The organism is Asanoa ishikariensis, from assembly GCF_900107455.1.
Taxonomy (GTDB): Bacteria; Actinomycetota; Actinomycetes; order Mycobacteriales; family Micromonosporaceae; genus Asanoa; species Asanoa ishikariensis.
Genome location: NZ_FNQB01000001.1, coordinates 113,096 through 170,766 on the forward strand (window position 1 = coordinate 113,096; position 57,671 = coordinate 170,766).

Annotated in this window: 44 protein-coding genes and 3 pseudogenes (2 of these 47 running past the window's edge); 21 read left to right on the forward strand and 26 right to left on the reverse strand. The window is 70.3% G+C overall.

Annotated features, from left to right (window positions below):
- Both BLV39_RS43890 and BLV39_RS00555 read left to right on the forward strand, forming a co-directional pair.
- A pseudogene (locus BLV39_RS43890) lies at positions 1-26 on the forward strand (RNA polymerase-binding protein RbpA); its annotated part reaches 88 nt to the left of the window's first position; the annotation flags it as partial.
- A gap of 3,420 nt (positions 27-3,446) precedes the next feature.
- Complete coding sequence (locus BLV39_RS00555) at positions 3,447-3,956, forward strand: GNAT family N-acetyltransferase (RefSeq protein ID WP_090785974.1); 510 nt, start codon at positions 3,447-3,449, stop codon at positions 3,954-3,956.
- On the opposite strand, the gene BLV39_RS00560 is transcribed toward BLV39_RS00555, so the two are convergent.
- Positions 3,949-4,911, reverse strand: a complete 963-nt coding sequence (locus BLV39_RS00560) for a D-alanine--D-alanine ligase family protein (RefSeq protein ID WP_090785975.1) — start codon at positions 4,909-4,911, stop codon at positions 3,949-3,951. The two genes, BLV39_RS00555 and BLV39_RS00560, sit on opposite strands and share 8 nt — an antisense overlap.
- Positions 4,912-4,919: 8 nt before the next feature.
- The gene (locus BLV39_RS00565) at positions 4,920-6,236 is read right to left on the reverse strand and encodes an aminotransferase-like domain-containing protein (protein WP_090785977.1); all 1,317 of its coding nucleotides are present in this window, start codon (positions 6,234-6,236) and stop codon (positions 4,920-4,922) included.
- A gap of 264 nt (positions 6,237-6,500) precedes the next feature.
- Here BLV39_RS00565 and BLV39_RS00570 point away from each other — a divergent pair, with 264 nt between their 5' ends.
- Positions 6,501-7,157: a GNAT family N-acetyltransferase gene (locus BLV39_RS00570; protein ID WP_090785979.1), complete on the forward strand. Its 657-nt coding sequence runs from the start codon at positions 6,501-6,503 to the stop codon at positions 7,155-7,157.
- Between the two features lie 403 nt (positions 7,158-7,560).
- Here BLV39_RS00570 and BLV39_RS00575 read toward each other — a convergent pair whose 3' ends face one another.
- The 7 genes from BLV39_RS00575 to murJ form a co-directional block, all read right to left on the reverse strand.
- Complete coding sequence (locus BLV39_RS00575) at positions 7,561-8,739, reverse strand: N-acetylmuramoyl-L-alanine amidase (protein ID WP_090785981.1); 1,179 nt, start codon at positions 8,737-8,739, stop codon at positions 7,561-7,563.
- A 292-nt stretch (positions 8,740-9,031) separates the two neighbouring features.
- Positions 9,032-9,355: a thioredoxin gene (trxA, locus tag BLV39_RS00580; protein WP_090785983.1), complete on the reverse strand. Its 324-nt coding sequence runs from the start codon at positions 9,353-9,355 to the stop codon at positions 9,032-9,034.
- A gap of 99 nt (positions 9,356-9,454) precedes the next feature.
- Positions 9,455-10,408: a thioredoxin-disulfide reductase gene (trxB, locus tag BLV39_RS00585; RefSeq protein WP_090785984.1), complete on the reverse strand. Its 954-nt coding sequence runs from the start codon at positions 10,406-10,408 to the stop codon at positions 9,455-9,457.
- A 120-nt stretch (positions 10,409-10,528) separates the two neighbouring features.
- Positions 10,529-11,530, reverse strand: coding sequence for a hypothetical protein (locus tag BLV39_RS00590; RefSeq protein ID WP_090785986.1), 1,002 nt, complete (start codon positions 11,528-11,530; stop codon positions 10,529-10,531).
- Positions 11,527-12,234, reverse strand: coding sequence for an RNA polymerase sigma factor SigM (sigM, locus tag BLV39_RS00595; protein ID WP_090785988.1), 708 nt, complete (start codon positions 12,232-12,234; stop codon positions 11,527-11,529). Before sigM ends, BLV39_RS00590 begins: the two co-directional genes overlap by 4 nt.
- 42 nt (positions 12,235-12,276) lie before the next feature.
- Positions 12,277-13,845: a protein kinase family protein gene (locus BLV39_RS00600; RefSeq protein WP_090785990.1), complete on the reverse strand. Its 1,569-nt coding sequence runs from the start codon at positions 13,843-13,845 to the stop codon at positions 12,277-12,279.
- Between the two features lie 292 nt (positions 13,846-14,137).
- Positions 14,138-15,868 (reverse strand): murein biosynthesis integral membrane protein MurJ, encoded by a 1,731-nt coding sequence (murJ, locus tag BLV39_RS00605; RefSeq protein WP_090785991.1) that lies wholly within the window; start codon positions 15,866-15,868, stop codon positions 14,138-14,140.
- Between the two features lie 102 nt (positions 15,869-15,970).
- On the opposite strand from murJ, the gene BLV39_RS00610 reads away from it, so the two are divergent.
- From BLV39_RS00610 to BLV39_RS00625, 4 genes are all read left to right on the forward strand, one after another.
- A complete protein-coding gene (locus BLV39_RS00610; RefSeq protein ID WP_090785993.1) occupies positions 15,971-17,425 on the forward strand; it encodes a CCA tRNA nucleotidyltransferase in 1,455 nt (484 codons plus the stop codon).
- 198 nt (positions 17,426-17,623) lie between these two features.
- The gene (locus BLV39_RS00615; RefSeq protein WP_090785995.1) at positions 17,624-18,181 is read left to right on the forward strand and encodes a hypothetical protein; all 558 of its coding nucleotides are present in this window, start codon (positions 17,624-17,626) and stop codon (positions 18,179-18,181) included.
- A gap of 30 nt (positions 18,182-18,211) precedes the next feature.
- Positions 18,212-18,691: a methylated-DNA--[protein]-cysteine S-methyltransferase gene (locus BLV39_RS00620; RefSeq protein ID WP_090785997.1), complete on the forward strand. Its 480-nt coding sequence runs from the start codon at positions 18,212-18,214 to the stop codon at positions 18,689-18,691.
- Between the two features lie 119 nt (positions 18,692-18,810).
- The gene (locus BLV39_RS00625; protein ID WP_090785999.1) at positions 18,811-19,698 is read left to right on the forward strand and encodes a hypothetical protein; all 888 of its coding nucleotides are present in this window, start codon (positions 18,811-18,813) and stop codon (positions 19,696-19,698) included.
- A gap of 64 nt (positions 19,699-19,762) precedes the next feature.
- On the opposite strand, the gene BLV39_RS00630 is transcribed toward BLV39_RS00625, so the two are convergent.
- The gene (locus tag BLV39_RS00630) at positions 19,763-20,842 is read right to left on the reverse strand and encodes an inositol-3-phosphate synthase (RefSeq protein ID WP_090786001.1); all 1,080 of its coding nucleotides are present in this window, start codon (positions 20,840-20,842) and stop codon (positions 19,763-19,765) included.
- A gap of 19 nt (positions 20,843-20,861) precedes the next feature.
- Positions 20,862-21,479 carry a PadR family transcriptional regulator gene (locus BLV39_RS00635; RefSeq protein WP_090790983.1) on the reverse strand — a complete coding sequence of 206 codons (618 nt, stop codon included), beginning with the start codon at positions 21,477-21,479 and terminating at the stop codon, positions 20,862-20,864.
- A gap of 160 nt (positions 21,480-21,639) precedes the next feature.
- Here BLV39_RS00635 and BLV39_RS00640 point away from each other — a divergent pair, with 160 nt between their 5' ends.
- The 3 genes from BLV39_RS00640 to BLV39_RS00655 all read left to right on the forward strand — a co-directional run bounded on the left by BLV39_RS00640 (position 21,640) and on the right by BLV39_RS00655 (position 26,593).
- Positions 21,640-22,056: a DUF5318 domain-containing protein gene (locus tag BLV39_RS00640; RefSeq protein WP_090786003.1), complete on the forward strand. Its 417-nt coding sequence runs from the start codon at positions 21,640-21,642 to the stop codon at positions 22,054-22,056.
- Positions 22,057-22,241: 185 nt separating this feature from the next.
- Entirely contained in the window at positions 22,242-24,995 is a 2,754-nt protein-coding gene (locus BLV39_RS00650; RefSeq protein WP_425304675.1) for a transglycosylase domain-containing protein, read from the forward strand.
- A gap of 125 nt (positions 24,996-25,120) precedes the next feature.
- On the forward strand, positions 25,121-26,593 hold the full coding sequence (locus BLV39_RS00655) for a glycosyltransferase family 87 protein (protein WP_239084097.1): 1,473 nt from the start codon (positions 25,121-25,123) through the stop codon (positions 26,591-26,593).
- Positions 26,594-26,634: 41 nt separating this feature from the next.
- On the opposite strand, the gene BLV39_RS00660 is transcribed toward BLV39_RS00655, so the two are convergent.
- Complete coding sequence (locus BLV39_RS00660) at positions 26,635-28,857, reverse strand: cell envelope integrity TolA family protein (RefSeq protein ID WP_239084098.1); 2,223 nt, start codon at positions 28,855-28,857, stop codon at positions 26,635-26,637.
- Positions 28,858-30,421: 1,564 nt separating this feature from the next.
- Positions 30,422-31,192 carry a deoxyribonuclease IV gene (locus BLV39_RS00665; RefSeq protein ID WP_090786011.1) on the reverse strand — a complete coding sequence of 257 codons (771 nt, stop codon included), beginning with the start codon at positions 31,190-31,192 and terminating at the stop codon, positions 30,422-30,424.
- 176 nt (positions 31,193-31,368) lie between these two features.
- Between BLV39_RS00665 and BLV39_RS00670 the strand changes: the two genes are divergently transcribed.
- From BLV39_RS00670 to rplI, 5 genes are all read left to right on the forward strand, one after another.
- Positions 31,369-32,244 carry a hypothetical protein gene (locus BLV39_RS00670; RefSeq protein WP_090786013.1) on the forward strand — a complete coding sequence of 292 codons (876 nt, stop codon included), beginning with the start codon at positions 31,369-31,371 and terminating at the stop codon, positions 32,242-32,244.
- Between the two features lie 287 nt (positions 32,245-32,531).
- Complete coding sequence (rpsF, locus tag BLV39_RS00675; RefSeq protein ID WP_089250289.1) at positions 32,532-32,822, forward strand: 30S ribosomal protein S6; 291 nt, start codon at positions 32,532-32,534, stop codon at positions 32,820-32,822.
- 101 nt (positions 32,823-32,923) lie between these two features.
- Positions 32,924-33,448: a single-stranded DNA-binding protein gene (locus BLV39_RS00680; protein WP_090786015.1), complete on the forward strand. Its 525-nt coding sequence runs from the start codon at positions 32,924-32,926 to the stop codon at positions 33,446-33,448.
- A 21-nt stretch (positions 33,449-33,469) separates the two neighbouring features.
- Positions 33,470-33,709, forward strand: a complete 240-nt coding sequence (gene rpsR, locus BLV39_RS00685; RefSeq protein ID WP_089250287.1) for a 30S ribosomal protein S18 — start codon at positions 33,470-33,472, stop codon at positions 33,707-33,709.
- Between the two features lie 14 nt (positions 33,710-33,723).
- Entirely contained in the window at positions 33,724-34,173 is a 450-nt protein-coding gene (gene rplI / locus BLV39_RS00690; protein ID WP_090786017.1) for a 50S ribosomal protein L9, read from the forward strand.
- A 64-nt stretch (positions 34,174-34,237) separates the two neighbouring features.
- Here rplI and BLV39_RS00695 read toward each other — a convergent pair whose 3' ends face one another.
- A complete protein-coding gene (locus BLV39_RS00695; RefSeq protein ID WP_090786020.1) occupies positions 34,238-37,885 on the reverse strand; it encodes a hypothetical protein in 3,648 nt (1,215 codons plus the stop codon).
- A 559-nt stretch (positions 37,886-38,444) separates the two neighbouring features.
- Here BLV39_RS00695 and dnaB point away from each other — a divergent pair.
- Both dnaB and BLV39_RS00705 read left to right on the forward strand, forming a co-directional pair.
- Positions 38,445-39,857 carry a replicative DNA helicase gene (dnaB, locus tag BLV39_RS00700; RefSeq protein WP_090786022.1) on the forward strand — a complete coding sequence of 471 codons (1,413 nt, stop codon included), beginning with the start codon at positions 38,445-38,447 and terminating at the stop codon, positions 39,855-39,857.
- Between the two features lie 25 nt (positions 39,858-39,882).
- Positions 39,883-40,242: a DUF4180 domain-containing protein gene (locus BLV39_RS00705; RefSeq protein WP_090786024.1), complete on the forward strand. Its 360-nt coding sequence runs from the start codon at positions 39,883-39,885 to the stop codon at positions 40,240-40,242.
- A 3-nt stretch (positions 40,243-40,245) separates the two neighbouring features.
- Here BLV39_RS00705 and BLV39_RS00710 read toward each other — a convergent pair whose 3' ends face one another.
- The 5 genes from BLV39_RS00710 to BLV39_RS00730 form a co-directional block, all read right to left on the reverse strand.
- On the reverse strand, positions 40,246-40,929 hold the full coding sequence (locus BLV39_RS00710) for a maleylpyruvate isomerase family mycothiol-dependent enzyme (RefSeq protein ID WP_090786025.1): 684 nt from the start codon (positions 40,927-40,929) through the stop codon (positions 40,246-40,248).
- Positions 40,930-41,003: 74 nt separating this feature from the next.
- Entirely contained in the window at positions 41,004-41,396 is a 393-nt protein-coding gene (locus BLV39_RS00715; protein WP_090786027.1) for a TFIIB-type zinc ribbon-containing protein, read from the reverse strand.
- The gene (locus tag BLV39_RS00720) at positions 41,396-42,052 is read right to left on the reverse strand and encodes a phosphoribosyltransferase (RefSeq protein ID WP_239084094.1); all 657 of its coding nucleotides are present in this window, start codon (positions 42,050-42,052) and stop codon (positions 41,396-41,398) included. Before BLV39_RS00720 ends, BLV39_RS00715 begins: the two co-directional genes overlap by 1 nt.
- Positions 42,053-42,056: 4 nt before the next feature.
- Positions 42,057-43,319, reverse strand: a complete 1,263-nt coding sequence (locus tag BLV39_RS00725) for a glycosyltransferase 87 family protein (protein ID WP_090786031.1) — start codon at positions 43,317-43,319, stop codon at positions 42,057-42,059.
- Positions 43,316-45,841 (reverse strand): putative bifunctional diguanylate cyclase/phosphodiesterase, encoded by a 2,526-nt coding sequence (locus BLV39_RS00730; RefSeq protein WP_176984719.1) that lies wholly within the window; start codon positions 45,839-45,841, stop codon positions 43,316-43,318. The genes BLV39_RS00725 and BLV39_RS00730 overlap by 4 nt, the downstream gene beginning before the upstream one ends.
- A gap of 688 nt (positions 45,842-46,529) precedes the next feature.
- Between BLV39_RS00730 and moaC the strand changes: the two genes are divergently transcribed.
- The 4 genes from moaC (at position 46,530) to BLV39_RS00750 (ending at position 49,224) form a co-directional block, all read left to right on the forward strand.
- The gene (gene moaC, locus BLV39_RS00735; protein WP_275414353.1) at positions 46,530-47,015 is read left to right on the forward strand and encodes a cyclic pyranopterin monophosphate synthase MoaC; all 486 of its coding nucleotides are present in this window, start codon (positions 46,530-46,532) and stop codon (positions 47,013-47,015) included.
- Positions 47,012-47,497: a MogA/MoaB family molybdenum cofactor biosynthesis protein gene (locus BLV39_RS00740; RefSeq protein ID WP_090786033.1), complete on the forward strand. Its 486-nt coding sequence runs from the start codon at positions 47,012-47,014 to the stop codon at positions 47,495-47,497. The genes moaC and BLV39_RS00740 overlap by 4 nt, the downstream gene beginning before the upstream one ends.
- Positions 47,498-47,638: 141 nt before the next feature.
- On the forward strand, positions 47,639-48,817 hold the full coding sequence (locus BLV39_RS00745) for a molybdopterin molybdotransferase MoeA (protein WP_090790988.1): 1,179 nt from the start codon (positions 47,639-47,641) through the stop codon (positions 48,815-48,817).
- Complete coding sequence (locus tag BLV39_RS00750) at positions 48,814-49,224, forward strand: molybdenum cofactor biosynthesis protein MoaE (protein WP_090786035.1); 411 nt, start codon at positions 48,814-48,816, stop codon at positions 49,222-49,224. The genes BLV39_RS00745 and BLV39_RS00750 overlap by 4 nt, the downstream gene beginning before the upstream one ends.
- 244 nt (positions 49,225-49,468) lie before the next feature.
- Here BLV39_RS00750 and BLV39_RS00755 read toward each other — a convergent pair whose 3' ends face one another.
- From BLV39_RS00755 to BLV39_RS00780, 7 genes and pseudogenes are all read right to left on the reverse strand, one after another.
- Positions 49,469-50,926, reverse strand: coding sequence for a glycosyltransferase 87 family protein (locus tag BLV39_RS00755; protein WP_090786037.1), 1,458 nt, complete (start codon positions 50,924-50,926; stop codon positions 49,469-49,471).
- A 183-nt stretch (positions 50,927-51,109) separates the two neighbouring features.
- Positions 51,110-51,718, reverse strand: coding sequence for a DoxX family protein (locus BLV39_RS00760; protein WP_090786040.1), 609 nt, complete (start codon positions 51,716-51,718; stop codon positions 51,110-51,112).
- A gap of 51 nt (positions 51,719-51,769) precedes the next feature.
- On the reverse strand, positions 51,770-52,975 hold the full coding sequence (locus tag BLV39_RS00765) for an ATP-binding protein (protein ID WP_090786041.1): 1,206 nt from the start codon (positions 52,973-52,975) through the stop codon (positions 51,770-51,772).
- Between the two features lie 117 nt (positions 52,976-53,092).
- The gene (locus BLV39_RS00770) at positions 53,093-53,959 is read right to left on the reverse strand and encodes an LppU/SCO3897 family protein (protein WP_090786043.1); all 867 of its coding nucleotides are present in this window, start codon (positions 53,957-53,959) and stop codon (positions 53,093-53,095) included.
- Positions 53,960-54,088: 129 nt separating this feature from the next.
- Positions 54,089-55,849: pseudogene (locus tag BLV39_RS45045) on the reverse strand (ATP-dependent helicase); the annotation flags it as partial.
- Positions 55,850-55,930: 81 nt separating this feature from the next.
- Positions 55,931-57,250, reverse strand: a pseudogene (locus tag BLV39_RS45050) (endonuclease Q family protein); the annotation flags it as partial.
- Positions 57,251-57,319: 69 nt separating this feature from the next.
- Positions 57,320-57,671, reverse strand: the end of a protein-coding gene (locus BLV39_RS00780; RefSeq protein WP_090786047.1) for a metallophosphoesterase. Its footprint extends 944 nt past the window's final position; 352 of the gene's 1,296 nt are visible here — the last part of the coding sequence; its start codon lies off the right edge, out of view — the gene reads right to left on this strand; the stop codon is at positions 57,320-57,322.

A 57,671-nucleotide genomic window follows, 5' to 3' on the forward strand; every position in this document is an offset into this window, starting at 1 on the left:
GCAGCGTGGCCCGGCTGGTCGACGGCGTGAGCCGGCTAGCCGCCAACTCGGTCGGCGGAAAGGCGTGGCGCTCGCCGCTTAGCCCTCGGCGCGCCGGGATCCGTTAACCCGCCCGCGCCTGGTTTCCCATGAAACGAAGGGCCTCCGCGGGCCGGGCGTTGCGCTGGTTCCAGGAGGCTGGTGTGGGTGGGGAAGGAACCTAAGGGCTGGCTGGGCTAGCCCGCTAGTGCTGAGAGTCCGGCGTCTGGAAGGCACCGTGATGGGATCTGCGGTTCGTGGCGTCGGCGGAGGCCGCATCGTGTCGAGCCTTGGGAAGCACACCGTGCGGGGGCGCTTGCGGTTTCCCGTGAAACAGGTCGCGGCTCGGGACGGCACTTAGGCGTCGACAAAGCAGGGACACGGGTCGGCAACCGGCGTCATGAGGGCTGGTGTGGCTACGGGCCATGTCGGACGGAGGTGGGACGAGGTCGCAGACAGGGCGCTCACCCGGAGAGCTACAGCCGTTGCTGAGGCACGAAGTGCAAAGTCGACCTGAGTAGCCGCTCGGTCGTAGGCGGTGTCCGATCACCGAGCAGCAGGCTTTAGAAGCGGGGCTAGGGCTGCTTTGACGTCGCTGGGCGCGAGACTCACCTGTTGGCCGTCCAGAGGTTGGCCAAGCATCGCCGGCTACTCACGAGGCGGGAAAGGCCCGCGGGCCCAAACGCTCGCCGCGTCGAATGAGAGCGAGGCTACGTCGCCGCCGGCGCAGCCTGGCCCGGACCGGATCGACAGTCGCCCGCTGAGATGAGCCAGTTAGATGACCCTTCGGCATGAGAGCTTCGGACTGACACGCTTCAGCGCCGCGAGGGCGCAGGGCAGCGTGGGTTCAGCGCCGTGCCACTCCAGCGGAGCGCCGGCTGCGGGCGCACCTGGACCCGGCCGTGTGGGCACTCGGGCACGGCGCCGCGTCGGCCTGCCGCCCATTGGGCTACTGCGTGCGAGGCACCGGGTCCCGTGGATGTTGCATGGGCGCAATGACGGAGAAGGCGCAGCAGCGGTTGAGCGTTGTGGTTCCTGAGCAAACGGCGGATGGCATGGCGACCTAGGCGGCATAGCGACGCAGGTCTGCGGCGTCGCATCACAGCCGCAGACCCCGAGCGCCATGACCACCAGTGGCGACGTGAGCTCGCAGGGAGCAGCGGCTGGTGACCGACACACAATGGCGCGCGTGGGAACGGCGCTGTGTCGCCGCCACGTTGGCGAGGAGACCTTTCGCGGGAACAACGGCGGAAAGGTACTGCGCCGCCCGCGCAGGCAGCGCTCGATGGAGGCTGCGATGCAGGGAAACTCTCGTGGCAAACAGCGGCTCCGACGGCGCAGCAGCGTAGCGGGACTGGGCCGCATGACGAGTAGGCAGCCGGACTGACCGTCACGTGGACACTTGCCGGCGGAGATAGAGCGCGCGGAAACGATGGCGTGTCGGCACAGCAGTGAGTGCCGACGCGGCCCGCGCTACGGGTTTGGAGGACGGCCGTGGCCGTCCTCCACGCGCACGTGAGCGGCGTGCCGCTCCTCCACACCAGCCTGGGTCGCATTACGGCTGGGGCTACGGCCGTGGCCGCCTTCACGCGCACGTGAACGCCGTGCCGCTCCACGTCGGCCGGGCCGCACACGGCTTGGTGGACGGCCGTGGCCGTCCACCAAGGGCACGTGAGCGGCGTGCCGCTCCATGCTGGCCGGGCCGCACGACGGCTTGGAGGACGGCCGGGCCGCCTTCACGCGGACGTGAGCGGCGTGCCGCTCCACGTCGGCCGGGCCGCACGACGGCTTGGTGGACGGCCGTGGCCGCCTTCACGCGCACGTGAGCGGCGTGCCGCTCCATGCTGGCCGGACCGCACGACGGCGTGGGCTACGGCCGTGGCTCCCTTCACGCGCACGTGAGCGGCGTGCCGCGCCTCCACGCCTACCCGGGCCGCATTACGGCTTGGTGGACGGCCGTGGCCGCCTTCACGCGCACGTGAGCGGCGTGCCGCTCCATGCTGGCCGGACCGCACGACGGCGTGGGCTACGGCCGTGGCTCCCTTCACGCGCACGTGAGCGGCGTGCCGCGCCTCCACGCCTACCCGGGCCGCATTACGGCTTGGTGGACGGCCGTGGCCGCCTTCACGCGCACGTGAGCGGCGTGCCGCTCCATGCTGGCCGGACCGCACGACGGCGTGGGCTACGGCCGTGGCCGCCTCCACGCACACGTGAGCGGCGTGCCGTGCCTCCACCGCCGGAACGGGTCGCATTGCGGGCTTGGGCGGCGGCCGTGGCCGCCTCCACAGGCACCTGAGCGACGTGCCGCTCCACGCCGGCCGGCGACAACTCCGTATGCAGAGCGTCGGAAAGTTTCCCACCGGAGGTCCGCGCCGATGGCGCTCCCAACGACCCGTGCCGGGCAGCCTCGCCGCGTGCCGGGCCTCGCCGGGCAGCGTCGGCACCTGGCCGCGGGGAGCGCGCGCCGAACGGCGGCAGTGACGGCAGCCATGCGTGCCGGCCAAGCCGCGCGGCGCACGCGACGCATGACGGCTCGGCACACGGACCGCGCGCCACCTCTGCCCGTAGCGGTGGCGAAAGAACTCGTCGAACGGTGGCGGTGACGGTACGGCGGCCATTGCCGGCTGGGCCGGCGCGTTCGTTAGCTGAACCAGGCCCATCGTTCGGCGGATCCGTCGGTCAAGCCGCACGACAGCTCGCCACGGACCGAGCGCCGGCCGCTACCCGGCAGGCAGCAGGGACAGGCACGTAGAACGGGTGGGCAGTGAGACAGCCACGATGAGGCACAGCGCTGTGGCCCGGGGGTCACGGGGAGAGCATTCGACGACGACGGCACACGCGGCGCGTGAGAGCGGTGCAGCGCGGGCCACCAGGTCGAGGAAAAGTGCACGCGGCGAAGGGCGGCACTGACGGCAATGCGGCGTGTGGCGACCGAGCCGCACGCCAACTGGCCCGCCGACTGAGCGCCAAATAGCACCGCAGTCACAGGGAACACGCATGGTGAGTGGCACCAGCACGGCGAAGGACGGCGCCGGCAGCGCCGTTTCAGGCCAGTAGCCACGGCCCAGCCTCGCTGGGTGTCCGAGGACAGGCAAGGACCTCCCCTAGAACGCGGGAGGCCGTCCTAGCGGCTCTGAGCGCGGTCCTTGGGCCGAGTCTTCCGAGCCATCGCGCTACGACATCGCCGCTGCAGCCTTGCTTGGAGCGCCCAGGCGCACCCATGCATCAAACAGCGGCATTCGGTCGCGAACACAGGCCAGCCATCCGCACAACCCAAGGCCGGACGCGCGACGAACCCCTCACCACTGCACGCGCAGGCAGCTCGATGAAGCCCAAGCCAGAACCCGCCCCCAGACCCCAGCACACTCCCCACCGCCACAAGCCAGAAAGATGTTTCACGTGAAACCAACCACCCACAGAATGGCTGGGTGCGGATTCGAAAGGCGCAACAAAACGACCTGGCCACTCTGCAGGACATCGAACGGGCAGCCGGCGAAGCGTTCCGCGGCATCGGCATGCCAGAGATCGCAGACGACGAACCCCCAACCACGTCGGAGCTGGAGGGCTACCTACAGGCCGGCACAGCCTGGGTGATGACCGTCGAAGACGACGTAGTCGCCTACCTGATCGCGGAACCAATAGACGGCAACCTGCACATCGAGCAGGTCTCGGTCCATCCCGACCACGCGGGCAAACGACTAGGCCGCCAACTCATCGAGCACGCGGCCGCAGAAGCGACAGCGAACGGCATGCCAGCCCTGACCCTCACCACGTTCCGGGACGTCCCATGGAATGCCCCGTACTACGAGCGGTGCGGCTTCCACACCATCCCGGACGACGAGCTCACACCCGGACTGGAAGCCAAACGCCAACAAGAGGCAGACCACGGCCTCGACCGCTGGACCCGCGTCTGTATGCGGCGACCGACGATCAGCTAAGAGCCGCGCGCCCAGCCGCCCGGGCAACCATCGCCGCGAGGACCTTCCCGAAATCCAGCCCAGCAGCCTGGATCGCCATCGGCAGTAGCGACGTCTCCGTCATCCCCGGCGCCACGTTGACCTCGAGCACCTGCGGCGCCCCGGACTCGTCGACGATCAGGTCGACCCGCGACAGGTCGCGCAGCCCCAGCGCGTTGTGTGCGGCCACTGCGGCCGCCGCCACCGCCGCGGCCGCAGGCGCGTCCAGCCGCGCCGGCGTGTGCCACGTGGTCAGACCAGCCGTGTACCGCGCCGCGTAGTCATAAACCCCGTTGCGCGGCACGATCTCCACGGCCGGCAGAGCCTGCGGACCGTCCCCAAGGTCGATAACCGTGACCGCCACGTCCATGCCGGTCACATAGCGCTCCACCAGCGCAGTCGAGTCATAGGCGAAGCATCCGACCATCGCTGCCGGCAACGCGCTCTCGTCGCGGACCACCGCGGCACCCAGGCCAGAGCCACCCTGGGCCGGCTTGACCATCAACGGAAGCTGCAACCGCGACGCGATCCGCTCCAGCACGGCGACGGCCCCGAGCTCCGAGAACCGGTCGTGCGGCAGCGCCACCCAGTCGGGAGTGGGGATCCCGGCCTCCCGCAGCACCGCCTTCGCCGACGGCTTGTCCCACGCCAGTCGCGAGGCCAGCGCGTCGCAGCCCACGTACGGCACGTCGAACAGGTCGAGTACCCCGCGGAGCGACCCGTCCTCGCCCGTCGCGCCGTGCAGCGCGATCACCACCGCGTCCGGCGGGTCGGAGCGCAGCGCAGGCAGCAGAGCCACGTCGGCGTCGCGCTGCTGCGCGTCGATGCCCGCCCCGCGGAGGGCGTCGATCACCCGGCGGCCGGACTTGAGCGAGACATCCCGCTCGTAGGACAGCCCGCCGGCCAGGACGAGGACGCGCAGATCGGTGGTACCCATGGGTCAGATCATGCCAAGTCTGGGCCGGGAACGTCGGATCCGGCCTGTCCACGGCGGCGATTGGCGACTTCGCTGATCGCGCCGAACACCTGCCGCATGGCCAGGTCCTGCTCCATCACGCCTGCCAACCGGCGTACACCCTCACGGATCCGCTCCGGCGACGGGAACGAGAAGTTGAGCCGCATGTTGCCGCCGCCCGTGCCGTCGGCGTAGAACCCCGTGCCGGGCACGTAGGCGACCCGCGCCGCTATGGCCCGAGGCATCATCGCCTTCGAGTCGAGGCCCGGCGGCAGGGTCGCCCAGACGAACAGGCCACCGCTCGGCCGCGTCCAGGTCGTGCCCTCGGGCATCAGGTCGGTCAGCGCCTCCAGCAGCGCGTCCCGCCGCTCCCGGTAGACCTCGCGGTACGTCTTGATCTGCTCCCGCCACGGCATCGTCGACAGGTAGGTCGCGACCGCCGCCTGGGCGTACGCGCTCGGGCAGAGGATCTGCGACTCGGAAGCGATCACCAGCTTCTCGCGCACCGCGTGCGGAGCCAGGATCCAGCCGACCCGCAGCCCGGGCGCGAACGTCTTGGAGAACGTCGAAAGGTAGAAGACCCCCTCGCGGCGGCGGGCCCGCAGTGGCAGCGGAGCCTCGCCGTCGAAGGAAAGCTGACCGTAAGGGTCGTCCTCGACCACCAACAGCCCCGCGCGCTCGCAGATGTCGAGCACCTGGTCGCGCCGCGCATCGGTCAGCGTGACGCCGGCCGGGTTCTGATAGGTCGGGATCGTGTAGAGGAACTTCGCCCGCCGCCCGGACCGCGCGACGTCGGCGATCGCCGCCTCCAGAGCGGAAGGAATCAGCCCGTCGTCGTCCATCGCCACATGCACGACCTGCGCCTGCGCCGACTGAAAGGCCCCGAGCGCACCAACGTAGGTCGGACCCTCGGCGAGCACGACGTCGCCGGGGTCGAGGAAGAGCCGGGACACAAGATCGAGGGCCTGCTGGCCCCCGACGGTGACAACGACATCGTCCGGCGAAGCGCCGGCGGCGGCGTCGATGCCGGAGAGCGCCATCACCTCGCAGATCCGCTCGCGCAGCTCGGGGGTGCCCTGCCCGATCCCGTACTGAAGGGTGCTGGTGCCGTGGTCGGCGGCCAGGCTGCCGAGCATCTCGCCGACCGCGTCGAGCGGCAGTGCGGCGATGTAGGGAGCGCCACCAGCGAGCGAAACGACCTCGGGACGGCTGGCAACGGCGAACAGAGCTCGGATCTCCGATGCCGTCATGCCGCGAACCCGACGCGCATAGCGGTCGGTATAGTCGTCGAGCGTCGTCCCGGTCATGCCCTACCTCACTTTCGGGCGCTGCGCTGGTTGGTTGATGGTAGACCGCGCACCGGCGAGCCACCTTCGGGTTACCGCAGGGCAGTCCATATCGCGGAACGCGAGTCCCCCCACCAGGTCAGACCCTCGGACGCGCGATGTCCGACCTCTCCCCTCCTGCGCAGTTCCGGCGTACGATCGCTGGTTGGGGGCAAGGCGGGCGGCACGCGACATCCACCGTGCTCCGAAAGCCGTGATCTGGCAAACGAGCGGTTCGAGGTTCCAATGTCACGTCGTCTGGTCAGCCTGACCCTGGACACCCTGGAAGACCTGCCGCGCCCATGCCGGCAATGCGTCTACTGGGAGCTAGACCCCGTCTCCGCCGAGCGCGCCTGCGCTGCCGGGGACCCCGGCCTGGAGAAGGAGGCCTGGGTCTCACAGACCCTCCTCGAATGGGGCTCCTGCGGCAAGCTGATCTACGTAGACGGCATGCCGGCCGGCTTCGTCATGTTCGCCCCGCCGGCCTACGTGCCCCGCTCGATGGCGTTCCCAACCTCACCGGTCTCGGCCGACGCCGCCTTGCTGATGAACGCCCACGTGGTGACCGCCTTCGCCGGCGGCGGACTGGGCCGCATGCTCGTCCAGGGCGTGGCCCGCGACCTCGTCAAACGCGGCGTAAAGGCGATCGAGGCCTTCGGCGACGCGAAGTTCGGTGACGCCCCCGAGGAGCCGGGCTGCCTGGCCCCGGTCGATTTCTTCTTGTCCGTCGGCTTTAAGACCGTTCGTCCGCATCCACGCTATCCGCGCCTGCGCCTCGAACTCCGCACCGCGCTCTCGTGGAAGTCCGACGTCGAATACGCCCTGGAGAAGCTCCTCGGCTCGATGAGCCCGGAAAACATCCTCCGCCCAGTCCGCCCAGCAACAAGGGCGAGCCAAAGCTAAAGCCGAAGATCAAGAATCTGTCCCGGGTCCGCCGGGGGCGCGACCGTCGCTCCCGCCGGGGACCGGGCCGGGCCCAAGGGGGCCCGTCCCTGCCAGGCCCGCGGCACACAACCTGAGAGCCCCGTCCTCGTCGCTGAGGGGTTCGCCGGCAACCCAGAAGTTCCCGTCCGTGCCGGGCTCGCGACGAAGCTAGGGAGCGCCAGCCGCCACCACGTCGCGCAAGCGCGCGCCGTCGACGGTCGCGGTTCAGGCCGGTCGAGCGTCAACGGTCTTGAGGGCGTCCGTCGTCGGGTTCCACGGCGGTCGAGCGGAGTCAACCGCCTACGGTGCGCCGGCCTCCAGCGCGGCGCGCGGGCGCCCGTCGATCGTCGGGTTCCAGCCCGGGCGAGCGGGCGTCGATTGCCTAGAGAGCGCCGGCCGCCAGCGCCGCCCGGAGTTCGCGGACGTCAATCGACCCGGTAGGCACGTCCTGGTCGATCGGGTAGTACATCCGCTGCACCGCGGCCACCACCGCCTCGACCACCTGGTCCCGGAACCGCGGGTCGACCAGCTTCGCCCGGTCGAGGGGGGAGGTCAGGTAGCCGACCTCGACCCGTACCGCCGGCATCTTGGTCAGCCGCAGCAGTTCCCACGTCTTGGCGTGCGTCTGGCAGTTGCGCAGCCCGGTCCGCACGACGATCTCGCGCTGCACCAGACCGGCCAGCCGCTCGCCCACCGTCGACGCGGCGCCGTGGTCGGTGCCGTAGTGGTACGTCGCCACCCCGTCGGCCTCCGGGTTGACGTGGCCGTCGATGTGCAGCGAGATGAACAGGTCGCCGCCGAGCTCGTTGGCGAGCTGGGCCCGCTCGAGGTCTGTCAGCTCACCAGCAGGCGCCGGGCCGCGAGTCAGGTGGACCCGCATCCCGGCGGCGGCGAGCCGGCCTTCGAGGCGGGCCGCCATGTCGTACGCCAGCTCCGCCTCGGTCCACCGCAGCTCGCCCTCCGGCACGACGAAGCCCGGGTCCGGACCGCCGTGGCCCGGGTCGACGATCACGGTCTTGCCGACCAGGTTGGGGCCGGAGTGCCGGAAGGCGTCGGACTCGCGCAGCCACTGCGGGCGTCCGCCGGTCACCTTGCGGCCGAGCCGGCGCAGCGCGTGCATGGTCTGGGGTCCGCAGGCGCCGTCGGGTGCGAGCCCGACCTCACGCTGGAACTGGGCCACCGCGCGGGCCGTGCGGGCGCCGTAGACGGAGTCGGCGCGCCCGACGTCGTACCCCATCTCCAGAAGTCGCTCCTGGAGGGTTCGCACGTCTTCGCCGATCAGCGGCTCGGGGATGGCCTGGTAGAGGGTGCGCGAGCCGAGCCGCCAGCGGGCCGCGACCAGCGCCCGCCAGGTCTCCGCGCCCACCGCGCCGTCGCTGCTGAGACCGCGGCTCTGCTGGAAGGCCCGCACCGCCTGCTCGGTGGCGTCGTCAAAGTCGCTGGACTCGAACTCCGAACCCGACGAGGTGGCGTGTGCGCCCGGGATCAGCCCGAGGCCGACGAGGATGCCACGGATCTCGGTAACCGCGGGACCACGGTCTCCACGTCGGACAACACGCACGGACTACCTCCTCCGGGTGACACAAGCCGCGCTTCCGGAGCCTATCGTGGCCGCCTGGCCAGGGCCGGAAGGATCGTGAGACGAAGAACGCCCCCGCACCCGGGTGGATGCGGGGGCGTGTGAAGCAGGGCCTGTCCTGCCGATCAACGCGGCCTGCGACGGGCCCAGCCGCCGCCTAGCGGCGCCCCGGGATCACCGAGATACAACACCGGTATCCCGGCAATCCGGGCCACCACCAGACGACACCTGGACTCCGTCTCGTCTCACGTTGATCGGCAGGACAGGCCCTGGCTCAGAACGCGGCCTCGATGAGCTTGACAAGGTCACCCTTGGGTCGGGCGCCGGCTACCGACTGCACGGGCTCGCCGCCCTTGAACACGGTGAGTGTCGGCACCGACATCACCCGGTAGGCGCGTGCCGTCTCCGGGTTCTCGTCGATGTTGAGCTTGACGATCCGAACCTTGTCGCCCATCTCCGCGGCGATCTCTTCGAGCAGCGGCTCGACCTTGCGGCACGGCGCGCACCACTCGGCCCAGAAGTCAACGAGCACGGGCGTGTCCGCCTGCAGGACATCGTTGACGAAGTTGGCGTCCGTCACCGACTTGGTCGCTCCCACTTGAAAACCCTCCTCCGGGCCAACGAATGCTGAATCGAGTATGTAGTTTCCGGGAACGCCCGGCGGCATGTCGTGTCCGGACTCACGCCCGGCCGAAGATCAGACCTCGATCGCGGCGATGAACCGCTCGGCGTCGAGTGCCGCCGAAGTGCCGGTGCCGGCAGCGGTGATCGCCTGCCGGTAGATGTGGTCGACCAGGTCGCCGGCCGCGAACACGCCGGGAAGGCTGGTGTGCGTGGTCGGCGCGGACACCTTGACGTAGCCGTTCTCGTCCATGTCGACCTGGCCGCGGAACAGCTCGCTGCGGGGGTCGTGGCCGATCGCCACGAACACGCCGGCCACCGCGAGCTCCTTGGCCTCGCCGTTGTGGACGTTGTGCAGCTTCACGCCGGTGACCTTGCCGTCCGCACCGAGCACCTCGGTGACGATCGAGTTCCACTCGACCTTGATCTTCGGGTTGGTCAGCGCGCGCTGCGCCATGATCTTGCTCGCTCGGAACGAGTCGCGGCGGTGGACGATCGTCACGCTGGCGGCGAACCGGGTGAGGAAGCTCGCCTCCTCCATCGCGGAGTCGCCACCGCCGACGACCACGATGTCCATGCCGCGGAAGAAGAAGCCGTCACAGGTGGCACACGACGAGACGCCGTGGCCGAGGTATTCCTGCTCGCCCGGCACGTTGAGCGGGCGCCAGGCCGAACCGGTGGACAGGATGACCGCCTTGGCCCGGTAGACCGTCTCGCCCACGTAGACCGCCTGGGTCACGCCGGACCCGAGCTGCCCGCTGTCGACCAGCTCGACCCGGGTCACGTCGTCGGTCAGGAACTCGGCGCCGAACCGCTCGGCCTGCTTGCGCATGGCGTCCATCAGCTCAGGGCCCAGAATGCCGTCCGGGAAACCGGGGAAGTTCTCCACCTCGGTGGTGGTCATCAGCGCGCCACCCGATTGCACACCCTCGATCACCAGGGGGTTCAGGTTGGCTCGGGCGGCGTAGACCGCAGCCGTGTAACCAGCCGGACCAGAGCCGATAATGATCAAGTTGCGGACGTCGTCCACTGCCGTCTCCCGAAGTTATGGCGTTGCTCGCACCAGGAAGAACGTCATGGTACGAGCCAAGGATTCCCGTGGGTGGACAACCTCACGCCGCGCGTCCGGTCTGTCCGGGGCTGTTGCTGGTCAGCCTACTCGGGCGCGGAACAGCTCGTCTGTGCCGCCCGGTCCGCAATCGGGGCCGACCGCCCAGCCCCAACGGACCCCGGCGGAGTCCGTGAAGAACACCATCACCGCGGGGCGTCCCTGGTACGAGGCGAAGTCGGCGGCCGACACCGTGATCGGCCCCTGTCCGTGTGCCTGTGCGATCGCGTCGACGCAGACGGCCAGCGCCGCCGCCGCGTCGAGCCGGAGCAACTCGGGTTCGACGGCCTTGGCGTTCGCGCGCTCCGGTTGGTCACCCTGTGCCGACATCACGCCCGGGCTCGGCGACGACACCTGCGCGCGTGTGGAGCCGCCGGCGAGACCGCCGCCGACGGCGGCGCCGTTGTAGTCGCGCCCGGTGGCGTAGCGCGGGATGGCGAGCGCCGCGTCTCCCCCGGCCGCGTTCGGTGCCTGGGCCGCGCTGTCGGCGGCCCCGGCTGTGGTCTCGGCGGAGTTTGTGCCGGTGCCGACCGACTGGTTGATCCACAGTCCGGCGAACGCCGCCACGGCCACCGCGACCAGCACGGGCGCCGCCCAGGCCAGCCAACGCGGCCGCTGCCGGCCCCCGCGGGGCCGACTAGCGGGCCGGGGACCGGCTTCGGGCCGCCGCCCGCCCGGCGCACGGTTCTCCCGCGCCGGCCCAGCGCGAAGCCCGGCGGACCGCAGCTCGGTGGAGTCCGTGGCCGCGGAACTGGCCGGAGACGTGGGCGCGGCCGGGGACGTCGCCTCAGACCCGGCCTGAGACGTTGCGGGCAGCGCGGCCAACAGTCGCAGCAACACGTCGTCGGGCATGGGCTCGGCGGTCTGCTCCGCGAAGATGGCGAGGTCATCGGCCGTCGCCTCGAGCGCCGCCAGCAGCAGATCGTGCTCCCGGGCCCAGTCGGGATCGGTGGCCACCAACGCCGCCACCCGTTCGTGCTCGGGAGTGCCGACGAGCGCGCCGCCGATGTAGTCGGCCAGCAGATCGAAGTCAGGCTCGCTCATGACACCCCCTCCCCGCTGCTGTCAGGCACCGGACTGCCCGACACTGATCGGACGTCACGGCCGGTCGACCGGTTCCGTGCGGTGGCCGACGGCACGCCGGCGCCGCCGCCACCCGGTCGCAGGTGCCCCAGCAGCATCGCCAACCGGGCCCGGCCCCGCGAGCACCGGCTCTTCACCGTGCCCTCGGCGACCCCGAGCAGCACGGCCGCCTCGGCCACCGGATAGCCCTGCACGTCGACCAGCAGCAGCGCGGCCCGCTGGTCCTCGGGCAGGCGAGCCAGCGCCTGGCGGACGACGAGCGCGGTGTCATGGTCGGTCACCGGGGCAGCCGGCTCGACACCGCCAGGCCGGTCGGGATCGCCGTGGCCGTCGGGCAGCGGCACGGTCGGATGCGCCTGGCGCCGGCGGATCCGGTCCAGGCAGGAGTTGACCACGATCCGGTGCAGCCAGGTGGTGACCGCGGCGTCGCCACGAAAGCGCGGTGCCGCCCGGTGCGCCGAGAGCAGCGCGTCCTGAAGGGCGTCGGCCGCGTCCTCCCGCTCGCCCAGCGTGCGCAGGGCGACCGCCCAGAGTCGATCACGGTGCCGGCGGAAAAGCTCGGCGAACGCATCCGGGTCGCCCGCGACGTGGGCGCGCAGAAGCGCCTCGTCGTCTGGTGCGTCGAGGGGTTCAGGGTCGGCGGGGTCGCGCCGGCCGGCGGTCACGGCTGCACCTTATCGTCGCGGCGCTATCTCCGCGTGACCAGCTCAGCCCCGTGCCTGGACCGTGATCTCCTGGATCTCGAGCCGCATCCGACCGTCCGAGGTGGTCGGCAGCTTCGTGAACCAGATCAGCAGGTACTGGTGCTTCACGTCCGGCGGGAAACCCTGGAACGTCAGCGTGGTCGCCTCGTGGTTCTCGAACGGCTCGCCGATGCGGGTCTTGTAGTCGGAGACGATCTTCCGGTCGCCGGCGGCGGTGCTGCCGGGGTCGCCCTGGCCGCTGAACAGCGCGGCCGACGCGCCGGTCGCCGACAGGTTGACCTGCACCGAGCTGACATCGGTCGGCTCGGCAAGCTTGATCAGCACGCCCATGCCCGACTTGTCGCCGAACGGCAGGTTCCTGTAGGTGTCGCTCTCCCAAGCCGTGTCGCGCTTGCCGTCGACCATCAGCGGGGCGTCGCTGAGCTCGGTGCGGTCGCCCTCGGGGTCGACGATGCGGACCTGGTCGCGGGTGAGCGCGACCGCCTTCGGCGCGGCCGGGGCGGTGCTCCCACCGGAGGGCTCGTTGGTGGCGGTCGCCGCGACACCCGGCCCGGGTGCGGCACCGTCGTCGGTGTCGCCGCGGTCGGCCAGCACGCGGATGCCCAGCAACAGGCCCACGGTGGCGACGATCAGCAGGCTCGCCACGCCCAGCATCAACTTGCGCCGGGTGGCCGGCGGCTGCTCGGGCAGGCCCTCCTCCACGGCGGAGAAGCGCAGCGGGCCGGCGTCGACGATGAACGGCTCGTCCGCGGCCACGTCGAGCCGGTCGAGCTCGGCAGCCAGCACGTCGGCCGACGGCAGCGCCAGTCGGTCGTCGAGCAGGTCCATGGTCAGGTCGTCGAGGTAGGCGGGCACGCCGGCGCGCACCATGCGCGGGGCGGCGATCGCTCCGGATCCGTCGCGCACCGCGTCGGGCAGCGAGGATGGGCCGACCTCGGCGTGCGGCCAGTGGCCGGTCAGCGCGAAGTAGAGGATGCCGCCGATCGCGCGGACGTCGGTGTCAGGGGTGTCGCCCTCGGTGGCCCGGGCGTCGGCGAGCACGACCCTGGAGTCGTGGCCGACCATCACCGTGCCGGGGTGGACGTTGCCGTGCACCATGCCGGTCGCGTGCACCGCGGCGACCGCGCTGGCCACCGAGTGGGCGATGGAGGTCGCCCACTCGGCGTCGAGCGGCCCGTCGACCACGAGCTGCCGGAGCGCCTCGCCGTCGATCCACTCGCGCACCACGTACGCCCGGGTGTCTTCGTCGATCGCGTCGTAGACACCGGCCAGGTTGGGGTGGATGACCCGGCTGGCGGTGACCGCGGCCTGGAGCATCTCCTGGGCGGAGTCGCCGCCGGGATAGCGCAGCACGACCGCGACCGGGCGGCGGAGGATCACGTCGACGCCCTGCCAGACCTGGCGGCCCGCGGCGTCGTCGTTGATGTGCTCGGCCAGCTCGTAGCGGTCCGCTAGGACCTCGCCGACCCTCGGTGCACCGACGGTCAGCACGGGCGGTGTGGCCTCTTCGGCCTCCTGGCCCTCGCCGACCTGGGTCACCGGTCCTCCTTCGGTGCTGTTCTCGCTCGTCATGCTGACTCGCTCGCCGTCTCGCAGTCACCCGGGGCAGCGCGCAGTGCCCCGTGTGAAGAACCGAAGGGCGGTGCCACCTCAATAGCGTAGGGGCTCGGCGCATCTGTCGGGAGCGACCTTACCTGGGACCGACCACACCTCCACAGGCCCTGCTCCCCCGTTCACAGCGGCGGATCCGAGCCCTTGAGCACCGAAAACAACAGCAAATCAGCCTTTGCAGCGACATGTTCAGAACCCGAAAATGGTACGAATTCTTGTCCGGCGAGTCGCGCATCCAGGTGTAGGACCAGGGCTAACGGGCGAGCCCCAGCCGCCGCCGGACCATGCCGACGACGCTGGTCACCTCGGTGATCCGCAGTGCCATCGCGAGGGCGAGATAGCTCAGGCAGATCGCCGAACCGCCGACCAACAGCCGAGCGATCGCGATCATCCGGTCCGCCGAGTCGCTGTTCGGCAGGAGCAGCAGCACCAGGTAGCCGACCAGCGCCGCGCCGGCCGACGCGACCAGGACCTTGCCGAACGTCTTCATGATCCGGCCGGCACCGATCGGACCGATCCGGCGGCGCAGCAGCATCGCGAACACCACCGCGGCGGCGACGTACGAGACCGCGTTGCCGAACATCAGGCCGGCCGCGACGGTCGAGGTGGACAGCACCAGGAACAGCCCCACCTGCACGATCACCCGCAGCCCGACCACCGGGATGTTGACCAGGGCCGGCGTGCGGGTGTCGGGCAGTGCGTAGAAGGCGAAGGTGAAGAGCTGGCTGATCGCGAACGGCACCAGGGCCAGGGCGCCGGCGGTCAGGACGACCCCCGTATCCGTAGCGTTGTCCTTGGTGAACGCGCCGTAGTGGAACAGCACCACGGAGATCGGGTACGAGAGCATCGCGTAACAGACCGCGATCGGCGCCAGGACCGCCGTCACTGTGCGTGTTCCACGTGAAACGTCATCGGCGAAGTCGCCGAACCGGCCCTCGGCGGCAGCTGAGCTCATTCTCGGCAGCAGCGCGGTGATGATCGAGACGGCGATGATCCCGTGCGCGGTCATCACCAGCAGGAAGACGTTGTTGTAGATCAGCGGACCGGGATCGCCATTGGCGCTGGCCGCGTTGGCCAGCTTGACGACGACGATCAGGCCGAGCTGGCTGACCGCGACGTAGCAGAACATCCAGCCACCGAGTTTGGCCAGGTCGCGCAGACCGAGCTCGCGCCACTGGCCGCGCCAGCGGTAGTGGAAGCCGACCTTGCGCAGCGCCGGCACGAGGCCGGCGACCTGGACGATGATGCCGAGCAGCGTGCCGCCGCCGACCAGCAGGATCATCGTGCCGCTCATGTCGCCCGTGGCCAGGTCCTCGCGGGCGCCGTACAGCCCGATGAACAGCCCGAACGACGCGATCACGATGAAGTTGTTGAGGATCGGCGTGAACATCGGGGCGGCGAAGTGGCCCCGGACGTTGAGGATCGCGCTCATCAGTGCTGACAGCCCGCTGAAGAAGATCATCGGGAGCATCAGCAGGGCCAGGATGTTGATCAGGTCGCGGGTGTCGTCCGTCGTGTCACGGCCGATGTAGAGCAGCGTGAGCAGGGGCGCGGCCAGCAGCGCGAGCACGGTCGCCACGAACAGCGCCAGGACCACGAGGCTCAGCAGCCGCTGGGTGTAGAGCTCGCCGCGGTCCCGGTCGGTGTCCCGGCGGCGGACGAGCACCGGGATCAACACGCTGGTCAGCACGCCGCCCATCAGGAACTCGAACACCATGCCGGGCAGGATCTGGGCGGTCGTGTACGCGTCGCCGACAGCGGCGCCCAGCGCGGCCGTGATGACCAGGGTGCGCAGGAAGCCCGTACCGCGGCTGACGAGGCTGCCCACCGCCATCACCGCACTGTTGCCGGCGGCGCTGCCGCCCTCCGAGGATGGCTCCTCGATCGCCGGTGGCCCGGCCGGCGGCGGTATGTCGACCGGATCGGCCCGGACAATGCCGTCGCCGTGCGCTGCGTGCGCGCTGCGGTAAAGGCCGCTGCTCACGGGACCTCCAGTCGAGGGTGACGACGTACGCCCGACCCTAACCTGGCGAACCCTGCCCCACGGCGTCGGCGACCCCGGACAGACAGATAGGCTGGCGGTCCCATGTCCGGAACATCCTCCTCCCGCCGCCTCAGCGAGGCTCAGGAGACCGCCGTGGCGGAGCTCATCCGCGTCTCGCCGGTCGCCGACGAGCTGGGTCGCCGGTTCGCCAAAGCCGGCCACGAGCTCCACCTGGTCGGCGGTTCAGTGCGTGACGCGCTGCTCGGTCGGCTCGGCAACGACCTCGACTTCGCGACCGACGCCCACCCCGACCAGACCCTCGCCGTGCTCAAGGGCTGGGCGGAGGCGACCTGGGAGACCGGCCGGGACTTCGGCACGATCGGCGCCCAGCGCGACGGGCTGCGCCTGGAGATCACGACCTTCCGGGCCGACGTGTACGACGGGGTCAGCCGCAACCCGCTGGTCCAGTACGGGTCAAGCCTGGCCGAGGACCTCCGCCGGCGGGACTTCACCGTCAACGCGATGGCGGTCAGCCTCCCCGACCACGTCTTCACCGACGCGCACGGCGGCCTCGACGACCTGGCCGAACAGGTGCTGCGCACGCCGGGCACGCCGGAGCAGTCCTTCGGTGACGACCCGCTGCGCATGCTCCGGGCCGCCCGGTTCGCCGCCCAGCTCCGGTTCGCGGTCGACCCCGGTGTGCGCGCCGCGATGGTCGCGATGGCCGCCGACCTCGACCGGATCACCGCGGAGCGGATCCGTGACGAGTTCGTCAAGCTGATCTGCGGTGCGGACCCGGTCTACGGCCTGCGGCTGCTGGTCGACACCGGGCTCGCCGACCGGTTCATCCCGGAGATCTCCGGACTCAAGCTGGAGATCGACGAGCACGCCCAGCACAAGGACGTGTACGAGCACACGCTGATCGTGGTCGCCAACGCCGTACGCCTCGAAGGTCCTGACGGTCCGGACTTCGTGCTGCGGTTCGCCGCCCTGATGCACGACATCGGCAAGCCGGCCACCAAGGCGGTCACCTCCGACGGCCGGGTCAGCTTCCACCACCACGAGGTGGTCGGCGCGCGGATGACCAAGCAGCGGATGAAGGTGATGCGCTTCCCCAAGGACGTCATCGCCGAGGTGGTCGAGCTCGTCGCGCTGCACCTGCGCTTCTACGGCTACGGCCGGGGCGAGTGGACCGACTCCGCGGTGCGCCGCTACGTCACCGACGCCGGGCCGCTGCTGTCCCGCCTGCACAAGCTGACCCGCTCCGACGTGACGACCCGCAACCGGCGCAAGGCGGCGCAACTGGCCTCCGACTACGACGCGCTGGAGGAGCGGATCGCCCGGATCGAGGCCGAGGAGGACCTGGCGCGGGTCCGTCCGGACCTGGACGGCAACGCGATCATGGAGCTCCTCGGCGTGCCACCCGGGCCGGTCGTCGGCCGGGCCTGGCGGCACCTCAAGGAGCTGCGGCTGGACCACGGCCCGCTCGACCGCGACGATGCGGAGGCCGAGCTCCTGCGCTGGGCACGGGCGGAAGGCATCGTCACTCCCGAATGACAGCGGCCGGCCGTAGGCCCTGTTTCGTAACTGAGGCCGGGCTGCGGCGGGCCCAGGCGCCGCCTGGCCGCACGGCACCTTCACCCGGATACAACACCGGTATCCGGGCAAAGCCGCCGCACACCCAGACAACACCTGAACTCCGCCTCGCCTCGACCCCAGTTACGAAACAGGGCCTGGCTCGCTACGGTCACGGGCATGCAGAGCGCCCCCGGCGTCGCGCCGCGTTCGTACCGCGTGCCGATCGTGGTGCTCTCGGTGCTGCTCTTCCTGCTGGTCGGCGCGATCGTCGTGGTGCAGGCCTCGCGGGCCGGCGAGCGCGCCGCGCTCCGCTGCTCGGTCGGTGAGTGGGACGTGGGGAGCTACCGCGACGCGGTGCAGGTGCCCCCGTTTCCGGAACCGGTGATCTTCACCGGCGGCGCGGGCACGATCCTGCGGCTGCGCGCCGACGGGACGGGTGAGATCGACTACGGCACCAGGGTCAGGTTCACGGCCGAGGCGCCCGACGGCCGCCCGATCTGGCTGGAGGTCGGTGGGCCGCTGCGGTTCGACTACGAGCTGCGGCCCGGTTCGATCTTTGTCACCCCCACCGGCAACGACGCGACCAGCCAGTTGTTCATCGACGGCACGCGCGTCGGGTCGCCGGCGAAGTTCCGGGACGAGGGGGCGGAGGGGCGGTCGTACCGGCTCACGTGCGCGGGCGACTCGCTCACCCAGGACGACGGTGTGCTGGTCGTCGGCTACCGCCGGCGCTGAATGTCGTACCCGCGAGGTTGAATGGTTGTCATGAGGTGGAGTGTCGTCGACTCGCCGGTCGGCCCGCTGTCGCTGTCGGCCGACGAGGTCGGCCTGTGCCGGCTCAGGTTCGGCGCGGTCGAGGGTGTCGAGTTCACGCCGCCGGCCGGTGCACTGGCGGCCGCGGTCGAGCAGTTGTCCAGCTATTTCTCCGGTGAGCTCACCGACTTCGACCTACCGCTGTCCGTGCAGCGCGGCTCGGAGTTCGAGCGGGCCGTGTGGCAGCGGATGACCACGATCGCCTACGGCGAGACCGAGACCTACGGCGAGGTGGCGGCGGTGGTCGGCGAAGCGGGTGCGGCCCGCGCGGTCGGCGTCGCCTGCAACCGCAACCCGATCGCCATCGTGGTGCCGTGCCATCGCATCGTCGGCGCCGGCGGCAAGCTGGTTGGCTTCGGTGGCGGGCTGCCCGCCAAGCGCTTCCTCCTGGATCTCGAGGCCGGCATCGCCTGGCAACGCACCTGGGTTTGACACGATCAGTCGGCTTTGGACGAAAGGATGGACCGATCGGTCAATGGCGATCCCTAAGTCGCCCTTGGATGATCCATCCGTCTTTCCACCCTCCTAGCCGATAGACGGGGGATCCACCCATGTCCAAAGAGACACCTGACTCCTCCCTGGGCCGCCGCCGCCTGCTGCGTCGTGCCGGCACCGTGGCTGCCGGTGTGGTCGGCGCGGGCGCAGTGAGCGCCGCTGTCGCCGCTCCGGCCCAGGCCGCGCCCGGTGACCCGGTCGTCCAGGGCGAGAACAACAACGGCAACACCGCCGACCCGTTGGTGACGCTCAACAACCCCGGTGGCCCGGCCCTCAACCTCGCCCCGTCGGGCGAGATCGCGCCCGACGCACCGGTCGGCTCGTTGCGCGTCGACGGCGCCGGCAACATCTGGACGCTCGCCGTGCCGGGCCTGCCGGAGATGGTGCACACCTCGTTCACCGCGACCCAGCTCGTGCCGATCCTCCCGGAGCGCGTGCTCAACACCCGCACCGCCGAGGGTCGCGCCAACGTGATCAACCAGGCGGGCAACTTCGACTCGGCCGGTCGGCTGCTCTCCGGCAAGACCATCCACGTCTACGTCGGCGACCTCGCGTTCAACGCGGTCGCGCTGCACGGCAACCTCACGGTGACCGCTGCCCTCGGCGACGGCTACCTGACCCTGTGGCCCGGCGGTGCCCCGCGGCCGGCGACCTCGGTCATCAACTACGCGGCCAGCACCAAGCTGAACGCGCTCGCCAACCACGTCGTGTCCGGCATCGGCGTCAACGGCGACACCCCCGACGTGATCTCCATCTTCAACAGCGGCAACGCCGCGCACGTGCTGCTCGACATCAGCGCGTTCACCATCATCTGGGGCTTCTCCGCCGTCTTCGCCGACACCGGCGCGGGCGCCGCCGCCGCACGCATCAGCGCGGCGGCAGCGGCCAAGCCGATGTCGCGCATGGCCAAGCGCACGGACGGCAAGGCCGTCTGGGACAAGTAACCCGCGACTGATCTGAAAAAGGGCGGGAACCCCGAGGGGTTCCCGCCCTTTTGGCGTGCTCGCGTCAGCGCTCGATGTCGCCAGTGATGAACGACTCGACGGCGTTGTGCGCGTCGTGGTCGGCGTACTGCACCGGCGGCGACTTCATGAAGTAGCTCGACGCCGACAGGATCGGACCGCCGATGCCCCGGTCGAGGGCGATCTTCGCCGCGCGCAGCGCGTCGATGATCACGCCGGCCGAGTTGGGCGAGTCCCAGACCTCGAGCTTGAGCTCGGCGTTCAACGGAGTGTCGCCGAACGAGCGGCCCTCCAGCCGGATGTAGGCCCACTTGCGGTCGTCCAGCCACGGCACGTGGTCGGACGGGCCGATGTGCACGTCGCTCTTGGCCATCTCGTGCGGCACCTGGGACGTGACCGACTGGGTCTTCGAGATCTTCTTCGAGACCAGCCGGGTGCGCTCCAGCATGTTCATGAAGTCCATGTTGCCGCCGAAGTTGAGCTGGTACGTGCGCAGCAGCTCGACACCGCGGTCCTCGAACAGCTTGGCCAGCGCGCGGTGCACGATGGTCGCGCCAACCTGGCTCTTGATGTCGTCGCCGACGATCGGCAGACCGGCGTCGGTGAACTTCTGCGCCCAGACCGGGTCGGACGCGATGAACACCGGCAGGGCGTTGACGAACGCACAACCGGCGTCGATCGCGGCCTGCGCGTAGTACTTGTCGGCCTGCTCGGAGCCGACCGGCAGGTAGGCGATCACCACGTCGACGCGGGCGTCGCGCAGCGCCTGGGCCACGTCGACCGGCGCCTGGTCCGACTCTTCGATGATCTCCCGGTAGTACTGACCGAGACCGTCGAACGTCGGGCCACGCTGGACGAGCACGCCGGTCGGCGGCACGTCACAGAGCTTGATCGTGTTGTTCTCGCTGGCGACGATCGCCTCCGCGAGGTCCATGCCGACCTTCTTGGCGTCCACGTCGAACGCCGCGACGAACTCCACGTCGGAGACGTGGTAGTCGCCAAAGGTGACGTGCATGAGACCCGGGACGCGGTCGTTGGGGTCGGCATTGCGGTAGTACTCCACACCCTGGACCAGGGACGAGGCGCAGTTACCCACACCGACGATGGCGACGCGGATGGAGCCCATCGCGTTTGCCTCCTTCTTATTACGGCCGCTCGTCCTGGACGTGCGGGCTGGTTTCTGCTGTCCCGGAGCCCGCGGAACGGGGCTCGGGAGCGCGGCCGGAGCGCTCGTTGACGATGAGCTCCTCCAGCCAGCGCACCTCGCGCTCGCAGGCGTCCAAACCATGGCGCTGCAGCTCGAGGGTGTACGCGTCGAGGCGCTCGCCCGCGCGGGCGAGCACGTCGCGCATGCTTTCGCGGCGCTCTTCGACCTTGCGGCGGCGGCCTTCGAGGATCCGGAGGCGGGTCGCCTGGTCGGTGCGCGCGAAAAAAGCGAAGTGGATGCCGAAGCCGGCATCGTCGTAGGTCTCCGGCCCGGCCTGGGCGATGAGGTCGGCGAACCGCTCCTTGCCCTCTGCGGTGATCTTGTAGACCACCCGGCCGCGCTTGCTGGTGAGGACCGGAACCTCGGCGGTGGTCGGCGGGGTCTCGTCGGCCTCCGTGATGTAGCCGGCCGACTGGAGCCGGCGCAGCGTGGGGTAGAGCGTGCCGTAGCTGATCGCGGCGCGGATCGACCCGAGCTTCGCGGCGAGCTCCTTGCGCAGCTCGTAGCCGTGCATCGGCGACTCGTGGAGGAGGCCGAGGATCGCGAACTCGAGCAACTCCAACCTCCCTCGTGCCTTGCGATGTATCGCGCCGATACATCGCTGCGGTCAACGGTAAGACACTCCGAAGGCTTCCGCAAACCTCTGATTGCGCCCGGGGAATCACGCTCCGTAAGCGTTGTCGCTCTACGGGCCTCGACCAAGTACCCTCTTCCGCATGCGCACGCAGCGCCAGGTCGTCGACTACTCGCTCCAGAAGCGAGCGGTCCTGCGTGACGTCTATTCCGGCCGCGTCGGGACCTATGAGGTCTGCGATGCCTCGCCCTACCTGAAAAGCGCCGCTCGCTTCCACGGCGAGCCCACCGAGCAGCGCTGTCCGATATGCCGGCGGGAAAACCTGACGCTCGTCCACTACATTTACGGCGATGAACTCAAGCAGTCCGCGGGACAGGCGCGCACCCTGGCCGAATTGCCGGTGCTTGCGATGACTCTCCGTGAGTTCCAGGTCTACGTGGTGGAGGTCTGCCAGGGCTGCTCCTGGAACCACCTGGTGGAGCAGTACCTCCTCGGTCGCGACGGTCTGGTCGTGGCCGACCCCGAGGCAACCGGGCGAAGGAGAGAGGCTCAACGGTGATCACGCTTCGCCCATCGAATGCGCCGTCTTCGGCTGATGGGCGAATCGTTAACCGGATAAGTCCGGTTTTTTCAGATATGTCTGTGGCGGGCCGACTCAACAGGGCGACCGCACGACGTGGTCCAACTCACGGCAACCCGGTGGCAGCGCAGACGCGCGTCACCGCGACCGGCAGGGTGTGACGAATGAACTCGTACGACGAATCCAGTTCCGCGCGCGGCCACGCCCGTCCCACGGGCCCCACTGGCAACAGCGGAAGCGGGTCCGGCGGCGATCGCCACTGGCAGAGTGGCGACGGTCTGGGCGGGTGGCCCGACAACGGCGGATACGGCGAGCAGCCGCCCGCCGCGCGCGGGTCCGCCTCGGGCGGTCGGGCGTCGGTGCCCCGGGCCTCGGCGTCGGTGCCTTCCTCCCCCGCCGGCGGATCGGCCTCCGTGCCGTCGTCGGCCGGCCGCGCGACCGTCGGTCGCGCCTCCGCCTCCGTACCTTCGAGCCCCGCTTCCGGTTCTTCGGGTCGTGCCTCGGTCGGCAGCGCTTCCGTCGGGAGTGCCTCTGTGGGCAGCGCCTCTGTGGGCAGTGCGTCGGTCGGCGGCGCGGGCCGGGCGCGGGTCGGCCGCGCTTCGGTCGGTGGACCCGGCGAGAGCGGTCCGGGCGGTCCGGGTGGTCCGAACGGTCCGGTTGGCCCGGGCAGCCGCAGCCGCTCCGGTGGCAGCCGCCCCAAGCGCTCCCGCCGCAAGAAGATGATCAACTGGGCCATCGCCGGCTTTGCCGTGGTGGTCATCCTGGCCGGCGCCGGTCTGGTGGGTGGCACGTACTACACCACCAACGTCGTGGTGCCCGACAAGATCGACCTGCCGCTAGCGAGCACGATCTACGCCTCTGACAGCAAGACCCAGATCGCGAAGCTCGGCGAGTACAACCGCACGTTCGTCTCGATCCAACAGATCCCCGAGTACGTGCAGCACGCGGTGGCCGCCGCCGAGGACCGCAAGTTCTACGAGCACAGCGGCGTCGACTACGTCGGCATCGCCCGAGCCGCGTGGAACAACTTCACCGGCGGCGAGCGCCAGGGCGCCTCGACGATCACGCAGCAGTACGCGCGAAACGCGATCAAGGGCCTCGACGACGCGACCTACGGCCGCAAGGTGCGCGAGGCGGTCATGGCCTCGAAGCTCAACGACGAGTTCGACAAAAACAAGATCATGGAGATGTACCTCAACACGATCTACTTCGGTCGAGGTGCGTACGGCATCGAAGCGGCCGCGCAGACCTACTTCAGCAAGTCGGTCAGCAAGCTCAGTGTCGCCGAGGGCGCGGTGCTCGCCGGCGTGATCAAGCAGCCGGTGCCGTCGGCGACCCACAAGGGCTTCGACCCGGGCTACAACAAGGACGAAGCCCAGTCGCGTTGGGCCTACGTGCTCGGCGGCATGGTCGACAAGGGGTGGCTCAATGCCGCCGAGAAGCCGACCGAATACCCGAAGGTCAACCCGTTGCCCTCGGACAAGGCCTGCTTCACGGACTGCGGCGTGAACACCCCGCTGGGCAACGTGATCAACTACGTCCGCGACGAGATGATCGGGATGGACATCCCCGGCTGCGACCTCGAGAACTGCGCGCGGTTGATCAAGGATGGCGGCTTCAAGGTCCAGACGACCATCAACATCAACATGCAGCGCGAGATGGAATCCGCGATCCAGCGCAGCAAGAAGGGCTCCGAGCTCGCCGGCCAGCCGAAGAACCTGATGGCGGCCGGCGTCGCGGTGGACCCGGGATCGGGTCGGGTGCTCGCCTACTACGGCGGTGACAACGGCACGGGCCACGACTACGCGGGCAAGAACGTCGAGGCCGGGCAGCTGACCGGCGGCCACGCCCCGGGCTCGTCCTTCAAGATCTATACCTTGGCGGCGGCGCTCGAGGCCGGCATCTCGCTCGATTCCCGCTGGGACGCGACCGACTACGAGGTGCCCGGCACCGAGATCAAGGTCATCAACGCGGGCCGGAAGCCTAGCTGCGCGAAGAGCTGCACGCTGCGGGAGTCGACCGTCCAGTCGTACAACGTGCCGTTCTACCACATCGCGGAGAAGGTCGGCGCCGACAAGGTCATCGAAATGGCCCGCCGCGCCGGCGTGTCCACGATGTGGACCAACGACCCGGTCAAGCCCTACGACCTCAACAGCAAGAAGACGAAGATCGGCAAGAGCGCGCCGTTCTACTACGTCGTCGGGTACGGCGCGTACCCGATCACCGTGCTCGACCACGCCAACGGGCTCGCGACGCTGGCCAACCGCGGCGTCTACAACAAGGCCCACTTCGTCATCTCGGTCCAGAAGAAGAACGAGGCCGGTGCCTGGGAGACCGTCGGTGGCGAGCAGCGCAAGCCTAAGCAGCTGATCAAGACCGAGGTCGCCGACGACGTCAACGACGTGCTCCAGGAGATCTCCGGCGGGCTCAACGGCGGCCGGCCGGCGACCGGCAAGACCGGCACCTGGGAGCTCAACGAGAAGAGCTCCGACAACGCGCACGCCTGGATGCTCGGCGCGACGCCGCAGATCGCGACCGCGGTCTGGGTCGGCAACGTCGGTGGCGAGAAGGCGATCAAGGACAAGTACGGCAACAAGATCCAGGGTGCCAGCCTGCCGAAGGACATCTGGAAGCGGTTCATGAACGACGCCTCCAAGAACATGGACATCGAACGCTTCAAGCCGGGCACACACATCGGTGACCCGGATGCCGGCAACGGCCAGAAGCAGCAGGAGCAGCCGACCTGCTTCCCGGGCCAGCCCGACTGCACCAACTTCCCTGGCGGCAATGCGGGCGGCAACGGCAACGGCAACGGTGGACCCGGTGGCGGAAATGGCAACGGCGGACCAGGTCGAGACAACAACAACGACCAGCCCGCTGACGAGAACCCGTTCACGGTGATACCGCCACCTAACTAGCGACTCCTCCGCCGAGCGGCCGGGCCTTTTGGCTAGGCCGCTCGGCGCCCTGCCCAGCACCCGATCCGACAAAATCGGCGCTCCGGATGGGGCACACCGGGTGGGATGCGGAAAGATGCGTCTTCGTGGGTGCAAACCTGAAGCATGACGACGCCGGCCCGGTCGACCTGCCGTCGCGCTCCGACGGCTTCGTCCGCGGGCTCTCCGAGTCGATCGGTGGGCCTGTCGGCGAGCACGCGGTCGAGCGATCCGGCGCGGCACGCTCCGGCGGCGGTTTCTGGACCGTCTCCCGGATCGTGCTGGCGTTGATGTGCCTGACCCTGGCGCTGCACTGGGTGCAGAAGTCACCGTGCCAGGACGGTGCGTGGCAGGAGCACCGGCAGTACACCCGGTTCTGCTACACCGACGTGCTGGCCCTCTACTACGCCGAAGGGCTCAACGAGGGCAAGGTTCCCTACGCCGACCACCCGGTCGAATACCCGGTGCTGACCGGCGCGTTCATGGGAGCGCTCGGGTTGCCGGTGCACGCGCTCGGCAAGGACCGCCCGGAGATCAACCAGGGCCAGTGGTTCTACAACATCAACGCCCTGGTCCTCGGCGCGATCGGCGTCGGCGCGGTAGGCGCATTGCTCGCCCTGCGCAAGAGACGACCCTGGGACGCGGCGATGTTCGCGCTGTCCCCCGCGCTGCTGGTCACCGCGACAGTCAACTGGGATCTGCTGGCGATCGGGCTCGCGGTCTTCGGGATGCTCGCCTGGGCCCGGCACAGACCTGTCGCGGCCGGTGTCCTGCTGGGTCTCGGCTGCGCGGCCAAACTCTGGCCGCTGTTCATCCTGGGCCCGATCCTTGTGCTGGCGTTCCGGACCAAGCGCTGGCGTGCGGCGATGACCACGGTCGGGGTCGGCGTCGCCACCGTGCTGGCGGTCAACATCCCGATCGCGCTCGCGTTCCCCGAGGGCTGGAAGCGCTTCTTCGAGCTCAACAGCACCAGGCCGATCGACTGGGGCACGCTCTGGTACGTCGGCCGCTACCTGGACACGAAGTGGTCCCCGAACTCGGCGGGCCCGTTCCAATGGCTGAGCGACAACATCCCGACCCTGAACTTCCTGTCGTACGCCCTGTTCGGCATCGCCTGCCTCGGCATCGCGGCCCTGGCCGTCTACGCACCCCGCCGCCCCCGCCTGGCCGCCCTGGCCTTCCTGGTCGTGGCCGCGTTCCTGATCTTCAGCAAGGTCTGGTCCCAGCAGTACGTGCTGTGGCTGCTCCCCCTGGCGATCCTGGCCCGCCCCCGTTGGGGCGCGTTCCTCGCCTGGCAGGTGGCGGAGGTCCTGTACTTCGTGGCCTTCTACGGCGAGTTGCTCGGCGCCTCCGGCAAGCAGGTCTTCCCGGAGGGCGTGTTCGTGCTGGCCGCGACGCTGCGACTGGCCACCGTGGTCGTGCTCTGCTACTTCGTGATCCGCGACATCCTGCGCCCGGAGCTCGACCCGGTCCGCGCCACCTACGCCGACGACCCGGACGGCGGCGACTTCGACGGCGCACCGGACCCCGGCGACCGCTTCTTGGAACCGGCCGCGGACCCGGTGCCGGCGCGAGCCTGATCCGCGCGGGCCGGATTGCCTGTCCGGCCCGCGCGACCTGGTCAGAGCCGGTAGACCACCACGGAGCCGACGTCCTCGCGGGTGATGCCGAGCGAGTCGACCGGCAGCTCGATCGCCGTCAGCAACGGTGAACCGGACTCGAGCATGTCGCGCGCCACGACGACGTTGCGGACGCCCATCTGGCGCAGGTAGTTGATGCTGTTCTGGTCGGGGAACGTCGCGGTGACCTGGCGTACCTCTTCGAGCTTCTTGGGCACGAACCCGCTGCCGCCGTTGACGATGTCCTGGAACTTCGTGGTCGACCAGAGCATCGCGTTCTCGTCGTGGAGCTGGTCGCTGGGCAGGATCAAAAGCGGGCCTTCGACGGTACGCATCGCGGCCGGCTGAGCCGGCACGATCGGGTGCTTCGTGGTGTTGATGCCCTCGACGAGCACGAGCGCCAGCGGGATCAGCGTGACCAGGCGCAGCCACGGGCTCGGCCACGGCGGGACCCGGTTGGCCGAGATCTCCTTGACCCGATCGACGAACGCGCACACCGTGCCGGCGGCCAGGATGCCGAGCAGCAAAGTCACCCACAGCATCAGCCGGCCCGGAGTCCGGATGCCGTCCCAGCCGGGCACGTGCTCGAGCAGCGGCAGGTAGGTGTAGCGGCCGTCCTGGAACTCGCTGCCCATCGCGAGGATGGCGCCGACCACGATGCCGAGCGTCAGCAGCAGGCGCTGGCGGACCGACCAGATCGTGAAGAACAGGCCGGCCAGAGCCAGGCCGATCAGCGCGAAGCCGGGCAGCAGCGTCATCTCCGGCGCCCAGCCGAGCGAGTTACGCAGCGGCTCGTGCAGACCGCCCCAGAGCCACGACTCGGGTGGCGCGGTGAAGAAGCCACGCAACGGCGGCGAGTAGAGCTGGATCTCCTCGACACCACGCCGCGCGTACGGGTGGTCGTCGGCGACCTCGAAGTACGGGATCGCCAGCAGCCCACCGACGGCCACGAAGATCGCACCACCGGCCAGGTCGGCGAAGAACAGCTTGCGACCGAACGGGCGGCGCTCCTTCCACACCCGGAAGCGCTTGAAGATCCAGGTGAGCAGTGCGCCGACGCCGAGCAATGCCAGCACGTACGCGAAAACCAGCCCGATCCCGAAGCCCAGGCTCAGTTGCCACGCGGCGACCAACCACCCGGCCAGCGCCCACCCGGCATGCCGGCGCTCGGGCCGATAGCCGTGCCGGAACGAGAAACCGTGCCCCCGGGCGAGCATCGCCAGGGCCAGCGGGATGCCGCCGTTGGAGATGATGTGCAGGTGACCGGCCTGGGCGAGCAGCCACGGCGCGTACGTGTAGCCGGCCGCCGCGACCGCGCTGCCGGTGCGCCCGGCGCCGAGCTGGCGCACCAGCATGTAGGCACCGAACGCCGCGAGCGCGTGCGCCAACACGAAGACGATGTTGTAGCGGACGACCGCCGCGACCGGACCCTCGCCGATCATGCCCAGTGGCGCGTAGCCGAGCAGCGAGTCCGAGAACGCGAACGTCCAGAGCTCCGGATAGAAGGCGTTGGAGTGCCAGATCCTGCCCGGGTCGGTCAGCAGGCTGTGCCCGGACCAGGACATCTGCCAGGCCTGGAGAGTCGGATCCCAGATGTCCTGCGGGATGGTGTGCCGCGGATACCGCAGCGTCGGCCACGTCATCACCACAGCGGCCGCCATCGAGATCAACGCGGCCAGGGTGAACTCATGGCGCAGGAACCGCCCCACGCGCCGCCCGACCCGCACCGCGACATTCGGCGGCGGCTCAGTCCGCCCGGCGAACTCCGCCCACCGGTCAGGCTCCCTGCCCGCGTCGTCCGCGTCCTTCTCGGCGACCGCGGTCCCCGTCGCGCCGCCTGCGTCCTTTTCGGCGATCGCGGTGCCTGTCGCGCTGCCGGCGGGCTTGCCCTCGGCGTCCTTTTCGGCGACCGCCGTGCGTGTCGCGGTGCCGGCGGGCTTGCCGTCGGCGTCCTTCTCCGCGATCGCGGTGGCTGTCGCATCGCCGGCTGGTTTGCCGCTGGCGTCCTTCTCGGCTACCGCGGTGCCCGTTGCACCGCTGGCTGGCTTGCCCTTGGCGGCGGCGTCCTTGTCGGTTTTGCCCGAGTCCACTTCAGTGGCTGTCTTCGCGGCTTCGCCGACGTCGGCGGCGTGCCGGCCGGGACGTTCACCGTCGGCCTTGTTCGCCGTGCCCTTGTCGACGCCGTCAGATTCGGCAGCGTGCCGGCCGGATGCGCCCGCATCCAGATCTCGGCCGGTGGCACCACTGTCTGAGCTCGTGCCGCTGGAGTCCGCGTCAGCGGCCTGCAGGGCCGCGTCGGACTTCGCCTCGGTCGAGGTGTCGCTGGTCTGCTCTGGGTCCTTCGTGGCAGCGGGAGGCGCTGCGGCGCTGGCCGTGGCGGCGACCTCGCGGGTCGACCGCCGGAACGGCCACCAGCGACGAGACTTCGCCTTCGGCGCCTCGGTCGCGGCGTCGCGTTCAGCAGCCAGCTTGGCGGCGTCGCTTTCAGCAGCCAGCTTGGCGGCGTCGCTTTCAGCGGCCGGCTTGGCGGCGTCGTCGTTCTCAGCCGGGACCACCTCAGCCGACATCGTGCCGTTTGCCGCGGCCGGAGCGTCCTGGGCGGCAGCCGACGGCTGCTCATGCTCGGCGTCCGGAGTCTCCTCCTGCGTCTGCGACTTCGCGCCGCCCCGCTGCTGCGGTGCCACGACCGGTTCCGGTGCGGCGTCAGCCTCACCCGGCTTGGGCTTGGTGGTGGCAGCCCGGCGGCTCCGCGCCTTCGGAGGAGCCGCACCTTCGGTCGCCGCAGTGCCGTCCGTCGCGCCGGCTACCGGAGTCTCGGCGTCGACCCCGGCCGCGGTGCCACGACGGGCACGACTCCTGGCCTTCGGCGCGGCGGACCCGACCGCCTCGTCCGCGGGTTGACCCTCGACTGTCGCCTCGGCGTCGCCTGTGCGCTTCGCTCGTCCCCGAGTCGCGCCGGCGCTGACATCTCCAGCCGATTCCGCTGCGCTCACGGCTCCGACAGCACCCATCGCGACCGCGGCCGCCGCCCCAGAAGCGGCTACAGCGCGCTTCCGCGCGCCGCGGCTCCGCGTCGGGACAGCATCGTCGGCGGACTTCGCACCCGCGCCGGCCGACCCGGCGGAGGCCGGACCAGACGGGTCATCGGCACCTGCTGCCGCCGTGCCCGTTGCGGTCAGGTTCGCGCCGGCCGTCGAAGCAGCCACGTCAGAGCCATCAGCGGCGGAGGCCGGACCGGACGGGTCGTCGGCACCTGCTGCCGCCGTGGCCGTCGCGGTCAGGTTCGCGCCGGCCGTCGAAGCAGCCAGGTCAAAGCCTTCGTCGGCGGAGAGATCGGCACCACCGTCAACCGAGCTGGCGGTGTGCGTCCCGTCAGCGGAGACCGAAGCCGTCATGTCGCCCGCGGAACCAGCGTCGCCCAGCGAGACTGCGTGCCGCACGCCGCCTGACGGCGGGTCCGCATCGGAACCCGGGCCCGGGCGCTCGGCGGCCGACACGGCGTCACCTGAGCCGTGCCCGTTGCTCGCGCCGTCGTCGCGGGCCTGCGGCGCCGCATTGGCCGCCGACTCGCCGACGTAAGGCTCGTCGGGCTCCTCCTCACTGGCGATGGAGGGCCTGCGGGTGGGCTCGGGTCCGGGAGCCGCTTGACGCGCGGTCCTCGGCGGTTGTTCCGAGTTCATGCCGCTCTTTCTCTCGACCGACCGGAGGCCGGGATTCGCGGAAGACCGCACCGCCGACTGGTGGCGGTTGCGCCCTGACCCACGAAGCACCCCCTAGTGGCGCCTAACGTCACACCTTGCCGCGTAGAAACGCGATGTCGGCCGCTTGGCCTTCGGCGTCGCCCGGAGTCTCCACGATGACCGGTGCACCGGCCGCGCGGACGACGGCGACGAGCAGCTCTGGGTCGATCATTCCGGAACCTAGGTTGTCGTGTCGATCCCGGCCCGAGTCGAACGGGTCCTTGGAGTCGTTGCAGTGGATCAGATCGATGCGGCCCGTGATCGCCTTGACCCGGTCGACCAGGCCGAGCAGGTCTTCCCCGCCGGCGTGGGCGTGGCAGGTGTCGAGGCAGAAGCCGACCTCGTAGTCGCCGACCGCGTCCCAGAGCCGGGCCAGCATGTCGAGCTTGCGGGCGCACGCGTGGTCACCGCCCGCGGTGTTCTCGATCAGCACGGGGGTGAGGAAACCACCTTGTTCCTGCGCGTACGCGAACGTCTTGCGCCAGTTGTCGAAACCCGTCGCCAATTCGTCGACCGCGCCCACGTGTCCGCCGTGGACGATCAGCGCCTTGGCGCCCACGTCGGCGGCGCCCGCGGCGTGCGCGAGCAGCAGCTTGCGGCTCGGAATGCGAATTTTGTTGTTGAGCGTCGCCACGTTGATCAGGTAGGGCGCGTGGATGTAGATGTCGACCTCGGACGCCTTGAGCGCCTCGGCATCGGCCCGCGGTTTCGGCGACTTGTAACCCTGCGGGTCGGTCAGGAAGAACTGCACCGCGTCGGCCTCGCGGGCCGTCGCTGCTGCCAACGGGTCGGTCGGATCGACATGGGCTCCGATGCGCATGGAGGCGAGCCTACGTCGCGGGTACGACAACCGCGCAACGGTGCCTGCTTCCGGAATTCCTCGCAAATCGACCAGTGGCCTGCGTCACCGGCGCCCGTTCCGCGTCGTTACCCCCATAGACCAGCCGGGGGGCCAAAGCATCCCGCGGCACCGGCCGACCACGGGAGTTGTGAACGTTGCACGCCATCCGACGCCGTACCGTCGCGTCCGTTGTCGCGGCCTTTTTCGTCGCGGCACCGCTGGCCGTCGGCGGCGCCGCCTTCGCCGATCCGGCGCAGGAGACCAACAGTCAGGTCACCTTCAGCGGCGACGGGCTGCTCGGGGTGGCCTGCGGCGCCAAGCCGAGCGCCGCGTCGGTGACCGTGCCGGCCGAGAGCACGCTGCGGGTCGTCAACAACACCGGCCGCAAGGCCAAGCTGCTACTCGACGGCGCGACCCGCGGTGAGGTGGCCTCCGGCGCGACCGCCGACGTGCTGTTCCACCGTGGCCCGGTCGAGCTCGCCCTCAAGCCGGACTGCATGCTCGCCGACGAGAAGTCGGTGCGCGTCGAGGTGATGGCACCTCCGCCGCCCGCGGCGACCGGCAACGACACCCCGGCCAACCCGCCGACGCTCCCGTTCGGCAACGGCGGCACTTCCAGCGGCGGCGACGACCAGAACGCGGGCGGCGACAACCCGGGCGACCAGAACCAGCGCCCCGGTGCCAACGGCGAGAACCCCGACCCGGCCGCCGCTGCCTCCCCGGGTGCGGTCGACCCGAACAACCCGGACGCCGACCCGGCGAAGCCCGCCAACCCGGACGACCCGGCCAACGCCGACGCCGCGGCGCTCGCGGTGGACAGCTTCGCCAACCCCGGCGGGGGTACGGGCCTGGACGGCGCGACCACCGTCGCCGGCGCGGCGGCCGAGCCGCTGGCCTCGGTCGACCCGGTGAGCGACAGCGGTCCGACGGGCCTGCTCGCACTGATCGCGACGGTCTGCCTGGTGGGTGTGTCTGCTGGGGCAATTCGGGCTATTGTCGCTCAACGTGCAAGCCGGACTCGGGCCGCGTAAACTAAATATCATCACAAGGCTCCGCGGGGCGCCTGCGTCCAACCTCGTCGGTGTGGTCGTTCCTCCCCAGGTCCCACCCAAAGAATGCGGATAAAAGGCGCTCCGCGGCTCTGCACCAAGGGCCCCTTCTCAGTGAAGGGGCCCTTAGCACGCCCGGACCGAGTCGTACCCAGGAGCTCCGGTATTGTGGTGGGGTTGTCCGCACCAGCAGGGTGCTTGGGCAACGACGCACGACCTCCTGCCGCGGAAGGACCGCGGCCGCCAAGCCCATAGGAGGTGAGCACGTCTTGCGTCATTACGAAGTTATGGTGATCCTCGATCCCAGTCTCGAGGAGCGCACCGTCGCCCCGTCGCTCGACACGTATCTCAACGTGATTCGGACCGCGGGCGGCTCGGTGGAGAAGCTCGACGTGTGGGGCCGCCGGCGCCTCTCGTTCGAGATCAACAAGAAGGCCGAGGGCATCTACGCCGTCATCGATCTGCAGGCGGAGCCTGCGGCGGTGGCTGAGCTGGACCGTCAGCTGCGACTCAACGAGTCAGTGCTGCGCACCAAGGTCATCCGGCCCGAGACGCGCTAAGCGCGTTCTCTGCGGCCTACCGAACCAAGCCGCACTAACTCTGTCGTACGGCTCTGGCAGCCTTACGGCAGAGACTCGATGAGTGGCACGAGGAGACGGTCATGGCAGGAGACACCACCATCACGGTCATCGGCAACCTGACCGATGATCCCGAGTTGCGCTTCACTCCGTCGGGCGCGGCGGTTGCCAAGTTCCGCGTGGCTTCGACCCCGCGGATCATGGACCGCACGACCAACGAGTGGAAAGACGGCGAGCCACTCTTCCTTGCTTGCACCGTGTGGCGGCAGGCGGCCGAACACGTCGCCGAGTCGCTGCAGCGCGGTGCTCGGGTCATCGTTTCGGGCCGGCTCAAGCAGCGGTCCTACGAAACCCGCGAGGGTGAGAAGCGCACCGTCATCGAACTCGAGGTCGACGAGATCGGCCCGTCTCTGCGCTACGCCACGGCGAAGGTGCAGAAGATGAACCGCTCCAGCGGTGGTGGTGGCGGCTTCGGCTCCGGTGGTGGCGGCGGCCAGGGTGGCGGCGGAGGCAACTCCGACGACCCTTGGGCGACGGCCGCGCCGGCGGGCGCCTCCAGCGGTTCGGGCAGGTCGAACAGCTACTCCGACGACGAGCCCCCGTTCTAAAAATCACCAGGAGCACGAGCAATGGCTAAGGCTGCCGCGCTACGCAAGCCGAAGAAGAAGGTGAACCCTCTAGACAAGGAGGGGATCACCTACATCGATTACAAGGACACCGCGCTGCTGCGCAAGTTCATCTCTGACCGGGGCAAGATCCGTGCCCGCCGGGTCACCGGTGTGACGTCCCAGCAGCAGCGTCAGATCGCGCGTGCCGTGAAGAACGCGCGCGAGATGGCGCTCCTTCCGTACACCGCAACGGCTCGCTGAGAGGAGGCACCGACATGAAGGTCATCCTGACTCAGGAGGTGTCCGGTCTCGGCACGCCGGGCGACGTGGTGGAGGTCAAGGACGGCTACGGCCGCAACTACCTCCTGCCGCAGGGCTTCGGCATCCGCTGGAGCAAGGGTGCGGAGAAAGAGGTCGTCAACATCAAGCGGGCCCGTGGGGCTCGTGAGATCCGCGACCTCGGCCAGGCCAACGAGGTGAAGGCCCAGCTCGAGGGCCTCAAGGTGAGCCTGCAGGTGCGCGCCGGCGACGGCGGCCGCCTGTTCGGCTCGGTCACCCCGGTGGAGATCGTCGACGCGGTCAAGGCGGCGGGTGGCCCGTCGCTCGACCGGCGCCGGCTGGAACTGCCGAGCGCGATCAAGTCGATCGGCAGCTACCCCGTCAAGGTCAAGCTGCACCCTGAGGTGACGGCCAACTTCGACGTGACCGTCAACCGCAGCAAGTAGGCGACACAGCGAAAGGGCGTCGCACCGGTCACGGTGCGGCGCCCTTCGTGTTTCCGGAGGTCGGTCAGCCCAACGGTTGACCGGTGAAGATGCTGTTGAACACCGTGGCCAACCCGCCACCGACGACCGCGGCGGCCAGGCCGACGCTGCCGGCCCGCCAACTATGGCCGAGCCAGCGCAGCAGGACGGCGGCGATCAGGCTGATCCCGAGCGCGATGCCGAACTGCGGCACCCCGGACAGCAGCCCCTCCAGTGCCTGCGCGCGCGGCGACTCACAGCCGCCCCCGGTGATGTCGCTGACGCAGTCGTCGATCGCGACCGCGGGCAGGGTCATCAACCAGATGCCGAAGGCCAGCACGGGTACGGCGTACCACGCAGCGGCATAGAGCACCGCGGCCATGAACCCGCCGTTGTCGGGGTCGAGCTGTTCGAACTCCTCCTGCTGCCAGCCCATGGAGCGGCGCTGCGGGGGGTACTGCTGCCTCTGCGGCGCCGGTGCGGACCGCGCCGGCGCCGACTCACGACGGGCCGTCGAGCGGGCCGGCGCACCCCAGCCGGGGTCGGTGGCGTCGACGGGCGGCATGGCCGCACGGGCCAGCGTGTCGGGGCGTCCGGCGTCGGCGCCTGGCCGGCCGCGACGGGGTCCGTCACCGTCGTCGTAGTCGTCGGGTTCGGGGCGGCGTGGCTCCGGCAACCCGACGGCGGGCGAGCGCGGCGCCGTCGCGGGCGTCTCCACCCAGCGCGGGTCGTCGCCGGCCAGTCGGTGCCCAGACCAGAACGCCTCGAACTTCTCCTCGGCCTCTTCGTCTTCGATGCTGCCGACCAGTCGATCCCACTCACCCGTCGAGGTGGTGCTGTCGTACTGTCCGGTGTCCGTCATCCGTTCCCACGACCCGGTGTCGTGGGCGTCGTCGCGCGTGCTGCCCGGGCGATGCCCGGAGTCGCCGCGCCGACCGCGCTCGTCGGTGCGCCAGCTACCGGTGTCGGCGCCGCCGTCGCCGGTCGCCGCCCGCCGGCCGCGGGGCGCGCCGTCCCGATCCGGGCGGTCGTCGGGTCCAGGACCGCGCCGATCGTCGCCACGGTCGGGACCAGGCTCGATCGGGGCCATGGCCCGACGGGACCACTCACCGGTCATGTCCGGGTGCCGCCAGCGGTCCGAGTCGGGCTCGCCGGCCCAGGTACCGCGGTCGCCACCCTGGCCGGGCGGCCCGGGCGCCTCAGGCGCCGAGCGCCTCCCACCGCGACCCCGACCCGACTGATCGCCGGGGTCGTCGTCTCGGCTGCGGCGGCCGGGCAGGTCAGGTTCCTCGCCGCGGCTGCGGCGTCCTGGCACGTCGGGTTCGTCGTTGCGGCCACGACGCCGCTGGGTGGGTACGTCGGCCGAGGCCGCCTCGTCCCGCCAGCCTCGGGCGGCCGGATCGACCTGGCCGCTGTCGCCGCCTCGCCGGCCGCCCCTGGTCCCGCCGGCTTCGTCACGCCAGTCGCGGGCCGGCGCACTCGGTGCGCGCTCGTCTGTGCGGCCGCGAGCGGCCGGAACGTCAACGCCGGGCTCGTCGGTCCGGCCGAGGCGCGCGCGACCGACCGGCTCGATCGAACCCGTCTCGTCGGTCCGGCCGCGCCGGGTGCGGCCGGCGGACTCGATCGCGTCGGGTTCGTCGGTGCGTGCGCGCCGGGCGCGGCCGACGGGCTCGATCGCGTCGGGTTCGTCGGTGCGTGCGCGCCGGGCGCGGCCGATGGGCTCGGTCGGGTCGGGCTCGGCGGTCCTGGCGCGCCGACCGCGGCTGACCGGCTCGATGGGGTCGGGCTCGTCGGTGCGGGCACGGCGACTGCGGCTGACCGGCTCGATGGGGTCGGTCTCCGCGTGCCGGCTGCGGCGCCGGGCGGCGTCGTCGAGCCCTTCGCTCCAGCTCCCGTGCCCGGTCTGCGAGATCGGGTCGGCGTCGCCGTGCCGGCCGTTGCGGCCCGCGGAGTCGAGGGCGGCCGGATGATCGTCGCGCCGGGAGCGGCGGCCGCGGGCCGGCTCGTCTTCGGCGCGGCTGCGCCGGCCGGTGGTCGACGTGTCGGTCGCGTCCAGGTAGCCGGTTCCGGTCGACCCGGCGGACCACCCGCTGGAGCCGGTCGAGTCGCCGTCGCCGTCGTGGCGGGACCGTCGGCTGCGGCCGGTCGGCTCGCTGTGCCAGGACTGACTTGGCTGATCGGCCGGGTCGGCGTCGTCGGAGTGCCGGTTGCGCCGTCCCCGGAGCGGCACTTGGATCGAGCCGGTGTCGGTCTGCCGGGCGATGCCGGGCAACTCGGTGTCGGTCTGTTCGGTCTGCCAACTCGGCGCACCGGTCGCGTCGGCCGCGCCACGCCGGCGCCTGGCCCGGCTGACCGGCTCGCTGTCGGCGGCCTCGTCGCGTCGTGCCCGCCGGCTGCCGGTCTCGATCGCGCCGGTCGAGTAGCCGATGCTCGGCAATGCCGTGTCGGTCACCTCGTCCTGCCAGCTCCGCCGGCCGACACCCGGCTCGGGGTCAGCCTCGTCGCGCCGGCGCCGACCACGACTGACCGGCGGCTCGGCCGCGGCGTCGTCAACGCGCCGGCGTCCGCCGCTGGGTAGCTCGAGCCCCGTGCGCGAGTCGCTGATGTCGTCGCGCCTGCGGCGCCCGCCGCTGGTCAGCTCGATGTCGTCGGCGCGCACGCGCCCGGTATAGGAGTCGCTGGCGTCGCGCTGGCGTCGTCCGCCGCTGGAGAGCTCGATCTCGTCGTCGTAGCCGCGACCGGTGCGGGAGTCCGAAATGTCCCGTGAGCGTCGTCCGCCGCTGGACAGTTCGATGTCATCCGGGCGCACGCGCCCAGCGCGGGAGTCGCCGGCGTCGCGCTGGCGTCGTCCGCCGCTGGAAAGCTCGATCTCGTCGTCCCGAACGCGGCCCGCACGGGAGTCGCTGACGTCACGCTGACGTCGTCCGCCGCTGGAGAGCTCGATCTCGTCGTCACGCCGACGGGCAACCCGCGAGTCGCTGACGTCGCGCTGGCGTCGCCCCCCGCTGGAGAGCTCGATCTCGTCGTCGTAGCCGCGACCGGTGCGCGAGTCCGAAATGTCCCGTGAGCGCCGTCCACCACTGGACAGTTCGATCTCGTCGTCCCGCAGGCGGCCGGTCCGAGAGTCGCTGACGTCGCGCGGACGTCGCCCGCCGCTGGAAAGTTCGATGTCGTCGTCCCGGACGCGGCCGGCACGGGAGTCGCTGACGTCGCGCGGACGTCGCCCGCCACTGGAGAGCTCGATCTCGTCATCACGCCGGCGTCCGGTGCGGGAGTCGCTGGCGTCGAGGCGGCGTCGTCCGCCGCTGGAGAGCTCGATCTCGTCGTAGTCCCGACCGGTCCGCGAATCCGAAATATCCCGCGAACGCCGGCCACCACTGGACAGTTCGATGTCGTCGTCCCGGACCGGCCGCCCGGTCCGCGAGTCGCTGACGTCGCGTCGGCGCCGGCCACCGCTGGACAGCTCGACGTCGTCGTCAAAGTCGTCGTCATCGCGACGTCGGCGACGGGCTGCGGGCTCGTCGTCGCGGCGGGAACCACGGCCACCGCCGGTCGGGACGACGACCATGTCGTCGTCGGACCCGGGCTCGTCTTTCCAGAACTCCTTGGGCAGCTTCAGCGAGGCGGTGTCCTCGAGCTGCGTGATGGCGGCGAGCTCGCTGCCCGACGCACCCAGCGGATCCCACTGGGACACAGCGTCAGGAGTGGCCTCAGCAGCCGTAGGCCGGTTGCCCCGTCGGCCACCGGTGCGGCGCGGGCGGTCTTCGGATCGGGGCGAGCGAGACCTCGGCGACGTCGCCGAGGGTTCGTCACCGCGCGCCCAATCCCGATAGTCCACGGCCGGAGCGTGACCTTCCTGTATCGGATCGCAATCGTCCGTCACGGCAACACGCACAGATCTCAAGTAACGGACGCGTAGAGATGGTAGTCGACCGAGAGAGTGGTCGCTGGTCCTGGATGCCTCGGATTTCTTTCCTCCACACGTTGGGGATCGAGGATCCGCACGTCAGAGGCGTGCAGTGGAGCGGTTCACAGTGGTCATACACAGGCTGTGCACAGCCCTTTGCACACCCTCTGGCCTGCTGTCCACAGGTTGTCCAAAGGTTCGTCCACCAGCCTCTTTGCCCTGTCGCGCCATGGGCTCATATGGTTGCCGTTCGGTTCGCGACGAACCGGCGCGGCATCCCCCGGTCGTGTCGGGGGCAGACCGATCATGTTTCGGTTATAGTACAACCGTACGAGAGGGGGCTCCCGTGTCGATCAGTGACGACGTGCGCGGTGGCCGCCCAGCCGGCCCGCCGCAGCAGGACGCCCCTCCGCCGCAGCGCGAGGGCGGCGGCTACGACAAGACGCCACCGCAAGATGTCGCGGCCGAGCAGAGCGTGCTCGGCGGCATGCTGCTCTCCAAGGACGCGATCGCCGACGTCATCGAGATCCTCAAGACCGGCGACTTCTACCGCCCGATCCACGCGACCGTCTTCGACGCGATCCTTGATCTCTACGGCCGCGGTGAGCCCGCCGACGCGGTGACCGTGTCCGCGGCGCTGGCCGACTCCGGCGACCTGATGCGCATCGGCGGCGCGCCCTACCTCCAGACGCTGATGGCCAGCGTGCCGACGGCGGCCAACGCCGGCTACTACGCGCGCATCGTCGCCGAGCGCGCGGTGCTGCGCCGGCTGGTCGAGGCCGGCACCCGGATCGTCCAGCTCGGCTACGGCTCCGCCTCCGGCGCCGGTCGCGACGTCGACGACGTGGTCGACCTGGCCCAGCAGGCTATCTACGACGTCACCGAGAAGCGGGTCAGCGAAGACTTCGCGATCCTCGCCGACATGCTGCAGCCGACCCTCGACGAGATCGAGGCCGTCGGCGCGCAGGGCGGCGTGATGACCGGCGTCCCGACCGGCTTCAGCGACCTCGACCGCCTGCTCAACGGCCTGCACCCCGGGCAGCTCATCATCGTTGCCGGCCGTCCCGGCCTCGGCAAAAGCACGGCCTCAATGGACTTTGCCCGCAATGCGGCAATTAGGCATAACTGCGCCAGCGCTATCTTCTCGCTCGAAATGAGCAAGGTCGAGATCGTCATGCGACTGCTCTCGGCCGAGGCGCGAGTGCCGCTGCACGTGCTCCGCTCCGGGCAGCTCTCCGACGACGACTGGACCAAGCTGGCCCGCCGCATGGGTGAGATCAGCGAGGCCCCGCTGTTCGTCGACGACACGCCCAACATGAACCTGATGGAGATCCGGGCCAAGGCCCGGCGGCTCAAGCAGCGCCACGACCTCAAGATGATCGTGGTCGACTACCTCCAGCTCATGAGCTCGCCCAAGCGCACCGAGAGCCGGCAGCAGGAGGTCGCGGAGCTGTCCCGTGGCCTCAAGCTGCTCGCCAAAGAGGTCGAGTGCCCGGTGATCGCCGTGTCGCAGCTCAACCGTGGTCCCGAGCAGCGCACCGACAAGCGCCCGCAGCTCTCCGACCTGCGTGAGTCGGGTTCGATCGAGCAGGACGCCGACGTCGTGATCCTGCTGCACCGCGACGACTACTACGACAAGGAGTCGCCGCGCGCGGGCGAGGCCGACTTCATCGTGGCCAAGCACCGAAACGGCCCCACCGACACGGTGACGGTGGCCGCCCAGTTGCACCTGTCGCGCTTTGTCGACATGGCGATCTGAACAGCGACACAGGAGACAACACCCGATGGCTGACCGTGTGGTCGAACGTGCCGGTGTCCTGGTGCTGGTCTGCGATCCCGACGGTGCGCCGGTCGCTGGTCCGCAGGACGCGCTGGATCTGATCGGAGCCAGCTATGGCGCGACGGATGTGGTCGCCCTGCCCGTCGCGCGGCTCGACCCGCGGTTCTTCACACTCTCCAACGGCTTGGCCGGCGAGATCATGCAGAAGTTCGTCAACTATCGGGTCCGGCTGGCGGTGGTCGGCGACGTGTCCGCCCACGTCGCCACCAGCAATGCCTTGCGCGACCTGATCATCGAGTCCAACCGGGGCAAGCAGATCTGGTTCGTCGACGACCTGGCCGCGCTCGACGCTCGACTCACCTGAAGCTCACGACAGCAGCGGGAACCAGCCAGCCGCCTCGCCGAGTGCGACCCGGTCCCGTTGCGTCAGTGACTTCCGCCCGCTGGCCTTGAGCAGATAATCGGTCGGCGACCAGCTCATCGGCCGGACCACCTCGTCGCTCAGCAGCCCGTCCATCGTGGACACGGCGACGGCCAGCGCGACGTCCGGCGGTTCCACCGGTGCCGGCAGTTCGACGGACAGGTCGAGATGGTGGACGACCGCCTCGGTCACCAGCGTCGCCACGAAGTCGGAGACCGCCAGCACATGGCCCTGCGTCGCCACGAACAGCGCCGGGTCCGCCGCGGTCGCGGCCCGCACGGCGGCGGGTGCGGTCTCCGCCCAGACCGCCACGATCGTCGACGGCCGGTCGTACGCGCTCGCCGCCCGCCGCGTCTGCCAGGCCTGGTGCCGGCTCACGGCCGGATCGCCACTGCCCGGGCACGCCGACCAGTAGCTCACGTAGTCCACATCGGACGGCCCAGGAACCGTGCTGGTCAAGGTCACCAGTGCCCGCCGCGCGTCATCGAGCAGGTGGTGCAGCACGTCGGCGACCACCCAGCCCCGGCATCGGGTGCCGCGCAGCAGGTCGTCGTCGGTCAGCGGCAGCACCGTCGCGGTGACCGCGTCATAGGCCGCGGCAAGGGCGGCAGCGCCGGCGTGGGCCGTCATATCTAGACGATCTCACGCGAAACGGGGGCCGGCAGCCCACAAACGGTCACCGACCCCCGCGCGCGTGCAGTGGCTCAGTCGAACAGCTCGCCCAGGAAGCCCTTCTTGTGGCGCTTGTTGCGGTAGTGGCCGTGATAGCCGTAATGCCCGCCCTGCTGACCGTAGGCCGGCTGCGGCGGGTAGTGCGCCGGCGGCGGGGGCTGCGGCACGTGGCCCGGCTGTGCGTAAGGCTGGCCGTGTCCGCCCGGCGGCGGGGGCGGCGGCGCGTAACCGCCCTGAGCCGGCTGGCCCGGTGCGACCGGTGCGCCCTGCTGGCGGTTCCAGTTGGCCTCGGCCTCGAAGAGCTTCTCGAGCTCGCCACGGTCGAGGAAGATCCCACGGCACTCGCCGCACTGGTCGATGGTTACGCCACTGCGCTCGTAGGTACGCATCTCGCCGCGACACTTCGGACAGGTCATCTGCATCACTAGACGGTACCGGGTGGACGCACGTCGGCCGAGTCGAGCGCTGCGGCCACCTCGGCGTCGGTCACTTGGTGGAAGTCGTAGTAGAACTCGCTCACCGCGCCGAACGCCGCCGGCCGCAACGGACAGACCAGTTCGTCGACGAGCGGACGCAACGCCGTCAGGGCCCGTGGCGAGCCGACCGGAACGGCGAGCACCACCCGCTCGGCGTCGAGCGCGCGAGCCACTCCGACCGCCGCGCGCGCCGACGCACCGGTCGCCAGGCCGTCGTCGACGAGCACGGCGACGGTGCCGCGTAACACCAGTGGCGGGCGGCCTCCGCGGTAGACGGCCTCGCGCCGGGCGAGCTCCGCGGACTCGCGATCCAGCACCGCGTCGGCGTCGTGCTGTTCGAGCCGCGCGGCCACGTCCTCGTTGCGCACCACGACGCCGCCCGGCCCGAGCGCGCCGAACGCGACCTCCGGCGCCCACGGCACGCCCAGCTTGCGGATGACCAGGGCGTCGAGGGTGAGGCCGAGCCGGTTGGCCACTTCGACGGCGACCGGGATGCCACCGCGCACCAGTCCCAGCACGATCGCGTCGGGCCGCCGGGCATAGCCGGCCAGCGCCTCAGCGAGCGCCGCGCCGGCCGCTGCCCGGTTCGGGAACGAGCCCTCCACCCATTCAGGTGTACGCCGTCGCGCGCCCGTCCGTCGTCTCTTCCACCCGATCGAGCGGCTCATGCGTCGGCGTGCGGGCCGAGGCGGCCAGCGCCGGCGCCCAGGCCAGCAGCGCGACCGGGTACAGCAGATAGCCGAACCGCGTGGCTGGCATCAGCAGGATCGCCGCCAGCAGTCCGTACCCACTGATCATCGCTACGGCGGCCGCGGTGCGCGGCGGGCGCCGGATGATCCAGATCGCGATGGCCAACCCGGCGAGCCCGAGCAGGCCGGCCGCGATTAACCGGCCGCCGGGCAGGCCGGTGGCGATGAGGTGACCGGGGAACGGCGACGCGGCCGGGCTGCTGACCACTCCGTGCCCGAGCGGGAAGCCGATCACGTTGTCGAACAGCGCGCCCGGGTCGCGCAGCAGCGGCGGCACGACAGCGAGCACGGGCAGCCCGAGCGCGCCGAGCGCGAACGGACCGAGCCGTCGTCGGGTCAGCGCGTGGATCAACAGCACCACGACGATCGGCAGCGCGAACAGCTTGAGCGCGCCGGCCAGCCCGGCCGCGACACCGGCCCAGACCCAGCGCTCCCGGGCGCACAGCGCCAGCGCCAGCAGGCACAGTGCGAGCACCGGCAGGTCGTCGCCGCCGGTCGCGGTGGTCAGCGCGCAGACCGGCAGCACCGTGGTCAACTGCACCGCGCGCAGCACGTGCGGCCCGCGGGTCAACGAGATCGCGAGTGCGAGCGCGGCGGTGGTGGCGAGCAGGAACCAGATCCGCGCGTCCGTCCACCACGCGTCACCGGCCACCGCGCGCGGCAGACCGAACAACGACATGCCCGGTTGGTACGGGAGGTAGCCGAGCAGCCGCTCGTCGGCGGGCAGCCGGGCGATGGTGTCGTCCGAGAGGTAGGGCGTCGCGTGGTGCAGCAGCCGGCTGCCGCCGTCCTCGACGACGAGCACCTCTTCTTGCGCCCGGTCGGTCCGACCGCCGGCCCGCTCGACGCTCTGGATCAACGTCGGCAGCCAGGCGGTGGCGAGCCAGGCGAGACCGGTGATCGCCGCGCGCAGCCGTGGGTCGCGGTTGCCGGCGAGCCATTGCACCAGGACGGCGACCGCCGCGGCGGCGTACCCGTAGGCCGCGACCGAGCCCCACGCGCGGTGTGGCAGCAGCGTCGAGGTGGCCGCGGTGACCACGGCGAAGCCGGCGGACAGCGCGTAGAGCCCGAGGTCGAAGGCCAGGCCGCCGGCCGCCCGGTCGAGCCGGGACCAGGTGATCACCCGCCCAAGTGTGGCAAACGCTCGCTGCGCTGGCGCGGCACCGCTCGCCGGTGCGGGCTGAGGCGGATCACGGCGCCCTCGTCGTGCAGTGCGGGCGCGAGGGTCCCCGGTCGCCCGCCGGAACCGCGGTGCAGCGAGGCCAGCAGTCGTGCGGCGGTCATCGGGCGGGCGAACAGGTGGCCCTGACCAGCGTTGCAGCCCATCTCCCACAGTGCCCGGCGCTGCGGTTCGCTGTCGACGCCCTCCGCCACGACCGCGAGGTTGAGGCTGCGGCCGAGGTCGACCGTCGACCGGATGACCGCACCGGCCTCCGGCGAGGTCTCCATCGCGCTGACGAACTCACTGTCGATCTTCAGCTCGTGTACGGGGATCCGGGACAGCACCGACAACGACGAGTAGCCGGTGCCGAAGTCGTCGAGCGCCAGCCGCACGCCCTCGTCGCGGAGCCGGCCGAGGACCCGGTCGACGACCTCGAGCTGGCTGATCGTCAGTGTCTCGGTCAGTTCCAGGATGAGCCGGTCGGGCGGCAGGTCATGGGTGCGCAGCCGGGTCACCACGGAGCCCGGGAAGCGCGGGTCGAGCAGGCTGCGCGGCGCGACGTTGACCGCCACCGGCAGGTCGAAGCCGGCCTCGCGCCAGGAGACGCAGGCCAGCAGCGCCTGGTCGAGCACGGCTTCGGCGAAGGCGGGGAGCAGGCCGCTGCGTTCGACCGTCTCCAGGAACCGCAACGGGTCGACGGTGCCGTGGTCGGGGTGGTGCCAGCGGGCCAGCGCCTCGGCCGCGAGCACCTCGCCGCTGGCCAGGTCGACGATGGGCTGGAAGTCGACGGTGAGCGTGCCGTCGGCGACCGCGCTGGTGAGGCCGCCGGTGATCGCGAACCGGCCGATGTCGGCGGTGTCGCGGGCGTGCGAGTAGGTGGCGATCCGTTGGCCCGAGCGCTTGGCCTGGTACATCGCGACGTCGGCGCGCCGCAGCAGCTCGGCGATGCCGCCGGTGCCCGGCGGGGTCGCGATGCCGCCGCTGGCCTCGACGGTGATCCACATGCCCTCGACCTCGATCGGCTCCTGCAGCGCGCTGATCAGTCGCTCGGCCCGATGCGTGGCGACGGCCGGCGCCGGCAGGCCGGTCAGCAGGACCGCGAACTCGTCGCCGCCGAGCCGGGAAACCAGGTCACTCTCGCGGGCAGCCGCCTTGAGCCGGTCGGCCACCTGCTTGAGCACCTCGTCGCCGGCGGCGTGGCCGAGCGTGTCGTTGACCTCTTTGAAGTGGTTGAGGTCGAGCAGGAGCAGCGCGATGACGCCGTCGGCGTGGGCTTCGGTGATCACCTTCTGGCCCTGGTCGAGCAGTTGCCGGCGGTTGGCCAGCCCGGTCAACGCGTCGTGTGCCGCCTCGTGCGCGTGCACGATGGCAACCCGTTGCAGCTCGGCGTACGCGGATGCGTTTCGGATGGCCGTGTTCAATGCCGAGGCGAAGGTGCGGAGCTTGTAGTTCTCCATTTCGTTGAGCGTGACCGGCCCACGAAAACGGAGCCGGAACTCGCCGATCGGGCGCTTGTCGGCGCGGCCCTCGAGAACGGTGGTGATGACGAAAGCGTCACTGGGCCATTCGCCCTCACCGTCCGGATCCACGTTGCCGCCGGCGCCACGGACCAACTGCGGCGGATCGGTGTGGAATACCTCGACTTCGGCGCCGTCGGCGGAAAAGAGCTTGGGCGCCCACTCGACCGCTACTTCCATGACCCGGCGCAGGTCGACGTCGTTGAGCGCTTCGGCCGACGTGGCCAGACCCTGCCAGGAAAGCCGTTCGTCCCGCTTGCGGACGCGCCACAGGTACCACAGATGCACGGTGAAGATCAGCAGCGGCGCTACGAGCAGCAATTGAGCACCGCGGTCAATGGACAACAGCCAGACGAGCAGCAGCGCGACGAGGATGCGGGCAGCCATGAATCCGAGTCGGATATCGAGGTGCCGGCGAACCTGCTTGGCCAAAGGCGTGTGCGTGGCCAACGCGACGACAGGATTGACGAGGAGCTCGTCGACCACCGTGATGGCCACGAGAACGAGAAGCTGCCCGACGGGATGGAACTGCGGATCATCGCCCGCGTAGGCGGCGCCGGTCGCGTATGCCACCAATCCACCTACGGCCACGGCGATGGTGTCCTTGCCGACGCCGAATGCGGTCTTCATCGGCCCGACCCGACCGCCCAGCCACCCGATGACGATGCCGACGGCGGTGCACAACACCATCCACGGCGGCGGCAGGAGCGTCAGGCCGACGAGAAAGAGGATGTCCTTCCAGCCCTGGCCGTATTTGTTGGCGCCCAGCCGAATGGTGATGTTCGTGCGGTGCGAGGCCATCGCCGCCAGGGTCAACGCCAGAATCATCCACAGTGGCGGGGTTTGGACCCGGTCTGTGGTGACCGCATAAATCGATCCGACCACCGCTACCGAGGCCACAAACACCACGAGACCGACGAGCAGCCGTAGCTGCCGATCGGTCGCGTTGTGGTGTGCCTTGGTCAATCGATCCCCATCGGCGTGGCGTCTACGAGTGACGCCAGGGTACCGGACGGTGACCGCGTGTCGGTCGACGAATTCACTGCCAGTCGCTGCTGCGCATGTCCCGCTCCCGCAATGCTCTAGCCGGCTTGTTCCGGCGATGGGGCAAGCGTAGGTTGTGATCCGCGAGATTTGAACCGGGATATGTCAATATGAGCAGGATTCGCTAACAGTAGACCGTTTTGTCACGATGTGTTCTCATGTGAATGCGTAGCGCATTCACCGCGGTGCGGTTTGTACTATTCGGTCCGAAGCGTTGGCGGAATCGAACTTTCGCGGGCGGTCAGCGATTGTGTGCGGTGCGTGGCAATGGTTGTCCCACAGATATTGTCGGACGATCGGCGGTAAGGAGCCACCCCCTCTCGCGTGACTTATGTCAACGCTCCGCATCTGCATACTTTGACAAACCCGGATAAGGCCGGATGAATTTCCCGGGATCATCCCTCGAAGCGCCACGCTGTGTAGCCGATCAGTCGACGCGCTATGCACCATGTGGTGGTCACGAATAACCGCCTTCGCCTATTCCCGCCGTGCCATTAACAAACGCTCGGGAAGCGGACAAAATTTGTGCGATAGTACGAGATCGATATAACTGAGCCGGAAGACGTTCCACCGCACACGGTGTCCGACCTGGCACCGATAGGCTCACAGCGTGGGCGAGACCAACCTGACGCACGTCGACGAGAGCGGAGCGGCCCGCATGGTCGACGTCTCCGCGAAGGACGTCTCCGCCCGGCGGGCCACCGCTACGGGCGAGCTCCGCACCACCGCGGAGGTGATCGACCTGTTGCGGCGCGACGGCCTGCCGAAGGGCGACGCACTGGCGGTGGCGCGGATCGCGGGCATCATGGGCGCGAAGAAGACCCCCGACCTGGTGCCGCTGTGCCACCCGATCGCGCTGACCGGGGTGACCGTCGACTTCACGCTCGGCGAGACCACGGTGGAGATCACCGCGGTGACCCGCACCGCTGACCGCACCGGTGTGGAGATGGAGGCGCTGACCGCGGTCGCCACCGCCGGCCTCGCCCTGGTCGACATGGTCAAGGCGGTCGACCCGGCCGCCTCCATCAACGGCATCCGGGTGCTGCGCAAAGAAGGCGGCAAGACCGGTCTTTGGACCAGGGAGGACGAGCAGTGATCCGCGCCCGCGTCATCGTGGCCTCCAACCGGGCGGCCGCCGGCGTCTACGCCGACACCAGCGGTCCGATCCTGGTCGAGGGCCTCCGGCAGATCGGCTGCGAGGTCGGCGAGCCGATCGTCGTGCCGGACGGCGAGCCGGTCGCGCAGGCGCTGCGGATGTCCATCGCCGAAGGCATCGAGGTCGTGGTGACCAGCGGCGGCACCGGCATCACGCCGACCGACCAGACGCCCGAGATGACCAAGCTGCTGCTCGACTACGAGGTGCCGGGCATCGCCGAGGCGATCCGGGCGCACAGCCGCGAGCAGATCCCGGCCGCCGCACTGTCCCGCGGCGTGGCCGGCGTGGCCGGCCGGACACTGGTGATCAACCTGCCCGGCTCGAAGGGCGGCGCCCGCGACGGCCTCGCCGTGCTCGGCCCGATCCTGGTGCACGCGGTCGACCAACTCCGCGGCGGAGATCATCCCGGCTCCGGCATCTAGGCGTGTCCTGGCGTCTGGTCTGGCCGGCCGCGATGATCGGCAGGACGGGTCCTGGGGTCTGGCCGGCGATAGGCTCGCAAGGTGACCGCTGAAACTGTCGCGACCACCGCGCCGACCGCGTGGGACCGGGCCCGCACGTTGATGTACGAAGCCGGTCGTGCTGCCGCGCCGGCTCCTGTCGAAGTGCCGGTCGACGATGCCGACGGGCTGACCCTGGCGCAGGACCTGGTCACGTTGACCAGCCTGCCGGCCTTCCCCACGTCGAGTGTGGACGGCTTCGCGGTGCGTGGGCCGGCGCCGTGGCGGGTGGTCGGCAAGGTGCTGGCCGGCAACTCCCCCGCGCCGCTCGCCGACGACGGCACCGCAGTAGAGATCGCCACCGGCGGGATGCTGCCGCCCGGCGCGGACGCCGTGCTGCGGGTCGAGGAGTCCACCCGCACCAAGGACGGCCGGATCACCGGCCGGTTGCGCGAGACGGTCGAGTGGCGGCGGCCCGGCGAAGAGGCCGATCTCGGTGAGCTGCTGATCCCGGCGGGCACCCCGGTCGACCCGGGCGTGCTCGGGCTCGCGGCGTCGTGCGGCTACGACACCCTGGCGGTGCGCCCGCGGCCACGCGCGGCGGTCCGGATCTTCGGCGACGAGCTGCTCACCCAGGGCCCGCCCGGCGACGGCCGCGTCCGGGACGCGCTCGGTCCGAACGTCCCCGCCCTGCTCCGCCGGTACGGATGCCAGGTCGCGCCCGGCGCCGTCGTCGGCCCGGTCGAGGACACCCTCGACGCGCACATCGCGGCGATCCGGTCCGCGCTCGCCGACGCCGACCTCGTCTGCACCACCGGCGGCACGATGCACGGCCCGGTCGACCACCTGCACCCGGCGCTCGCCGCGCTGGGCGCCGAATACCTGGTCAACACCGTCGCCGTCCGGCCCGGCTTCCCGATGTTGGTCGCCCGCGTGACCGGCGACGACGGTCGGGACAGGTTCATCGCCGGCCTGCCCGGCAACCCCCAGTCGGCGCTGGTCGCGCTCGCGTCGCTGGTGGAGCCGCTGCTCGCCGGTCTGCGTGGGCGCGCCCTGCCGACGCTCGGCTCGGTCCTGCTGGCCGAACCGGTGCCGGGCCGCGGCGACTACACGCATCTCGCCCTCGTCCACGTCGACGCCGCTTCGGGCACGGCCAAGCCGCTGCGCCACGTCGGCTCGGCCATGCTGCGCGGGCTCGCCTCGGCACACGGCTTCGCGGCCATCGCGCCGGGTACGTCGGGCGAGGCCGGTGCACGAGTACCGTTCGTACCTTTGCCGCTACTTCCGGGAGAACGACCGTGATCGTCAGCGTGACGTCGGATCCGCTCGACCTGGCCGCACACGAGGCGGCGGTAGCCGACCCGCGAGCCGGTGCCGTCGTGTCGTTCCAGGGCGTGGTCCGTGACCACGACGGCGGCCGTTCGGTGGTGTCCCTCGACTACGAGGGCCACCCGTCGGCGCTCGAGGTGCTGCGCGACGTCGCGGCCGAGATCGCCAAGGAGCCCGAGGTGTACGCGGTGGCGTTGTCCCACCGGGTCGGCGCCCTGCGGATCGGTGACGTCGCCATCGTCGCCGCGGTCAGCACGGCCCACCGCGGCGCGGCCTTCACCGCCTGCGGCCGCCTGGTCGACGAGGCGAAGGCCCGGCTACCGATCTGGAAGCGCCAGGTATTCGCGGACGGCACAGAAGAATGGGTCAACTGCCCCTGACACGGAGTCACCGTTCCACGTGGAACAAAACACGCGGCGTGACCGCATCAGCTCCGTCGCGTTAGAAGGCGCCCAACGGTGACGCGCGCGGCTAGCGGGTCCGTGCTTAGCGAAGCTCGCCGCCGACGCGCTGTTTTGCTCTGAGCGCGACCGGCGGCGGATCTGGCAAGCGAAGCGATCCCCGGCGGGAGCGACGGTCGCGCCCCCGGCGGGCCCGGGACATGCCTTCGTTCTTGGTCTTGATTTAGCGCTGGTGGATGGCGCGCCTGTCGATGCGGATGGTCTCCGGGTAGAAGGCCGGTTCCGCGCCCGGGCGCCACGGGAGGGTGGCGACCAGGATGATCAGGGCGAGCGCCAGCGAGTTCTCCATGAGGGCGCCCCAGAGGCCGTCCTCGTAGTGGGAGAACTCGGGTAGTTGGTGCTCGTAGGGCCAGATCGGCGAGTACAGGAAGAGCAGGTAGACGCCGACCGCGGCGCTGGCGTGGCGGAGGCCGGTCAGGGCCGGGAACCAGATCGGTGTGCGCAGCGGTGCCAGGCCACCCATGTTGGCGCTGGGTGTCAGGCCGCGTCGGGTCAGTCGGCGACCGCTCTCCAGGCCGCGGCTCGCGTCGCGGCGGCGCATCGCGGCGTCGGCCAGGACCACGATGGCCGGGATGACGAAGACCAGGTGGTGGGTCCAGGAGATCGGGCTGATCACGTTGGCGGTCAGTCCGACCAGGACGAACGCGGTGAGTTCGTCGCCGTCGGCGTGGGCACGGGAGGCGCGGGACAGGCCCAGCGCCAGCATCAGCACGGCGAACGACAGCCACAGCAGGGTGGGTGCCTCGACCGTGTCATACAGGCGCGCCAGCACCCCGGCCAGCGACTGGTTGGGCGTCATGTCGGCCGCGCCGACCCGTTCGGTCTCGAAGACCACGCGCAGCCAGTAGGCGGCCGAGTCCTTGCCGGCGACCATGAAGGTCGCCGCGGTGACGCCGATGGCTGTGGCCACTGCCGTGGTCGCGGCCCGCCACTGGCGGGTGACCAGGAAGTAGACGACGAACAGCGCGGGGGTCAGCTTGATCGAGGCGGCCAGGCCGATGCCGACACCGGCCCACGCGCCGCCTCGGACGAAGCGGACCAGTGCGCCGCCGGTCGGCAGGAAACCCGCGCTGGCGCGGGCACGCCAGCGCAGCGCGACCATGTCCGCCATGATCAGCAGGAACAGCAGCAGGTTGATCTGGCCGTAGCCGAGCGTCTCGCGGACCGGTTCGATCGCCGCGGCCGCGGCCACGGAGAGTCCGGTCGCGAACCAGCGTGACCAGCCATAACGCCGGGAGATCGGGCCTAGCAGCGCCCACATCACCACCGCGAGCGCCAGCAGGCTGGCGATCACGTTGATCCAGGCGGCGGCCGCGAAGGGCACTCTCGCCATCGGTGACATGAGCAGACCGGCGAAGGGTGGGTAGGTGAAACCCAGCCCCGTGTCCGGCGCCGCATATGCGTAGAGATCGTGTCCGCTCGCCCACCAGACAGCCGCACCGTGGTAGATCTTCATGTCGAAGAAGTTGTACGGCCGCCCGAACGCACCAATGGCGTACCAGGCCGTAACGAGCGCTCCGGCGAGGACGCCGAGACGCACGATGTTTCGACTGTAGATCCCACGGACAGGGCTGTTGGTCGGGACGAGGCGGTCCATCCGTCTTCCGACGGTCGCCGGCATGGCGTGGCCACCCCCGTACCCTTTGTAACGTGCCGTCCAGGTCCGTCCACGAGCCTAAAGGGGCCCGTCATCCGTCACCCGTCGCGTTATCCGACCGTGTCCGATCCCACACTAGTTCGCGACATTTCGTCCGCGTTAACGCGGGGCGACTGGTTCATGTGCTTCGGGTAGTTACTGTCTGATTCAGCTCGGTAGCTTACGGCCCGCAGCCGCGGCGCGGTAAGCGATCCTCGCTTCGCGCTTCGCGGTCTTCGCAGTCCGGCGCAGCGACTGTCCGCTGTGCCCGATCGTGTGCAGACCATGCTCCACGTTGTGCCGGCCGTGCTCGAGAGCGTGTCGGCTGTGTCCCGCATAGTGGCTCGCCCGCCACGCCAGGCCCGGTTTGCCCTGGGTGTCGGCCGCGGCGAGCAGCAGCCCGCCGAGCAGGCCCAGGTTCTTCATGAAATGCGACTGCTGGTGCTGCCGCTCCTGCGGGTCCTTGATCGTCCAGAAGGGATGCGCGCTCAGCGTCGTCGGCACCAGCGTGCCGGCGAGCACCAGCGCGGCGGGTCGGGTGAACCGGCCCGTCGCCAGCATGAGCCCGGCCGCCACCTGTGCCGCACCGTTGAGCCGGACCAGCGTCGCGGCGTCGGTCGGCAGGCTCCGGTGGGTCTTCTCGAAGAGCGGCCCGACCTTCTCGGCGACCTTCTTGGCCTGGGGCACCCACGGCGTGGGCCGGGCGACCGAGCGGGCGCCGCTGACCACGAAGATCGTGCTGAGGAACAGACGCGCGACCGTGCGTACGGGACTCATGGCTTAGTTCTTACCCCGTCGGGGCCAGCCGTATCCCCCAAACGGTGCGACTCAGGGTTGCGTGCGCAGATACCGTCCGAAGTGGGGGACCGTGAAGGCGACCGTCCCGCGCTCGCCCGAGTAGATCAGGCCCTTCTTGATGAGCGCGTCCCTGGCGGGGGACAGGCTGGCCGGCTTGCGGCCCAGCGCCTGTGCGACCTCGGACGTGGCCACCGCGATGTCCATGTCGTCGCCGCGGCTGGCCGCCGACAGGGTCGCCATCGCCCGCATGTACTCCCGCTCGGCCGGCGTCGCGCGCTCGAAGCGGGAGCCGAAGAAGCCCACCGCGAGCTCGGCCTCGGCTTCCGGTGCGGCCATCCGGACATCATCGGGAGTGATCGGCGTACGCGGGGCGTGGTCCCAGGTCGCCTTCCCGTACGCCTGGACGAAGTAGGGGTATCCGCCGGACTTCTCGTAGAGCAGGTCGAGTGCTTTCGCCTCGTATTCGACCTCTTCCCGCTCCGCGGGCGCGGCCAGCGCCTGGTCGGCCGCGATCCGGTCGAGCCGGTCGATCCGCTGGTAGCGGAACAGCCGCTCCGAGTAGGACTTGGCCGCCGAGAGCACCGCCGGCAGGTGGGGCAGGCCGGCGCCGACCACGATCAGCGGCGCGCCGAGCTGCGACAGCTCGTGGCAGGCGGCACAGAGTGCCGAGATGTCGTCCGGCGGGACGTCCTGCATCTCGTCGATGAACAGGGCGACACCGGTGCCCACGTCGGTGGCCACGGCGGCGGCGTCGGTGAACAGCTCGACCAGGTCGATCTCGATGTCGCCGGAGTCGGCCCGCCCGGTCTTCACCGGCACGTCGATGCCGGGTTGCCACCGGTCGCGCAGCTTGGCGTTGGCCTGGTTGGACCGCAACGCGAACGCCTTGAGCACGCCGAGGAAGTCGTCGATCCGGTCAGGCGCGCGGTGTCGCGGCGCGAGCTCACGGACGGCCATGTGCAACGCCGCGGCCACCGGGCGGCGCAGAGACTGGTCGGGGCGGGCCTCGATCTTCCCGGTGCCCCAGAGCCGGCCGATCGCCTGCGAGCGCAGCGAGTTGAGCAGGACGGTCTTGCCGACGCCGCGCAGGCCGGTCAGCACCAGGCTGCGTTCGGGGCGGCCGCGGGCGACCCGCTCGAGCACCACGTCGAAGACGTCGAGCTCGCGGTCGCGCCCAGCCAACTCCGGCGGCCGCTGGCCGGCACCGGGTGCGTAGGGGTTGCGCACCGGATCCATGTCGATGACCGTATCGGTCGATCTAGCAAAGACCCTAGAAATGCGTAGAGGCCGGTACGGCGTGTCTTTCTTGATCTAGGGCCGTCTAGCTGTCGCGCTAGACGGCCCTAGTTTCGGCTAGGCGCCGCGAAGCTTGAGGCAGAGGACGTAGTCGTTGAGGTCGAGCGGGCTGTCGAAGAAGTACCAGTCCGTGTAGCCGTCGACGTCCTTGCACTTCTTCTCGGCGTCGTCCTGGCCGGTGGTGGCCGCGTCGAAACGGGCCAGCACCTGGTACGTCTTCGACGCGCACTTGGCGATCTCGAGCTTCGGGTCCTCGGTCGAGCCGACGTTCTTGACGCACTGGCCCTTCTTGACGAAGCGGGCATCGGCCGACGACTCCGCGGTGGGCTGCCCGGACGGCTTCCCGGACGCGCTCGGTCCCGCCGACGGGGTGCCCGTCGACTCGGCGGCGACATTCTGCTTGTCGTCCGGGTCGGGGCGACCGACGAAGTAGACCGCTGCCGCGCCGCCGCCACACACCAGCACCGTCAGCGCGATGACCAGCGCGAGGATCGGGCTGAAGCGCTTCTTGCGCGGTGGCTCCTCGGGCGCGGTCCAGGCCGGCTCGGTGCCGTACTGCGGGAAGTTCTGGTCGTACTGGGTGGGCTGGGCGCCGTAAGGGGGTTGGCCGTAGCCTGGCTGGCCGCCATACGTCGGCTGACCGCCGTAGCCGGGCTGGCCCTGACCTTGGCCCTGGTTGGGGTAGCCGCCGCCCGGGGTCTGGTCGCCGTAGCCGGGGTTGCCGTAGTCGCCGCCGCCACCTCCGCCGTAGCTCGGTGAGCCGGGTCCGCCGGGTGGGCTTGACTGCGGCTGGCCGCCCCACGGGTCCTGTCCACCCCAAGGATCCGATGGCTGGCCGTACGGGTCGTTCGACGAACGACCTTGCCAGGGCTCCTGCGGCTGGCCGGGGTACGGTCCACCGTTGGGCGGTCCGTAGTTCGACATGGACGTTCCTCCTGGCCGAGGGGAGTTCTCATCGATTGCGGCGCGGTGCTCTTGGTCACCGTAGCGGCTTACCGGGTGGTGCTCACCTCCCGGAACCGCGCCAAACCTACCGCCGGCCCAGCGTACGGGTCAGATCAGGCGCAGTTGACGGTCCTTCGGCCGGCGTTCCTCTGTCGCGCCGAGCCGTTCGAACAAGCCGGCGTCGATCGCGTCGAGGAACGGCGACGGGCCGGTGTCACGCTCCGTGCCGAGGCGGAAGCGGCGCTGGGCGTGTGACACGTACAGCCGGTCCTGCGCCCTGGTCAGCCCGACGAAGAACAGCCGACGCTCTTCGGCCAGGTCGTCGTCGGTGGTGCGGCCGTCGAAGAAGCGCAGCGGGAGCAGGCCGTCCTCGCAGCCGACCAGGAAGACGACCGGGAACTCGAGCCCCTTGGCCGCGTGCAGGGTGAGCAGCGTGACCGCTTCGGCGCGGGCGTCCAGGGCGTCGACCTCGGCGCCGGTGGCCAACTGCGAGAGGAACTGCTCCACATCGTCGCCGCAGCGCTGGGCCAGCGGGGTGAGCACCTCGACGGCCGACCACACGTCCGCCGGACTCGGGCTGCCGGTGCTGTCCAGGGTGGGCGTCGCGAACCGTTCGGCGAGGAGCTGACCGGCACGGCGTACGCGCGCGGGAAGCTGACCTTCGTTTGTTGGTCCCGCCAGCCGCAGCTCCCGGGCGATCGCCGCCACGCCCGCTCGGTCGCGGAGCCGGTTGTGCGAGCGCTTCTGGACCGGGATGCCGGCCCGGGCCAGCGCCTCGACGATCGGCGCGGCCTGCTGGTCGGTGCGGTAGAGCACGGCGACGTCGGAGAACGAGATGCCGGCGGCGTTGCCGCTGATCCGGCCCGAGTCCAGCGACCGGTGGGAAAGGCCACCGACCAGGTCGTCGACGGTACGGGCGACGAAGTCGGCCTCGTCGGTGGCGGAGCTCGCCGGGTAGCGGCCGACCAGCGGCGCCTCGGGATCGAGCCGGGCGGGGTCCAGTCGCCGTCCTCTCACCAGTGACGAGGGCGCGATCGCCTGCACGGCGGCGGCCAGGATCGGCGCGGAGGAGCGGTAGTTGCGGGTCAGCCGGACCAGCCGGGCGTCGATGAAGTCCTCGGCGAACCGCAGGAAGTAGCCGACGTCGGCGCCGCGGAACGAGTAGATCGCCTGGTCGGGGTCGCCGATCGCGCACAGGTTGCCGTCCGGCGGGCAGAGCAGGCGGAGCAGCTCGTACTGGGTCTCGTCGACGTCCTGGTACTCGTCGACGAACAGCCACCGCCAGCGGCCCTGGTAGCGGTCGACCAGGTCGGCGTCCTCGGCCAGCAGCCGCAGCGGCAGTGTGACCAGCTCGTCGAGGTCGACCAGGTCCTGGTTGCGGAGGAGCTTTTGATAGGCGGCGTCGTCGTCACCGGCCTCCTTGCGCGCGGCCTCCCGCTCGGTGTCGTCGGCGATGCGGAAGTCTTTCGGCAGTCCGGCCGCGGCGGCGTTCTCGCGGAGGATGGCCAGGCCGAGCGAGTGGAAGGTCGCGACGGTGACGTCGGAGGCGACCGGTCCCATCAGGCCGTCGAGCCTGGTCCGTAGCTCCTCGGCGGCTCGTCTGGTGAACGTGATCGCCAGGCAATGTTCGGCGAAGACGCCCAGCTCGGCGCAGAGATAGGCGATCCGGTGGGTGAGTGTCCTGGTCTTGCCGGTGCCGGGGCCGGCGACGATCAGCATGGGACCGCCGGGGGCCGACGCGGCGACGCGCTGCATCGCGTCCAGGCGGTCGAGCAGGCCGGTGCCGACCTCTTCCATGCCCGCGAGCATCGGCTCGAAGGGCTCGTGCGGGGAGGCCTGTTGGGGTGGCGGTGGCGGCACGGCGGGTTCGACGCGTTTGACCGGGCCGCGGCGGGCTGATCCCTCTGACGGGCGGTCCGGCTGGGTTTTTGCGGCTTTGCGTTTGATCTGCGGCGGTACGTCGAAGAGGGTGTCCGCCTGGGGTTCCTTGCTCGGCAGTTCGTTCTTGTCGAAGACGCGGATGATGCCGTAGGCGCCGTCGTAGCCGGGGATGCGGTGCACCTCGGCACGGCGTAGGCGGCGGATGGCCTCTTCGAGGTGGTCGCCGCCGGCCTTCTTGATGTCGTCCAGCGGGGTGTCGCGGAGGATGGTCAGCTCTGGGCCGAGGGCCGCGACCAGGGTGTTGAGCTTGCCTTCGACGGTTTTCGATCTTGGTCCGACGCCGGCGATCTCGCCGAGGATCTCGGCCAGGGCGAGCAGGTGCTGGACCGGCTTGGGGTCTTTTCGGATTTGTCCAGCTTGCCGGTCGGCCAGCTCCTCGACACGGCTCAGGACACCCACGGTCAGCGGTTTGTGGCATTCGGGGCAGAGGCCGCCGGCCGCCTGGGTCTGGTTCGGTTGCCAGTTGACGCCGCAGAGCCGGTGGCCGTCGGCGTGGTACTTGCCCTCCTCGGGGAAGAACTCCAGCGTGCCGGCCAGGCCGTTGCCGGTGCGGAGGGCGTCGCGGACGGCGAAGTAGTCGAGTTCGGTGGCCAGCACGGTGGCCTCGCGGGCCAGGGCCGGCGGCGAGTGCGCGTCCGAGTTGGACACCAGTTGGTAGCGGTCGAGGCTCGACACCCGCCAGTTCATCGCGGGGTCGGAGCTCAGGCCCGTCTCGACGGCGAAGATGTGGTCGGCGAGGTCGGCGTAGCAGTCGGCGATCGCATCGAAACCGGATTTGCTGCCCAGCGCGGAGAACCAGGGCGTCCAGATGTGCGCCGGGACCAGGTAGCCGTCCGGGCTCGCCTCCAGCGTGATCTCCAGGAGATCGCGCGAGTCGAGACCGAGAATCGGCCGGCCGTCAGAGGCGAGGTTGCCGATCCGCCCGAGCGCCGTGTTGAACCGCGCGGCGGCGTCGAGGTCGGGCAGGTAGATCAGGTGATGCACCTTGCGGGTGCGGTCGTCCCGCTTGTAGATCGTCGAGATCTCGACCGACAGCGTGAAGCGGACCTGCTCCTCGGAGCTCGCCAGCCGCGGCGGAAGCTGCTGGGTCGCCGCTCGTTCGGCGTCCCGACTCAGCCGGAACAGTCCGGGTTCGGCCGGTTGAAGGTTTTCCCTCAGGTGGTCGAACCAGGCCGGATGGGTGAAATCGCCGGTGCCGAGCAGCGTGACGCCTTTGCGGCGGGCCCACAGCGCGAGGTTGGGCAGGGTTAGGTCGCGACTGCAGGCGCGGGAGTACTTGGAGTGGATGTGCAGGTCCGCCACGAAGGGTGCGGCGCTGTACGGGAGCACGCCGCATAGTGCCATGCCCCGCCGACGAATGCGGTGACCGTCCACCGTGGTGCGGCGTGTCGCACTTCCTTATGGGCTACGAAGTTCCACAAGGGTGACTTGTGGTGGTGCGCCGACCCGAACGGGCGGCCCCCAGAATCCGGCACCGTTGGTGACGTAGAGCTGGGTGTCACCGAACCGCGCGTAGCCGTTGACGACGGGCTGCTCGAGCCGGACCAGGAAGTTGAACGGGACCATTTGCCCGCCGTGGGTGTGTCCGGAGAGCTGCAGGTCAACCTTGTTGTCGGCGGCGTCGTGGACCTGGATGGGCTGATGTGCGAGCAGGACGACGGGTATGCCCGGATCACGGTCCCGCAGGGCGCCCGCGATGTCCGGCCCGCCGGTGCTGGTGCCCTCACCCGCGATGTCGTTGACCCCGGCG

Coding starts and splice junctions, on each gene's coding strand:
- BLV39_RS00570 (WP_090785979.1), top strand. CDS start 6,501: ATGTCACGTCGTCTGGTCAGCCTGACCCTGGACACCCTGGAAGACCTG.
- BLV39_RS00745 (WP_090790988.1), top strand. CDS start 47,639: ATGTACGAAGCCGGTCGTGCTGCCGCGCCGGCTCCTGTCGAAGTGCCG.
- BLV39_RS00560 (WP_090785975.1), bottom strand. CDS start 4,911: ATGGGTACCACCGATCTGCGCGTCCTCGTCCTGGCCGGCGGGCTGTCC.
- BLV39_RS00620 (WP_090785997.1), top strand. CDS start 18,212: ATGAGGTGGAGTGTCGTCGACTCGCCGGTCGGCCCGCTGTCGCTGTCG.
- BLV39_RS00625 (WP_090785999.1), top strand. CDS start 18,811: ATGTCCAAAGAGACACCTGACTCCTCCCTGGGCCGCCGCCGCCTGCTG.
- BLV39_RS00705 (WP_090786024.1), top strand. CDS start 39,883: ATGGCTGACCGTGTGGTCGAACGTGCCGGTGTCCTGGTGCTGGTCTGC.
- BLV39_RS00590 (WP_090785986.1), bottom strand. CDS start 11,530: ATGAGCGAGCCTGACTTCGATCTGCTGGCCGACTACATCGGCGGCGCG.
- BLV39_RS00565 (WP_090785977.1), bottom strand. CDS start 6,236: ATGACCGGGACGACGCTCGACGACTATACCGACCGCTATGCGCGTCGG.
- BLV39_RS00755 (WP_090786037.1), bottom strand. CDS start 50,926: ATGCCGGCGACCGTCGGAAGACGGATGGACCGCCTCGTCCCGACCAAC.
- BLV39_RS00710 (WP_090786025.1), bottom strand. CDS start 40,929: ATGACGGCCCACGCCGGCGCTGCCGCCCTTGCCGCGGCCTATGACGCG.
- BLV39_RS00680 (WP_090786015.1), top strand. CDS start 32,924: ATGGCAGGAGACACCACCATCACGGTCATCGGCAACCTGACCGATGAT.
- BLV39_RS00630 (WP_090786001.1), bottom strand. CDS start 20,842: ATGGGCTCCATCCGCGTCGCCATCGTCGGTGTGGGTAACTGCGCCTCG.
- BLV39_RS00765 (WP_090786041.1), bottom strand. CDS start 52,975: ATGGATCCGGTGCGCAACCCCTACGCACCCGGTGCCGGCCAGCGGCCG.
- BLV39_RS00640 (WP_090786003.1), top strand. CDS start 21,640: ATGCGCACGCAGCGCCAGGTCGTCGACTACTCGCTCCAGAAGCGAGCG.
- BLV39_RS00615 (WP_090785995.1), top strand. CDS start 17,624: ATGCAGAGCGCCCCCGGCGTCGCGCCGCGTTCGTACCGCGTGCCGATC.
- BLV39_RS00650 (WP_425304675.1), top strand. CDS start 22,242: ATGAACTCGTACGACGAATCCAGTTCCGCGCGCGGCCACGCCCGTCCC.
- BLV39_RS00760 (WP_090786040.1), bottom strand. CDS start 51,718: ATGAGTCCCGTACGCACGGTCGCGCGTCTGTTCCTCAGCACGATCTTC.
- rplI (WP_090786017.1), top strand. CDS start 33,724: ATGAAGGTCATCCTGACTCAGGAGGTGTCCGGTCTCGGCACGCCGGGC.
- rpsR (WP_089250287.1), top strand. CDS start 33,470: ATGGCTAAGGCTGCCGCGCTACGCAAGCCGAAGAAGAAGGTGAACCCT.
- BLV39_RS00770 (WP_090786043.1), bottom strand. CDS start 53,959: ATGTCGAACTACGGACCGCCCAACGGTGGACCGTACCCCGGCCAGCCG.
- BLV39_RS00600 (WP_090785990.1), bottom strand. CDS start 13,845: ATGACGAGCGAGAACAGCACCGAAGGAGGACCGGTGACCCAGGTCGGC.
- BLV39_RS00665 (WP_090786011.1), bottom strand. CDS start 31,192: ATGCGCATCGGAGCCCATGTCGATCCGACCGACCCGTTGGCAGCAGCG.
- BLV39_RS00610 (WP_090785993.1), top strand. CDS start 15,971: ATGTCCGGAACATCCTCCTCCCGCCGCCTCAGCGAGGCTCAGGAGACC.